Origin of the sequence: Enterovirga rhinocerotis (assembly GCF_004363955.1) — a bacterium.
Lineage (GTDB): Bacteria > Pseudomonadota > Alphaproteobacteria > Rhizobiales > Beijerinckiaceae > Enterovirga > Enterovirga rhinocerotis.
In genome coordinates, this window is record NZ_SNZR01000011.1 from 2,145,340 (window position 1) to 2,201,575 (window position 56,236).

General features: G+C 69.0%; 54 protein-coding genes and 2 pseudogenes (2 of these 56 running past the window's edge). 32 read left to right on the top strand and 24 right to left on the bottom strand.

The features are described 5' to 3' along the window. Positions 1–88, top strand: the 3' portion of a protein-coding gene (epmA, locus tag EV668_RS10845; protein ID WP_133769751.1) for an EF-P lysine aminoacylase EpmA. 950 nt of this gene lie to the left of the window's left edge; only the last 88 of its 1,038 coding nucleotides appear in the window; its start codon lies beyond the left edge, outside the window; the stop codon is at positions 86–88. 173 nt (positions 89–261) lie between these two features. Here the strand turns inward: epmA and thrS are convergent, their stop codons facing one another. The 6 genes from thrS to EV668_RS10875 form a co-directional block, all read right to left on the bottom strand. Continuing rightward, positions 262–2,220, bottom strand: coding sequence for a threonine--tRNA ligase (thrS, locus tag EV668_RS10850; protein ID WP_133769752.1), 1,959 nt, complete (start codon positions 2,218–2,220; stop codon positions 262–264). Positions 2,221–2,306: 86 nt separating this feature from the next. Then, positions 2,307–3,827: a Ppx/GppA phosphatase family protein gene (locus EV668_RS10855; protein WP_245512998.1), complete on the bottom strand. Its 1,521-nt coding sequence runs from the start codon at positions 3,825–3,827 to the stop codon at positions 2,307–2,309. Continuing rightward, complete coding sequence (locus EV668_RS10860) at positions 3,805–6,087, bottom strand: RNA degradosome polyphosphate kinase (protein WP_133769754.1); 2,283 nt, start codon at positions 6,085–6,087, stop codon at positions 3,805–3,807. The genes EV668_RS10855 and EV668_RS10860 overlap by 23 nt, the downstream gene beginning before the upstream one ends. 4 nt (positions 6,088–6,091) lie before the next feature. Beyond that, positions 6,092–6,808, bottom strand: coding sequence for an HdaA/DnaA family protein (locus EV668_RS10865; protein WP_245513000.1), 717 nt, complete (start codon positions 6,806–6,808; stop codon positions 6,092–6,094). A gap of 11 nt (positions 6,809–6,819) precedes the next feature. Then, positions 6,820–7,953: an AI-2E family transporter gene (locus EV668_RS10870; protein ID WP_133769756.1), complete on the bottom strand. Its 1,134-nt coding sequence runs from the start codon at positions 7,951–7,953 to the stop codon at positions 6,820–6,822. A gap of 80 nt (positions 7,954–8,033) precedes the next feature. After that, entirely contained in the window at positions 8,034–8,564 is a 531-nt protein-coding gene (locus EV668_RS10875; RefSeq protein ID WP_133770178.1) for a CDP-alcohol phosphatidyltransferase family protein, read from the bottom strand. A gap of 204 nt (positions 8,565–8,768) precedes the next feature. On the opposite strand from EV668_RS10875, the gene purM reads away from it, so the two are divergent. Both purM and purN read left to right on the top strand, forming a co-directional pair. Further along, positions 8,769–9,845: a phosphoribosylformylglycinamidine cyclo-ligase gene (gene purM, locus EV668_RS10880; RefSeq protein WP_133769757.1), complete on the top strand. Its 1,077-nt coding sequence runs from the start codon at positions 8,769–8,771 to the stop codon at positions 9,843–9,845. Then, complete coding sequence (gene purN, locus EV668_RS10885; protein ID WP_133769758.1) at positions 9,842–10,432, top strand: phosphoribosylglycinamide formyltransferase; 591 nt, start codon at positions 9,842–9,844, stop codon at positions 10,430–10,432. Before purM ends, purN begins: the two co-directional genes overlap by 4 nt. Before the next feature lie 105 nt (positions 10,433–10,537). On the opposite strand, the gene EV668_RS10890 is transcribed toward purN, so the two are convergent. The 7 genes from EV668_RS10890 to EV668_RS10920 all read right to left on the bottom strand — a co-directional run bounded on the left by EV668_RS10890 (position 10,538) and on the right by EV668_RS10920 (position 16,158). Next, entirely contained in the window at positions 10,538–10,897 is a 360-nt protein-coding gene (locus tag EV668_RS10890) for a hypothetical protein (protein ID WP_245513002.1), read from the bottom strand. An 80-nt stretch (positions 10,898–10,977) separates the two neighbouring features. Next, on the bottom strand, positions 10,978–11,544 hold the full coding sequence (locus tag EV668_RS10895) for a YbjN domain-containing protein (protein ID WP_166652405.1): 567 nt from the start codon (positions 11,542–11,544) through the stop codon (positions 10,978–10,980). A 40-nt stretch (positions 11,545–11,584) separates the two neighbouring features. Further along, positions 11,585–13,771 (bottom strand): molybdopterin-containing oxidoreductase family protein, encoded by a 2,187-nt coding sequence (locus tag EV668_RS10900; protein WP_133769760.1) that lies wholly within the window; start codon positions 13,769–13,771, stop codon positions 11,585–11,587. A 189-nt stretch (positions 13,772–13,960) separates the two neighbouring features. Next, on the bottom strand, positions 13,961–14,437 hold the full coding sequence (locus EV668_RS10905; RefSeq protein WP_133769761.1) for a VOC family protein: 477 nt from the start codon (positions 14,435–14,437) through the stop codon (positions 13,961–13,963). A 17-nt stretch (positions 14,438–14,454) separates the two neighbouring features. Further along, positions 14,455–14,808, bottom strand: coding sequence for a DUF1428 domain-containing protein (locus tag EV668_RS10910; protein ID WP_133769762.1), 354 nt, complete (start codon positions 14,806–14,808; stop codon positions 14,455–14,457). A 63-nt stretch (positions 14,809–14,871) separates the two neighbouring features. After that, positions 14,872–15,648 (bottom strand): VOC family protein, encoded by a 777-nt coding sequence (locus tag EV668_RS10915; protein WP_133769763.1) that lies wholly within the window; start codon positions 15,646–15,648, stop codon positions 14,872–14,874. Positions 15,649–15,696: 48 nt separating this feature from the next. Next, the gene (locus EV668_RS10920) at positions 15,697–16,158 is read right to left on the bottom strand and encodes a VOC family protein (protein WP_245513003.1); all 462 of its coding nucleotides are present in this window, start codon (positions 16,156–16,158) and stop codon (positions 15,697–15,699) included. Positions 16,159–16,215: 57 nt separating this feature from the next. Here EV668_RS10920 and EV668_RS10925 point away from each other — a divergent pair, with 57 nt between their 5' ends. Then, the gene (locus tag EV668_RS10925) at positions 16,216–16,977 is read left to right on the top strand and encodes a winged helix-turn-helix transcriptional regulator (RefSeq protein WP_133769764.1); all 762 of its coding nucleotides are present in this window, start codon (positions 16,216–16,218) and stop codon (positions 16,975–16,977) included. Here the strand turns inward: EV668_RS10925 and EV668_RS10930 are convergent. Together EV668_RS10930 and EV668_RS10935 are read right to left on the bottom strand one after the other, a co-directional pair. After that, the gene (locus EV668_RS10930) at positions 16,928–20,281 is read right to left on the bottom strand and encodes a PAS domain-containing protein (protein ID WP_133769765.1); all 3,354 of its coding nucleotides are present in this window, start codon (positions 20,279–20,281) and stop codon (positions 16,928–16,930) included. The genes EV668_RS10925 and EV668_RS10930 overlap by 50 nt on opposite strands. A 98-nt stretch (positions 20,282–20,379) precedes the next feature. Beyond that, positions 20,380–21,360 (bottom strand): Bug family tripartite tricarboxylate transporter substrate binding protein, encoded by a 981-nt coding sequence (locus tag EV668_RS10935; protein ID WP_133769766.1) that lies wholly within the window; start codon positions 21,358–21,360, stop codon positions 20,380–20,382. A 104-nt stretch (positions 21,361–21,464) separates the two neighbouring features. Between EV668_RS10935 and EV668_RS10940 the strand changes: the two genes are divergently transcribed. Continuing rightward, complete coding sequence (locus EV668_RS10940; RefSeq protein WP_133769767.1) at positions 21,465–21,743, top strand: hypothetical protein; 279 nt, start codon at positions 21,465–21,467, stop codon at positions 21,741–21,743. A 6-nt stretch (positions 21,744–21,749) separates the two neighbouring features. Here EV668_RS10940 and glpK read toward each other — a convergent pair whose 3' ends face one another. Continuing rightward, positions 21,750–23,246 (bottom strand): glycerol kinase GlpK, encoded by a 1,497-nt coding sequence (gene glpK, locus EV668_RS10945; RefSeq protein ID WP_133769768.1) that lies wholly within the window; start codon positions 23,244–23,246, stop codon positions 21,750–21,752. A 152-nt stretch (positions 23,247–23,398) separates the two neighbouring features. Here glpK and EV668_RS10950 point away from each other — a divergent pair, with 152 nt between their 5' ends. Further along, on the top strand, positions 23,399–24,235 hold the full coding sequence (locus EV668_RS10950; RefSeq protein WP_133769769.1) for a uroporphyrinogen-III synthase: 837 nt from the start codon (positions 23,399–23,401) through the stop codon (positions 24,233–24,235). A 30-nt stretch (positions 24,236–24,265) separates the two neighbouring features. Here EV668_RS10950 and EV668_RS10955 read toward each other — a convergent pair whose 3' ends face one another. After that, complete coding sequence (locus EV668_RS10955; protein WP_133769770.1) at positions 24,266–24,580, bottom strand: plasmid stabilization protein; 315 nt, start codon at positions 24,578–24,580, stop codon at positions 24,266–24,268. A gap of 120 nt (positions 24,581–24,700) precedes the next feature. On the opposite strand from EV668_RS10955, the gene EV668_RS10960 reads away from it, so the two are divergent. From EV668_RS10960 to EV668_RS11015, 13 genes and pseudogenes are all read left to right on the top strand, one after another. Then, positions 24,701–25,681: a bile acid:sodium symporter family protein gene (locus EV668_RS10960; protein ID WP_133769771.1), complete on the top strand. Its 981-nt coding sequence runs from the start codon at positions 24,701–24,703 to the stop codon at positions 25,679–25,681. 36 nt (positions 25,682–25,717) lie between these two features. Next, a pseudogene (gene ilvA, locus EV668_RS10965) lies at positions 25,718–27,295 on the top strand (threonine ammonia-lyase, biosynthetic); the annotation flags it as partial. A 323-nt stretch (positions 27,296–27,618) separates the two neighbouring features. Next, complete coding sequence (gene glmM / locus EV668_RS10970) at positions 27,619–28,959, top strand: phosphoglucosamine mutase (protein ID WP_133769773.1); 1,341 nt, start codon at positions 27,619–27,621, stop codon at positions 28,957–28,959. A gap of 154 nt (positions 28,960–29,113) precedes the next feature. After that, complete coding sequence (locus EV668_RS10975) at positions 29,114–29,944, top strand: outer membrane protein (protein WP_133769774.1); 831 nt, start codon at positions 29,114–29,116, stop codon at positions 29,942–29,944. A gap of 223 nt (positions 29,945–30,167) precedes the next feature. Continuing rightward, a complete protein-coding gene (locus tag EV668_RS10980) occupies positions 30,168–30,806 on the top strand; it encodes a 50S ribosomal protein L25/general stress protein Ctc (protein ID WP_133769775.1) in 639 nt (212 codons plus the stop codon). Positions 30,807–30,860: 54 nt separating this feature from the next. Next, positions 30,861–31,469 (top strand): aminoacyl-tRNA hydrolase, encoded by a 609-nt coding sequence (gene pth, locus EV668_RS10985; RefSeq protein ID WP_133769776.1) that lies wholly within the window; start codon positions 30,861–30,863, stop codon positions 31,467–31,469. A 52-nt stretch (positions 31,470–31,521) separates the two neighbouring features. Beyond that, positions 31,522–31,638 (top strand): annotated as a pseudogene (locus tag EV668_RS25320) (DUF6364 family protein); the annotation flags it as partial. Between the two features lie 103 nt (positions 31,639–31,741). After that, positions 31,742–32,191 (top strand): PIN domain-containing protein, encoded by a 450-nt coding sequence (locus EV668_RS10995; protein ID WP_133769777.1) that lies wholly within the window; start codon positions 31,742–31,744, stop codon positions 32,189–32,191. Between the two features lie 2 nt (positions 32,192–32,193). Next, complete coding sequence (gene ychF, locus EV668_RS11000; protein WP_133769778.1) at positions 32,194–33,291, top strand: redox-regulated ATPase YchF; 1,098 nt, start codon at positions 32,194–32,196, stop codon at positions 33,289–33,291. Positions 33,292–33,300: 9 nt separating this feature from the next. After that, on the top strand, positions 33,301–34,320 hold the full coding sequence (locus EV668_RS11005; RefSeq protein ID WP_133769779.1) for a MaoC/PaaZ C-terminal domain-containing protein: 1,020 nt from the start codon (positions 33,301–33,303) through the stop codon (positions 34,318–34,320). Between the two features lie 73 nt (positions 34,321–34,393). After that, on the top strand, positions 34,394–34,570 hold the full coding sequence (locus EV668_RS24765) for a hypothetical protein (protein WP_166652406.1): 177 nt from the start codon (positions 34,394–34,396) through the stop codon (positions 34,568–34,570). Between the two features lie 96 nt (positions 34,571–34,666). Continuing rightward, complete coding sequence (locus EV668_RS11010; protein WP_133769780.1) at positions 34,667–35,035, top strand: hypothetical protein; 369 nt, start codon at positions 34,667–34,669, stop codon at positions 35,033–35,035. A 14-nt stretch (positions 35,036–35,049) separates the two neighbouring features. Further along, positions 35,050–36,420 carry an MFS transporter gene (locus tag EV668_RS11015; RefSeq protein WP_133769781.1) on the top strand — a complete coding sequence of 457 codons (1,371 nt, stop codon included), beginning with the start codon at positions 35,050–35,052 and terminating at the stop codon, positions 36,418–36,420. On the opposite strand, the gene EV668_RS11020 is transcribed toward EV668_RS11015, so the two are convergent. The 5 genes from EV668_RS11020 to htpX form a co-directional block, all read right to left on the bottom strand. Continuing rightward, positions 36,407–36,727, bottom strand: a complete 321-nt coding sequence (locus tag EV668_RS11020; RefSeq protein WP_133769782.1) for a YbjQ family protein — start codon at positions 36,725–36,727, stop codon at positions 36,407–36,409. The two genes, EV668_RS11015 and EV668_RS11020, sit on opposite strands and share 14 nt — an antisense overlap. 122 nt (positions 36,728–36,849) lie before the next feature. Continuing rightward, the gene (gene purH / locus EV668_RS11025) at positions 36,850–38,442 is read right to left on the bottom strand and encodes a bifunctional phosphoribosylaminoimidazolecarboxamide formyltransferase/IMP cyclohydrolase (protein ID WP_133769783.1); all 1,593 of its coding nucleotides are present in this window, start codon (positions 38,440–38,442) and stop codon (positions 36,850–36,852) included. A gap of 70 nt (positions 38,443–38,512) precedes the next feature. Next, positions 38,513–40,243 carry a heparinase II/III family protein gene (locus EV668_RS11030; protein ID WP_133769784.1) on the bottom strand — a complete coding sequence of 577 codons (1,731 nt, stop codon included), beginning with the start codon at positions 40,241–40,243 and terminating at the stop codon, positions 38,513–38,515. Between the two features lie 163 nt (positions 40,244–40,406). Next, positions 40,407–41,771 carry an RsmB/NOP family class I SAM-dependent RNA methyltransferase gene (locus EV668_RS11035; protein WP_133769785.1) on the bottom strand — a complete coding sequence of 455 codons (1,365 nt, stop codon included), beginning with the start codon at positions 41,769–41,771 and terminating at the stop codon, positions 40,407–40,409. Further along, positions 41,768–42,664 (bottom strand): zinc metalloprotease HtpX, encoded by an 897-nt coding sequence (gene htpX, locus EV668_RS11040; protein ID WP_133769786.1) that lies wholly within the window; start codon positions 42,662–42,664, stop codon positions 41,768–41,770. The genes EV668_RS11035 and htpX overlap by 4 nt, the downstream gene beginning before the upstream one ends. Before the next feature lie 21 nt (positions 42,665–42,685). Between htpX and EV668_RS11045 the strand changes: the two genes are divergently transcribed. The 3 genes from EV668_RS11045 (at position 42,686) to EV668_RS11055 (ending at position 45,167) form a co-directional block, all read left to right on the top strand. Further along, a complete protein-coding gene (locus tag EV668_RS11045) occupies positions 42,686–42,922 on the top strand; it encodes a DUF1674 domain-containing protein (protein WP_133769787.1) in 237 nt (78 codons plus the stop codon). Between the two features lie 228 nt (positions 42,923–43,150). Beyond that, the gene (locus tag EV668_RS11050; protein WP_133769788.1) at positions 43,151–44,131 is read left to right on the top strand and encodes a Bug family tripartite tricarboxylate transporter substrate binding protein; all 981 of its coding nucleotides are present in this window, start codon (positions 43,151–43,153) and stop codon (positions 44,129–44,131) included. A gap of 295 nt (positions 44,132–44,426) precedes the next feature. Beyond that, complete coding sequence (locus EV668_RS11055) at positions 44,427–45,167, top strand: calcium-binding protein (RefSeq protein WP_133769789.1); 741 nt, start codon at positions 44,427–44,429, stop codon at positions 45,165–45,167. Between the two features lie 74 nt (positions 45,168–45,241). Here EV668_RS11055 and EV668_RS11060 read toward each other — a convergent pair whose 3' ends face one another. Continuing rightward, positions 45,242–46,456 (bottom strand): NADP-dependent isocitrate dehydrogenase, encoded by a 1,215-nt coding sequence (locus EV668_RS11060; RefSeq protein ID WP_133769790.1) that lies wholly within the window; start codon positions 46,454–46,456, stop codon positions 45,242–45,244. A 279-nt stretch (positions 46,457–46,735) separates the two neighbouring features. Here EV668_RS11060 and EV668_RS11065 point away from each other — a divergent pair, with 279 nt between their 5' ends. After that, on the top strand, positions 46,736–46,996 hold the full coding sequence (locus tag EV668_RS11065; RefSeq protein ID WP_133769791.1) for a hypothetical protein: 261 nt from the start codon (positions 46,736–46,738) through the stop codon (positions 46,994–46,996). A gap of 106 nt (positions 46,997–47,102) precedes the next feature. Here EV668_RS11065 and fabB read toward each other — a convergent pair whose 3' ends face one another. Beyond that, a complete protein-coding gene (fabB, locus tag EV668_RS11070; RefSeq protein WP_133769792.1) occupies positions 47,103–48,326 on the bottom strand; it encodes a beta-ketoacyl-ACP synthase I in 1,224 nt (407 codons plus the stop codon). Between the two features lie 152 nt (positions 48,327–48,478). Here fabB and EV668_RS11075 point away from each other — a divergent pair, with 152 nt between their 5' ends. The 9 genes from EV668_RS11075 to EV668_RS11115 all read left to right on the top strand — a co-directional run. Continuing rightward, positions 48,479–49,111: a GNAT family N-acetyltransferase gene (locus EV668_RS11075; protein WP_133769793.1), complete on the top strand. Its 633-nt coding sequence runs from the start codon at positions 48,479–48,481 to the stop codon at positions 49,109–49,111. 22 nt (positions 49,112–49,133) lie between these two features. Next, entirely contained in the window at positions 49,134–51,767 is a 2,634-nt protein-coding gene (locus EV668_RS11080) for an MMPL family transporter (protein ID WP_166652407.1), read from the top strand. A gap of 3 nt (positions 51,768–51,770) precedes the next feature. Next, positions 51,771–52,058, top strand: coding sequence for an addiction module antidote protein (locus EV668_RS11085; protein ID WP_133769795.1), 288 nt, complete (start codon positions 51,771–51,773; stop codon positions 52,056–52,058). Positions 52,059–52,160: 102 nt separating this feature from the next. Further along, positions 52,161–53,759 (top strand): B12-binding domain-containing radical SAM protein, encoded by a 1,599-nt coding sequence (locus EV668_RS11090; RefSeq protein WP_133769796.1) that lies wholly within the window; start codon positions 52,161–52,163, stop codon positions 53,757–53,759. A 53-nt stretch (positions 53,760–53,812) separates the two neighbouring features. Continuing rightward, a complete protein-coding gene (locus EV668_RS11095; protein WP_133769797.1) occupies positions 53,813–54,358 on the top strand; it encodes an adenine phosphoribosyltransferase in 546 nt (181 codons plus the stop codon). A gap of 56 nt (positions 54,359–54,414) precedes the next feature. Next, positions 54,415–54,699: a ribbon-helix-helix domain-containing protein gene (locus EV668_RS11100; RefSeq protein ID WP_133769798.1), complete on the top strand. Its 285-nt coding sequence runs from the start codon at positions 54,415–54,417 to the stop codon at positions 54,697–54,699. Next, positions 54,686–55,009, top strand: a complete 324-nt coding sequence (locus EV668_RS11105; protein WP_133769799.1) for a type II toxin-antitoxin system RelE/ParE family toxin — start codon at positions 54,686–54,688, stop codon at positions 55,007–55,009. The genes EV668_RS11100 and EV668_RS11105 overlap by 14 nt, the downstream gene beginning before the upstream one ends. After that, positions 55,006–56,118: an S-methyl-5-thioribose-1-phosphate isomerase gene (mtnA, locus tag EV668_RS11110; protein ID WP_133769800.1), complete on the top strand. Its 1,113-nt coding sequence runs from the start codon at positions 55,006–55,008 to the stop codon at positions 56,116–56,118. The genes EV668_RS11105 and mtnA overlap by 4 nt, the downstream gene beginning before the upstream one ends. Beyond that, positions 56,111–56,236, top strand: partial view of an adenylate/guanylate cyclase domain-containing protein gene (locus tag EV668_RS11115; protein ID WP_133769801.1) — the 5' portion only. It continues 1,074 nt past the right edge of the window; only the first 126 of its 1,200 coding nucleotides appear in the window; it begins with the start codon at positions 56,111–56,113; its stop codon lies off the right edge, out of view. The genes mtnA and EV668_RS11115 overlap by 8 nt, the downstream gene beginning before the upstream one ends.

Here is a 56,236-nt window from a genome sequence, read left to right on the forward strand (position 1 = left end):
GGGCGTGGCGCTCGGCCTCGACCGCCTCGTCATGCTGGCGGCCGGCGCTGAGCGGGTCACGGACGTGATCTGGACCCCCGTGGCGTAGGGCTCATCGGGCTCCGACGACACCGCGCCTGACCCCTCCCCTCCAGGGGAGGGCGAGTCGGCGCCAGCCGACCGGGGTGGGGTGACGCCGGGAGCTGGGTTGTCCCCACCCCGGTTCGACGCTTCGCGTCGACTCGGCCCTCCCCCGCGGGGAGGGATCGGGGCGCGCGACGCTCACCCCTCCCGCAGGTCGGGCGCGGTCGCCTCGGCCTTCAGCGCGGCGAGGGCCTCCTCGAGGCTCATCCCGGTCTGGTCCTTCGAGCCGAAGCGCCGGATCGAGACACGGCGTTCCTCCGCCTCGCGGCGGCCGAGGACGAGCAGCACGGGCACCTTCGCGAGGGAATGCTCGCGGACCTTGTAGTTGATCTTCTCGTTCCGCAGGTCCGCCTCGACCCGCAGCCCCGCCTTCCGCGCCGCCGCGACCACCTCGTAGGCATAGTCGTCGGCATCGGAGGTGATGGTCGCGACCACGATCTGCGTCGGCGCGAGCCAGAGCGGGAAATTCCCCGCAAAATGCTCGATCAGGATGCCGATGAAGCGCTCGATCGAACCGCAGATCGCCCGGTGCACCATGACGGGCGGCTTCTTCGCGCTGTCCGTGTCGACGAAGGTCGCCCCGAAGCGCTCCGGCAGGTTGAAGTCCACCTGCGTCGTGCCGCATTGCCAATCCCGGCCGATCGCGTCGCGCAGCACATATTCGAATTTCGGGCCGTAGAATGCGCCCTCCCCCGGATTGACCTCGGTCTTGACCCGGCCACCCGACGTCTCGCGGATCGTCTCGAGCACCTTGCCCATCACGGCTTCGGCATGGTCCCAGGAGGCGTCCGAGCCGACGCGCTTCTCCGGCCGCGTCGACAGCTTCACGACGATCTCCCCGAAGCCGAAATCGGCATAGGTCGAGAGGATCAGGTCGTTGATCTTGAGGCATTCCTCGGCGAGCTGGTCCTCGGTGCAGAAGATATGCGCGTCGTCCTGCGTGAAGCCGCGCACGCGCATCAGCCCGTGCAGCGCGCCCGAGGGCTCGTAGCGGTGCACCGCGCCGAATTCCGCGAGCCGCATCGGCAGGTCGCGATAGGAGCGCAGGGAGTGCTTGAAGATCTGCACATGGCCCGGACAGTTCATGGGCTTCAGCGCGAAGACCCGCTTGTCCTCCGCCTCCTCGCCCGCGGACTGCGCCCCGAACATGTTTTCCTTGTACCAGCCCCAATGGCCCGACGTCTCCCAGAGGGAGGTCGAGAGGAGCTGCGGGGCGTTGACCTCCTGGTAGCCGAGCTTGTCGAGGCGCCGGCGCATATAGGCGATCAACGTCTGGAACAGCGTCCAGCCCTTCGGGTGCCAGAAGATGACGCCCGGCCCCTCCTCCTGGGTGTGGAAGAGGTCCATCTCGCGCCCGAGGCGGCGGTGGTCGCGCCTCTCGGCCTCCTCCAGCCGGTGGAGATAGGCGGCGAGGTCGGCCTCGCTCGCCCAGGCGGTGCCGTAGATGCGCTGGAGCATCGGATTGTTGGAATCGCCGCGCCAATAGGCGCCGGCCAGCCGCACCAGCTTGAAGCCCTGGCCGATCTGCCCCGTCGAGGCGCCGTGCGGGCCCCGGCAGAGATCGAGCCACTCGCCCTGCTTGTAGATCTTGAGGTCCTGCCCCTCGGGGATCGCGTCGATCAATTCGAGCTTGTAGGTCTCGCCCTTGGCCGCGAAATAGGCCTTGGCCTCGTCCCGGCTCCAGATCTCGCAGGTGATGGGCGTGTTGCGCGCGATGATCTCGCGCATCCTCTTCTCGATCCGCTCGAGGTCCTCCGGGTGGAAGGGCTCGTCGCGCGCGAAATCGTAATAGAACCCGTTCTCGATGACGGGGCCGATCGTGACCTGCGTGCCGGGATAGAGGTCCTGCACCGCCTCCGCCATCACGTGGGCGGCATCGTGCCGGATCAGTTCGAGCGCCTCGGGCGCGTCGCGCGTGACGATCTCGATCCGCGCGCCGTCGGGCACGGGCGCCGACAGATCGGCGATGGTGCCGTTCACCTTGGCGGCCATCGCCTTCTTGAGCAGCGATTTCGAGATCGCGCCCGCGATGCCGGCGCCGGTCGTCCCGTCCGCGAATTCGCGGGCGGCGCCATCGGGGAAGGTCACGTGAATCATGGGAGCGATCGGATCATGCGCGGGAACCGCGCTGTGTCGCGCAATCTCCCGGCGAGGACAAGGTGCAGAGGCGCCGGCGTGGCGTCTCAGCCGATCTCGACGTGCGTCTCGCGGGCGAGGAGCTTGCCGAGCCCCTTGAACCTGTTCTCGAGCCGCTCATTCGCGAGAGGAGCGAGATCGGGCGGAAGGTGCAGGACCAGTCGGCCGTCGGGATCGGCGAGGAGCGGCGCACGCGGCAGGACGCCCGCCATCGCGATCGAGATCGGATAGGCGACCCGGAACATCGCGGCGACGAGACGGGCGAGGAACAGCAGGCGCTCGTCCGCGAGGGATCCGATGGCCGGAAGCGGCCGGTCGAGGGACAGGCCTTCGTGCCGGAAGTAGACCGCGAGCGCGAGATAGGCCCGGCCCGGATGGCCGAGGGCCTGAAACGAGGATTGCGCGATCAGCGCGATGCTCTGCTCGCCGCGATAATCCGGATGCGCGCGCCAGCCGATATCCGCGAGCAGGCAGGCGGCATGCCGAAGCCTGACCTCCTCCTCGCTCTCCTGCGCATCGAGGGAGCGCATGAAGGCATCGGTCCAGGCGATCATGTCGTGGCCGTGGGCCGGCGCGCGAGACCGCAGCTCGTTGAATTCGGTCGCAGCGGACAACAGGGCGTCGGCCGCGCGGACCTGCGGATCGAGTTCCTCGAAGAGCAGCCCCTCCCGCACGCCGAATGCCGACACGACGACCTCGCGCGGCTTGCCGAGGCGGACGATCTCGTCGAGCACCACCGCGCCGTAGATGAGCAGCGGAAGCCGGGCGCCGGAGATGTCGGCGTCCTCGCGATACAGCGTGGCCGCCCGCTCGACGAGCTTCTGGAACCCGCCTGTGAGATCGAAGACGTAGCCGTGCAGAACCCGCAGAGGATAGCCGGCCTCGGCCATCTGCAGCTTCGCGAGCGCGCGCCATGTTCCGCCGACGGCGTAGAAGGTCCGCCCTTCCATGGCCGCGACATGGGAGGCGGGAGCCAGCGCGTCCCGCGCGATCTTCAGCGCCTTCTTCGGCGAGGCGCCGGCGAGATCGGTCAGGACGAGCCCGCCGAGGGGCAGCGTCATGCCCGAGCCCGGCCGTCCCTTCTGCAGCTCGACGAGTTCGAGGCTGCCGCCGCCGAGATCGCCGACGATCCCGTCCGGCTGCTCGAAGCCGGAAATCACGCCCAGGGCCGACAGGGCCGCTTCGCGCTCGCCCGTCAGCAGCTCGACCGGATGGCCGCAGGCGCGCTCGGCCTCTTCGAGGAAGGCAGGCCCATTCTCCGCATCGCGGGCGGCGGCGGTCGCGAGGACGCGGACCCAGCCCACGCCCGCGAGGTCGCAGAGGGTCCGGAAGCGGGCGAGCGCGATCAGGGTGCGCCGGACCGCATCCTCCGGCAGGCGCTGCGTCGTCGCGACGCCTCGGCCGAGGCCGCACAACAACTTTTCGTTGTAGAGAGGGGTCGGCGTCCGCGAATGGCGATCGTAGATCACGAGCCGAACGGAGTTCGACCCGATATCGATGATCGCGACCGGACGGGCGGCTTCGACGCGTCCGATGGGACGCGGATCAGGCTTGAGATGTGATGTCACGCTTGGCAAGCGACCGAGGCTTCGATTTCGTCTGCGACTTGCCCCGCCCGGACAGGCTCGGGTTCGTCATGAAGTAGCGATGTGCGTTGAACGGCTCATCGCCGGTCATCCGACGCACCCGCTCGCTCGCTCCGGACGGTAATACCGTCCAGCTTTGCTCGTTGTCGAGCATGTTGGCCAGCATGATCTGGTCCAGCACCTGCTGATGCACGGTCGGGTTGAGCACCGGCAGCAAGGCTTCGACCCGGCGGTCGAGGTTGCGGGTCATCAGGTCCGCCGAGGAGATATACACGGTCGCCTCGGGATGCGGCAGCCCGTGACCATTGCCGAAACAGAAGATGCGGCTGTGCTCGAGGAAGCGGCCGACGATCGACTTGACGCGGATGTTTTCCGACAGGCCCGGAATGCCGGGCCGGAGGCAGCAGATGCCCCGCACCACGAGGTCGATCTGCACGCCGGCCTGGCTCGCCGTATAGAAGGCGTCGATCATCTCGGGATCGACCAGCGAATTGCACTTGCCCCAGATCATCGCCGGCCGGCCGGCCTTGGCGTGCTCGATCTCCTCGTCGATCCGACGCAGGAGGCGCTTGCGCAGGTTCACCGGCGAGATCGCCATCATTTCGAGCTCGGCGGGCTCGGCATAGCCGGTGATGAAGTTGAAGATCCGCGCGACGTCCCGGCCGATGGCGGGGTTGGCGGTGAAGAAGGACAGGTCCGTGTAGATGCGGGCCGTGATCGGGTGATAGTTCCCGGTCCCGATATGGCAGTAGGTGACGTGCTGCCCGCCCTCCCGCCGCACGACGAGCGACAGCTTCGAATGGGTCTTCAGCTCGACGAAGCCGTAGACGACCTGGACGCCGGCGCGTTCGAGGTCCCGCGCCCAGCGGATATTGGCCTCCTCATCGAACCGCGCCTTCAGCTCGACCAGAGCCGTCACGGACTTTCCGGCCTCGGCCGCCTCGGCGAGCGCCTTGACGATCGGTGAGTCGGACGAGGTCCGGTACAGCGTCTGCTTGATCGCGATGACGTTCGGATCGCGCGCCGCCTGTTGAAGGAACAGGACGACCGCGTCGAAGGATTCGTAGGGGTGGTGGACGATGATGTCCTTCGGACGGATCGCGGCGAAGCAGTCGCTGCCGTGCTCGCGGATGCGTTCGGGGAAGCGGGGATTATAGGGCTTGAACTTGAGATCGGGCCGGTTGAGGCCGACGAGCTGCGACAGTTCGTTGAGGGCGAGCATGCCCTCGACGTCGAAGATCTCTTCGGCGGTCGCGTCGAGTTCCTCGGCGACGAAATGGGCGAGATCGTCCGGCATCTTGGCCTCGACCTCGAGCCGGATCACGCTGCCCCGCCGACGCCGCTTCAGCGCCGTCTCGTAGAGCCGGACGAGATCCTCGGCCTCCTCCTCGATCTCGATGTCCGAGTCGCGGATGATCCGGAAACAGCCCTGCCCCTCGACCGTGTAGCCGGGGAACAGCATGCCGTGGAACAGAACCGCCGCCTGGTCGAGCGCGATGAAGCGCGCGCCGCCCGTCTCGGCGAGATCGGGCAGGCGGATGAAACGGTCGATCTTCGCCGGCAGACGGATGAGCGCGTTCATGGTCCGCCCATCCGTGTTCCGGACGAGCTTCAGCGCGATCGAGAAGCCGAGATTCGGAATGAACGGGAAGGGGTGGGCTGGATCGACGGCGAGCGGCGTCAGGACGGGAAAGACGTAGTTCAGGAAGTGGTCCTGCAACCAGTTCCGCTCGCCCTTCGTCAGCTCCTCGCCCGTCACGAGCACGATGCCGTTCTCGAGCAGGAGAGGCTGCAGCTCGGTCCAGCGACGCTGCTGATCGGTCGCCAGGCTCGAGGCCGCGGTCGCGATCTGCGCGAGCTGCTCGGCGGGCGACAGGCCGTCCTGAGACAGGACCGTGAGGCCGGACCGGACCTGGCCCCGCAAGCCCGCGACCCGGACCATGAAGAACTCGTCGAGATTCGAGGCCGAGATCGACAGGAAGCGCAGCTGTTCGAGAAGAGGATGGCTCGCATTGGAGGCCTCCTCCAGCACGCGCCGGTTGAAATGGAGCCAGGAAATCTCGCGATTGATGAAGCGTGCCGGCGAGGTCCTGAGGGCCTCGCCCTCGCGGGGATCGGCGTCGGCAGGCTTCCGGCGCGGAACCTCCTTCAGTTCGAGCGCCTTGATCTCCGCATCCGTCGACGTCTCGACCTCTTGATCCAACACACTCCGCCCCGCCAACTTCCGACGCGTCACGACCATCGCGCTAGGTCTCCCATGTGACAGGAGGATGAATGCCGTTATCCCCGACGGGGTTCGGCTCCCGCAAAGCCAGGATATTCGCCGCGATCGGGCGCGTCACCCTGCGCCCGCGGCTGAGCGCCTCCCGGTCGAGTTCGGCCACGATCTCGACCGCAGCCGCGAAGGACCGCTCGATGCGGCTCGCCACGAAGTCGATCACGGCCGCGTCGACCATGACCTGCCGGTCGTGGAACAGCTTCACCAGGACCGCGCGAAGCAAGGCCTCGTCCGGAGCCTCGAGCGCGACGGACGGGGCGAGGCGCAGCCGCGAGACGAGGTCCGGGACGAGGAGGCCGCAGGCATCGGGCGCCTTCGCGCCGGTCAGAAGGAGCGACGAGCCCCGCTCGCGCGCGAGGTTGATGAGGTGGAACAGGGCACGCTCGTCCCCGACGCCGCGGTCGATGTCTTCGATCGCGAGCGCGGCTTCGTCGGCGAGGGCCGGCACGGCATCCGCGACGACGGACGAGGCGCGGATGACGGGACCGCCGCTCTGTTCCGCCCAGATCGCGGCAAGGTGGCTCTTGCCGCTGCCGGCGGGGCCTTCGAGGCGCAGCAGCGCGTCCGGCCAGGCCGGCCAGGCCTCGATCAAGGCGAAGGCGCGTTCGTTGGCGGCACCGACCAGATAGTCGTCGGCCCCGAAGGCGGGCGTGAAAGGAAGCTCGAAGGCGAGCTGACGGGCCATCCGTTCTCTCGTCATGCCCCCTGCTGAGGGCGTTTCACGAGCGGGATCGCCGGCGGTGCCGCCGGCTTCGCAAATTCCTCCGTCTCCTCGGGTGGTCCGAGGAACATCGGGCTCTCCTGGTAGCGGCGGATCGCGAAGCGTCCGAGAACGCCGATCATGGCTGCCAGCGGCACGGCGACGAGAAGCCCGGTGAAGCCGAACAGCGAACCGAAGGCGAGAAGGGCGAACATCAGCCAGACCGGGTGCAGGCCGACGGACGCCCCAACGAGCTTCGGCGAGAGGATGTTCCCCTCGATGAACTGGCCGACCATGAAGACCGCGAGCGTCGCCAGGACCCAGGTCCAGTCCGGCAGGAACTGGACCAGAGCGACCCCCACCGACAGCAGCAATCCAACCAGCGAGCCGACATAGGGGATGAAGCTGATGAGCCCCGCCAGCATCCCGATCGTCGCGCCGAAATTGAGACCGATGAGCGACAGCCCGGTGGCGTAGAACACGCCGAGAAGGATGCAGACCGCCGTCTGCCCGCGCACGAAGCCGGCGACGGCGCGATCCATGTCGCGGCCGAGCCCGCGCACCGTCTCGCGGTGACGCGGGGGGACCCAGCGGTCGATGGTCGAGATCATCCGGTCCCAATCGACGAGCATGTAGAAGGCGACGACCGGCGTGACGACGAGGATCGAGACGACGTTCAGCAGCGCCTTGCCCCCCGTCCAGAGCGAGCGGGCGAAGCCGGCGACCCAGGCCGCCCCCTGCCCCACGAGGTTGCCGATCGATTGCTGCAGCTGAGCCATGGCGTCATGGCCGCCGAAGCGCTCGATCAGGGGCTGCCCCTGCTCGGCCACCAGCCGCTGGAGGCGCTCGACATAGGAGGGGAACTGCTCGGCGAAGGTCACGACCTGCCGCGCCGCGAGCGGAAGGAAGGCGCCGAGCGCGAGGACGACGACCACGACGAAGAGGATCAGGATGACGATCGTGGCGCCGAGCCTGCTCACCCCCAGGCGCTCGAGCCGGTCGGCCAGAGGATCGAGCAGATACGCGATCGCCATGCCGGCGACGAAAGGCAGGAGGATGTCGCCCAGGAGGTAGAGAACCAACCCCGTCGCGACGAGGAGCCCCAGCCAGAATGGAACCTGTCGCTGCATCGATCATCCGATCCGGATATGGCGGCGGCGACGACAGGCCGCCGGAACTGCCGGAAGCGAGAGCCGCTCGCCCCGCCCTATCACGTCGCCATGTGCCTCAGCCAGCCAGCCAGATAGGCAGCCGCCGAGAGCACGGTCAAGACCGCGACCGTGATCATCCCGAGGCTCAGCCACCAGCCCGGCGCCAATCCCGCCGCCATGCCCCCGAGCACGAGCGCCGCCAGCGCGATCTGGGCGGCCGTATTGGCCTTCGAGACGAGAAGCGGCTTGATCGCGACCGGCCTGTCCATCAGCCTCGAGACGAGGATCGCCGAGACGATCATCACATCGCGCGAGACGACGAGGATCGTCAGCCAGCTCGGCAGAATGCCGACCACCGACAGCGTCACGTAGATCGAGACGAGAAGGGCCTTGTCGGCGAGCGGATCGAGATAGGCGCCGAGTTCGCTGCGCAGATGGAAGCGCCGCGCGATGATGCCGTCGGCAGCGTCGGAGATCCCCGCCGCGACGAACAGCACGAAGGCGAGCGGCCACAGCCCCTGGACGATCATCACCACGACGACCGGCACGATCACGAGCCGCGCGATCGTGATCAGGTTCGGCAGCGTCATCGCCCCGGCTTCGGGCGGCCGCCCCTCAAGCGGCATGACGCGCCCGATCGTGTCGTCCGCGGCGGCAGCGCGCGTCGCGGGCATGTGGACGAAGCAACAGCCAACTCCCGGGTCGACACAAGCGAACTTGCGCGCCGCCCCACCGACCCTTACTCCGCGCTCGATGGTGAGAAAAGTGCCGGTGTCCGGCGAGCGGGGACAGTCGTGACGCAGACCAAAGCCGATGGGCTGACCTATGCGGCAGCCGGCGTCGACATCGATGCCGGCAACGCCATGGTGGACGCGATCAAGCCGCTGGTGCGCTCGACCCGCCGGCCGGGCGCCGATGCGGAGATCGGCGGCTTCGGCGGCCTGTTCGACCTCAAGGCCGCCGGGTTCAGCGATCCGATCCTGGTCGCCGCCAATGACGGCGTCGGCACCAAGGTGAAGATCGCGATCGAGACCGGGCGGCACGACACGATCGGCATCGACCTCGTCGCCATGTGCGTCAACGACATCATCGTGCAGGGCGCCGAGCCGCTGTTCTTCCTCGATTATTTCGCGACCGGCCGGCTGGAGCCGGGAACGGGAGCCCAGATCGTCAAGGGCATCGCCGAGGGTTGCCGGCAAGCCGGCTGCGCGCTGATCGGCGGCGAGACGGCGGAGATGCCCGGCCTCTATGGCGGCGCCGATTACGACCTCGCCGGCTTCGCCGTGGGCGCGGCCGAGCGCGGCACGCTGCTGCCGCTGCCCGGCATCGGGCCGGGCGACGTGATCCTCGGCCTCCCCTCCTCGGGCGTCCATTCCAACGGCTTCTCGCTGGTGCGCCGCGTGGTCGAGCGGTCCGGTCTCGGCTGGAGCGACGAGGCGCCCTTCGCGCCGGGGCGCACGCTCGGCGAGGCGCTGCTCGAGCCGACGCGCATCTATGTGAAGGCGCTTCTCGCCGCGATGAAGGCGGGCGCTCGGATCAAGGCCCTCGCCCACATCACCGGCGGCGGCTTTCCCGACAATATCCCGCGCGTCCTTCCGGATGGCACCGGCGCGCGGCTCGATCTCGGCGCGATCGCCGTCCCGCCGGTCTTCGGCTGGCTCGCCCGCACGGGGGACATCGCCGAGCGCGAGATGCTGCGCACCTTCAATTGCGGAATCGGCATGATCGCGGTCGTCGCCGCGGCCGAGGCCGAAGAGGCGCTCGGTCATCTGCGGGCGGCGGGCGAGGCGCCCGTGATGCTGGGCGCGATCGTTCCGGCCTCCTCAGAGGGCGAGCGCGTGAGCTATTCGAGCGCGCTGGCGCTGCCGTGACCGTCCGCGTCGCCGTCCTGATCTCGGGCCGCGGCTCGAACATGGCCTCGCTGGTCGAGGCCGCGCGCGAACCGGATTATCCGGCCCGGATCGCGCTCGTCCTGTCGAACAAGCCCGGGGCGGGCGGCCTCGAAACGGCCTCCGAGGCGGGGATCGCGACGGCGGTGGTCAGGCTTCGGGACTTTCCCGACCGCGCGGAATGCGACGCCGAGATCGACCGCTTCCTGAGGGAGCACCGGATCGACCTCGTCTGCCTCGCCGGCTTCATGCGCATCCTGACGCCGGGCTTCGTCCAGGCCTGGGAGGGGCGGATGCTCAACATCCACCCCTCGCTCCTGCCGAAGTACAAGGGGCTCGACACCCATGCCCGTGCCCTCGCCGCCGGCGATGCGGAGCATGGCTGCACCGTGCATTTCGTGGTGCCGGAGCTCGATTCGGGCCCGATCGTCGCGCAGAGCCGCGTGCCGATCCTGCCGGGCGACGATCCGGACAGCTTGGCCGCCCGCGTGCTCGCCGCCGAGCACGCTCTCTACCCCCAGGCCCTCGCGCAGGTGGCGCGGGGCGAGGTTCGGCTGACGGAGGCCTGAGACAGGCTGCGGACGAGGCGCAGCCGCCTCTCCGCGAACGGATTGCGATCACGATGGATCAGAGCGTGCCGTCGCTTCCGTGACCGACAGCACGCTCCGGCGCCGTCAGGACGGCCGCTTCAGCCCGCAGGAATCGAGCGCGGCGAAGGCCTTCACACGCGTCGTCTCGTCGAAGATGCCCGTCGAGCGGTAGGCCGCGAGTTCGGCCGGTGTCATCGCGCGGAGCACGCGGGTGGCGTAGCAGCCGCAGCCGCGGGACGCAGAGCCCTGCGAGCCGCCCTGGATGCCGGCCTGGGTCGAGACGCAGGCGCGCTGGATGCGCACACGAAGCTGAGCCGGCGTTTCACGCATCAGGGCGGGATCGGGCGTGTAGCCGAAGGGGGCGGAGGAGCCGGCCGCCATGGCCGAGCCGCAGAAGAGACCGATCGCGAGCGCGGCGACCGACCGGACGAGCATACGTGACATCGACTTTCCCGGATATGCCGGGCCGGATTCGTCCGGCCCGTCTGGACCTCAAGCGGCGGCGGTCTCCCGCGCAGCCGCGATCACTCCTGCCTGAACTTGTCGAACCTGGCGAGCATCGAGGTCCAGCGCTGGAAATTCCGGGTGAAGGCCGTCTTCGAGATTCCGCCCGTCAACTCGATGTTGAAGACGAGATTCAGGTCGCCTTCCTTGTCGTTATAGGCCTTCAGGAAGCGCCATTCGCGATTCCAGTCGTTGATCCGCTCGAGCGACATCGATTTGCCGCCCATCCGCCAGAACGTGAAGAAATCGATCGAGCAGCTCTTCGAGTCGGCCGAGCAGCTATAGGTCGTGATGGAGAAGTTGATGCCCTGGGCCGCGCTGGTGATTCGCGGCTGCCCGTTGCTGGACTGGCCGATCTTCGCCTGGAAGCCGAGTTCGCGCAGGACCGCCGCGAGTTGCTCGATGTCCCGCCCGTCGATGAGATCGCCCGCCGGTGCGTCGGCGGAGGCTGACGGCGCCGACGGCCGAGCGGGCGCGAGCGGCTCGCTGGTCGCGCTGCCCTTGTCGTTCAGCCTGATCTGCGCGGAGGCAGGAGCAGCGAAGCATCCGGCGGCCAGCAGGCCGATGGCGAGCCTGCGCCACGTCATCTGAAACATCATCGTCGATCTCTCTCCCGGAGATGGAGGCTCAGGCTGTTACGGCAGCCAGATGGGGTTTGCCTAGCGTCACTCCGTTTCCGGCCCATGTCGTCGAGGCTGTCTCCTGCCAGACGATCTCGTCCGGCGCGACGCGCTCCAGGGCGACGCGATTGTCGTGGAAGGCCGCGCCGCCGAAGGGTGCGATCTGGTCGGCCCCGGTCAGCGTGTTGATGCCGCGGCCGTCGGGGTAGAAGCGGTTCGGCCAGATCGATTCCGCGATCAGCACGCCCGGCTTCACGCCCTTGTAGTGCCGCGCCCGGATGAGGATCTCGCCGCGGTCGTTCCTGATGCGGACCCAGTCGCCGTTCTCGATGCCGAGCGTGGTCGCATCCTCGGGATGGATCATCAGTTCGGGCCGCTTCTCCTTGTCGACGGAACCGGGCGTCTCGGTGAAGCTCGAGTTCAGGAAGGAGCGCGCCGGGCTCGTGGCCAGCCGGAAGGGATGGCGAGGGGTCGCCTCCTCGATCGCGCGCCAATGGTCGGGGAGATCGGGCAGCTCGGCTGCGGGTCCGACGAGACCGATATTGGCGTTCGGGACCCGCGGCCAGTCGACCCGGAAATGGAACTTCCGGTCCGCGTGGCCGAACCCGTCGATGTAGTGCGAGCGCTCGAAGGATGGCTGCACGTCGAGCCAGTTCGCGGCTTCGAGTTCGGCGAGCGTGCCGCGCTTCGAGACCCGCAGCATGTCGTCGATCAATTCGCGCGGCGTCATCCGGAAGCCGCGATGCTCCGCGCCGAGGCGGCTCGCGAGAGCGCAGATCACGTCGTGGTTCGAGCGGCATTCACCCGGCGGGTCGATCGCCTTGAGGCCGAGGCCGAGATGCTGGTGCCCTCCCCCGGTATAGAAGTCGTCGTGTTCGAGGAACATCGTCGCCGGCAGCACGATGTCCGCCATCAGGGCGGTCTCGGTCATGAACTGCTCGTGGACGCAGGTGAACAGGTCCTCGCGGGCGAAGCCGCGCTTCACCAGCTCCTGCTCGGGCGCGATCGACATCGGATTGGTGTTCTGGATGAACAGGCCCGTCACGGGCGGTCCGTGGCGCAGGCTCTCCGCATCGCCCGTGAGGACGCGGCCGATCTCTGTCTGCTGGAGGACGCGGATCGAACGGTCGATCGCGTCCTGCCCCTCGATCGTGCCCTTGAGGAGGCCGAAGATGCCCGAATTCGAGTGGAAGGCGCCGCCGCCCTCGTGCTGCCAGGCGCCCGTGACGGCCGGGATGCAGAGGGCCGCATGCATGTTGACCGCGCCGTTCCGGCTGCGGGCGAAGCCGTAGCCGAGGCGGAAGTAACTGCGCTTGCGCGTGCCGACGAGCCTGGCGAAGGCCTCGATCTCCTCGACGGAGAGCCCGGTGATGGCGGCGGCCCATTCGGGCGTCCGCGCCTCGAGGTGCCGCTCGAGATCGTCCGGGCAATCGGTGTAGCGGGCGAGATAGTCCCGGTCGGCGAAGCCCTCCCGGAACAGGACATGCATCACCGCGCAGGCGAGCGCCCCGTCCGTGCCCGGCCGCAGGACGAGGCCGAGATCGGCCTGTTTCACGCTCGGGTTCTCGTAGACGTCGATGACGACGATCTTGGCGCCGCGCTCCTTCCGCGCCTTGAGCGCATGGGTCATCACGTTGACCTGGGTGTGGACGGGATTCGTCCCCCAGATCACGATGCAGTCGGCCGACCGGCTCATCTCGCGCGGGTCCGCGCCTCCGAGCCGCCCCGTCCCGGCGATGAAGCCCGTCCAGGCCGAGGTCGTGCAGATCGTCGAGTACTGGCCGGAATAGCGCTTGACGTTGCGCAGGCGGTTGATGCCGTCGCGCATGACGTAGCCCATCGTGCCGGCGTAGTAATACGGCCAGACGGTCTCGGACCCATGCGTCCGCTCCGCCGCGAGGAAGGCCTCGGCCACGCGGTCCAAGGCCTCCTCGAACCCGATCGGCCGGAACTGGCCCGAGCCCTTCGGCCCGGTGCGCAGCAGGGGATGGGTCAGTCGCTCGGGATGATGGATCCGCTCGGCATAGCGGGCGACCTTCGCGCAGATGACGCCTGTCGTGTAGCTGTGGCCTTCCGCGCCGCGGACCCTGCCGATCGTGCGACCGTCGAGAACCTCGACCTCGAGGCCGCAGGTCGAGGGGCAATCGTGAGGGCAGGTCGAGCGATGCTTACGGGTGACGGGCAGAACGTTCATGCGCGGCATCCAAAGGACTAAACCGCCCTTATGCCCCGAGATGCCCCAGCCGTGAAGGCTGGAACCGTTCCGGATCGGGGGGCTCTCCCGCCCTTGCGAGCGCAGCGACGCAACCCGGACCATCCGGCCCAGGCGCTGAGTTGCGTCGTCGGCTGTCCCTCCTCGCCATGACGGAGGACGCGACAATCCTCAGCCAGCGTCATAAGCCCGGCGCAGCGGCTCGATCTCGAGCTTGACCATGGACACCATCACCTCCGTGACGCGCCGGGCCTTCTCGGCATCCGGATCCTGGATCATCTCCATCAGAACCCGCGGCACGATCTGCCAGGCGAGACCGTAGCGGTCGGTGAGCCAGCCGCACTGGATCTCCCGGCCGCCCTCGCGCAAGGCCGCCCAGAGCCGGTCGACCTCCGCCTGGTCCTCGCAGGAGACTGCGATCGAGACGGCAGGATTGGGCTTCTCGCCCGGGCCGGCATTCAGCGCCATGTAGGGCTGCCCGGCGAGGGTGAACAACACGAAGAGCGTGTCGCCGGCCTTGCCCGCGGGCCAGTCTATGACCGCCTTCGAAACCCTGTCGATCCGCGAACCCGGCAGCAGGGAGACGTAGAACCGGGCCGCCTCCTCCGCCGTGCCGTCATGCCAGAGGCAGGTTGTGAGCTTGCTCATGACCGCCCCCTCCCCGCTCACGCCTCGACGATCGGCGCGAAGCCGCCGAAGATCATGCGCTTTCCGTCGAACGGCATCGCCTGGAAATTCGCCTTCAGGCGCTCGTCTTCCATGAACGTCTTCATGCCGGCGTCACGGACCTCCTTCGAGGGCCAGAGGACCCACGAGAACACCACCGCCTCACCCGCCTCGATCTTCACCGCGCGGCGGAAATCGGTGGTCTGCCCGTCCGGCACCTCGTCCTCCCAGGCCTCCATGACGGAGATCGCGCCGTTCTCCTTGAAGACCTTCGCCGCAAGCGCGGCCATCTCGCGATAGGCGTCCTTGCTCGTCGTCGGGACGGGGACGACGAAGCCATCGACATAGGACATTTTTCTCTCCCTGCTTTTTGACTCGGAGGGTGGCGGGGCCGCCGGCAAGCGGCCGCCGCCCGTTCAGCGCTTCGGAGCGACGAGGGCGAAATGCGCACCCTGCGGATCGAGCGCGTTGACGATCCAGGAGCCGCCGGGAACCTCCATCGGGGGCATCAGGACCCGGCCACCGCCCGAAGTGATCCGCTCGACGGCCGCATCGATCGCCTCGACGGCGAAGTAGAAGCCCCAGACGGGGACAGGCACGCCTTCGGGCAGCCTCATCATCCCGCCGACGGCGCCGCAATCCTTGTCCCGGCTGTCGGCGAAGAGCTGGTAGGTGCCCATCGGCCCCATATCCAGCGCATCGGCCTTCGCCCAGCCGAACAGCGTCTCGTAGAAGGCGAATCCCTTCTGGGGATCGCTCGAATAGAGTTCGTGCCAGCCGACATGGCCCGGGGTCATGAGGGGAACGCCGGGCTGGTCGGGCTCGGTCGGCGCGAGCATCATGAACACCGCGCCTTGCGGATCGCAGACGACCGCGAAGCGGCCGACATGGGGGATGTCCTCGGGCTCTCGCTGGATGCTGCCGCCCGCCGCCGTCACGGCCGCCGCCGCCCTGTCGGCATCGTCGACCTTCACATAGCCGAGCCAGCCCGGCCTCGCTCCGACGGCTTTCGCCTCGTCGGGGATCGCCATGATGCCGCCGACGCCGGTCCCGGCCGCCTTCACCATCGTGTACGGCATGTCGCCGGGCCAATCCTCCAGCGTCCAGCCGACGACGTTCGCGTAGAAGGCCCCGGCGGCCTGCGGGTCCGAGGTCATCAGATCGTACCAGAAGAACGTGTTCGTCCTCGCCATCTGCGTCTCCTTCCTTCTCCTCGTGCGCGGATCGACGCCGCGACGCCCTCAGGACGGCCCCATCGCGGCCCCGGCCGCTTCCATATCCATGAACACGATCTCCCAGACATGACCGTCCGGATCCTCGACGCTGCGGAGATACATGAAGCCGTGATCCTGGCTCGGAACGTGGTCGGCCTTGCCACCCGCCGCCGCCGCCCTTGCGGCGAGATCGTCGACCGCCGCCCGGCTCGGCACCGAGACGCAGTTCAAGACCTCGGCCGTCCGGTGCGCATCGGCAATGGTGCGGGAGGTAAACTGCCGGAACTTGGCGTGCGTCACCAGCATCACGTGGATGACGTCGGACAGAACCATGCAGGCCGCCGTCTCGTCGGAGAATTGCGGGTTCTTCGTCGCGCCGATGGCTTCATAGAATGCGATCGCCCGGGACAGATCCGATACCGGCAGGTTCACGAAGATCATCATGGGCGTCGAGCGGTCGGGCCGCGGAGGGCTGGCGTTTTCGGGCATGGGTGTCCTCGCCGTATCGTTGACCGTCCGTAGCCGATCGAGTTACTAAAAACAACCATGAAGTCAGAAAAAATAACCACGCATCGGGTCCCGCCTCCCGTGAAAAGCTATGACGACGCGTGCGGCACGGCCCATGCGCTGGAGCTCGTGGGCGAGCGGTGGGCGCTGCTTGTCATGCGAGAACTCATGCTCGGCCCGAAACGTTTCAGCGATCTTCGGGCCGACCTTCCCGCGATCAGCGCGAACGTGCTCACGCAGCGTCTCGAGGCGCTCGAGGCGCGCGGGATCCTCCGGCGCCGGCGATTGGCGTCACCCGGCGCCGCGCAGGTCTACGAACTGACGGAATGGGGCTACGAGGCCGAGCCGATCGTGCAGACGATGGGGCGTTGGGCGGCGCGCTCGCCCGGTCACGACCCCGCGGCACCGATCAGCGCGACCTCCATCCTCCTGTCGTTCCGGACGATGCTCGACCGCGAGGCCGCACGAGACATGGAGGCCCGGATCGGATTCGATTTCGGCACCGACCGCTTCCTCGGCCGCCTGTCAGCGGGCGACCTGACCTACGAGCGCGGCACGGTGGAGCACGCGGAGGCGACCTTCTCGGGCAAGCCCGCAGGCATCGCCGCCTTCGTCTATGGCGGCGCTCCACCCGACGCCCTCGCGCAATCCGGCCTTCTCACGATCGCCGGGGACCTTTCCCTGGCGGAGCGCTTCGCCGGGCTGTTCCGCCTGCCGCCGAAAGCCGAGCTCCCCGCGCCCGGCGCGACGATCATCCCTCCAGCATGCCGCGCACCCGCGTCGCCAGACCGTCCGCGGTGAACGGCTTCGTCATCATCTCCATGCCCGGCCGGAGGAAGCCGGCCAGGGCGGCGTTCTGCGCATAGCCCGTGATGAAGAGGACCGGCAGGTCGGGCCGTGTCGTGCGCGCCTCGTCGACCATCTGCCGCCCGTTCATGCCCGGCAGCCCGATATCGGAGACCAGCAGGTCGATGCGCTGGCCGGAGGAGAGCACCTTGAGGCCGGACGCCCCGTCCACGGCCTGGATCACCCTCAGCCCCATCTCGCCGAGGATCTCGACGACGAGGTCGCGCACCATCGTCTCGTCCTCGACGACGAGGACGGTCTCCTCCCGGTTCCGCGCCGACACCGCCGGGTGGGAGGCGGGCGCTTCGGATACCGCCGCCTCGCTGTCGTGCCGGGGCAGGTAAAGCGTGATCGTCGTGCCCCGTCCGGGCTCCGACGCGATGCGGGCGAGACCGTCCGACTGGCGCGCGAACCCATAGACCATCGACAGGCCGAGGCCGGTTCCCTGTCCCTGGGGCTTGGTGGTGAAGAACGGATCGAAGGCCCGCTTGATCACGTCCGGGGCCATGCCGAGCCCGGTATCGATCACGCTGATGCTGACATACGGGCCGGGGCGGACCTCCGGATGGAGGGTCGCCGCGTGGCTGTCGAGGAAGGTGTTGTCGGTGACGATCCGCAACTGCCCGCCCTCCGGCATCGCGTCGCGCGCATTGATGGCGAGGTTGAGGATCGCGCTTTCCAGTTGATTGGCGTCGCAATGCGTCGGCCAGAGATTCGGCTCCGTCTCGATCGACAGCCCGATCGCCTCGCCGATCGAGCGCCGAAGGAGATCCTCGAGCGACGTCACCAGCGCATTCACGTCGACCGGCCGCGCATCGAGGGGCTGGCGGCGGGCGAAGGCGAGCAGCCTGTGCGTGAGGGCCGCGGCCCGGTTGGCCGAGTTGGTCGCAACCTTCAGATACCGGTCGAGATTCTCGGTCCGCCCCTGGCGCAGGCGCGTCTGGAGGAGGTCCAGCGAGCCGATGATCCCGGTGAGGAGATTGTTGAAGTCGTGGGCGATGCCGCCGGTGAGCTGGCCGACCGCCTCCATCTTCTGAGCCTGCCGGAGCTGGTCCTCGACCTCGCGCTGGTCGGTGATGTCGCGGCCGACGAAATAGACCGCGCCCCGGTCCGGCACGGCGTTCCACATGATCGTCCGGGTTCCGCCGTCGCGGGTGCGGAGGCGGTTCGCGTAGCTCTCGATCGCCTCGCCCGCGACGAGGCGCGCGGCGATGGCTTCGACCTCCTCCCGGTCCTCGGGCACGACGAATTCCATCGGCGGCAACGCCAGCAACTCGCTCTCGCTCCAGCCCAGCATGCGCGTCCAGGCCGGGTTGACCGAGGTGAAGAGACCGTTCGGCCCGGCCGTGCCCATGAGGTCGCTGGTCGTCGACCAGAGCCTGTCGCGTTCGCGCGTCCTCTCCTCGACCCGGGATGCCAGCAGCGCATTCACCTGGGCGAGTTCGGCCGCGATCTCCTTCTGCTCGTCGACATCCGTGTTGGTGCCGATCCAGCGTCGGATGGCGCCCTGCTCGTCGGGGATCGCGAGCGCCCGCGCCAGGAACCAGCGGTAGGCGCCGTCGTGGCGCCGGAGACGGAGTTCGGTCTCGAAGATCTCGCCCGTCGCGACGGAATGGTGCCACCGCTCGGCGGCATCAGACCGATCCTCGAGATGAAGCAGGGCCGCCCAGTTCTCGCTGCTCTGCTGGACCGACGAGCCGAAATACTCCTCCGCCTGCCTGTTCAGCCAGTCGATCCGGCCCGACGCATCCGCCGCCCAGACCTGGTTCGGCATGGCCTGGGCGAAGACGCGGAACAGCTCCTCGCTCGCCCGCAGCGCCGCCATCGAGCGCGCCCGTTCGGTGGCGGCCCGGGTCGAATCGGCGACGTTCCGGACGAAGGCGAGGTCGCCTTCCGTCCAGGATCGCGCCTGCGATTGGTTGAGATAGAAGATCGCGACCAGCCGGCCCTGCTCGATCACCGGCAGGTTGACCAGCGCGCCGATATCCTTCGCCTCCATCGCTTCGGCGCAGTCGCTCGTGCGGGCGTCCGTCCGGACATCGGCGATGACGACCGTCTCGCCGCGCTTCAGGTCGTCGATGAAGGTGCCGAAATCGCGGAAATGCAATCGGCCGGGATGGCTCGTCCCCCCCTCCGAGACCCAGTCGCGCTCGACGAGGATCGTTTCGCTGTCCTCCTCGACGCTGGCATAGCCGGCGCGTTCGACCCGCAGCACCCGGCCCATCGTCTCGGCCGCGGCGAAGGCGATGGCTGCCGGGTCGTCCAATTCCCGCAGCCGCTCTCCGAGTTCGGCCAGTGCCCCCCTTCGGGCGGCGGAACGGTTGCGTTCCGTCAGGTCCAGCATGGCGCCGACCATCCGGCGGGCGCGCCCGTCCTCGTCGCGGATCAGCGAGCCACGGTCGAAGATGTCGGCATAGGCACCGTCCGCCTGCCGGAAGCGATACTCGGAGGCCCAGCGCAGATCGCGTCCATCGATCGCCGCCTGGATGGAGGTGACGATGCGCTCGCGATCATCGGGATGGATGCGCTCCATCCACCACTCGCCGGTCGGGGCGACGTCGTCGAGGCTGTAGCCATGGGCGTCGTGCAGCGCCTCGTTCCAGACCACGCTGTCGCGATCGAGATCCCAGTCCCAGATCGCGTCGCGCGTGGCATTGGCGAGAAGGGTGTAGCGCTGCGCGCCCGCTCTCTCCGCCACCAGCGCGCGGTCCCGCGCCGAGATCGCGCGACGCAGCTCGAGATGGGACATGACCTGGCGTGCAAGCGCCTCCAGGGACGCCGTCTCCGCCTCGCTGATTCCCTGCGGCCGGGGCCTGCGGTCGAGGATGGCGACCGCACCGAGCGGCCGGCCCTCCGGCGTCTCGAGCTTGGCGCTGGCGTAGAAGCGGAACCCGCTCTCGCTCGCGACGAGCGGATTGGAGGCGTAGCACGGATCGCCAGCGAGATCGCAGACCACGAACACGCCGGGATGCCGGATCGCATCCTTGCAGATGGACACGTCGAGGGAGGTCTCGCGAAGGCCGAGGCCGACCTCCGCCTTGAACCACTGGCGATCGTCCGCGACGAGGCTCACCAGCGCGACCGGCACGTCGAACAGCCGTGTCGCGAGCCGGGCGATATCGTCGAACTGGATTTCGGGTGCCGTATCGAGGATGCCGTATTCGGCCAGCGCGGCGAGGCGCTCGGGCTCGGTCCATCCGATCGGCGGCGTCCCGTCCAAGACCTCACTGACCTCCTCGGGCGGGAATTGCACGACCACGAACGTCCCTCATCTCCGCGCCCAGCGCGTGAGCGAGACCTCACAAACTCGTCGATGCGGTCATAGCAGCGTCGCGAAGCCGGCGCGAGGTCTTGCGTCTACTGCCCCATCCGGATGCCGTTGCGCCGGATCACGGGCTCCCAGCGCGCCCTCTCATCCGCCAGGAGAGCCCGGAACTCCGCCGGCGTCGAGCCGCGCGGCGCGATGTACTGGGCACGCAGCTTCGCTGCCATGTCGGGATCGGCGACGGCCGCCTTCACGGCCTCGACCAGCCGAGCGACGATGGGCTCGGGCAGCCCCGCCGGGCCGATCAGTCCGACCCAGGCATCGGCCTCGACGCCCTCGATGCCCGATTCCTTGAGCGTCGGCAGCGACGGGATCAGCGGCGAGCGCTCGGCGAGGCTGACCGCGAGCGCCCTGATCCGGCCGTCCTCGACATGGGGCATGACGTTGCCCGCCGCGAGAACGGCCATCTGCACGTCGCCGCGGATGAGGGAGGTCAGCGCCGCGGGCGAGCCGGGAAACGGGACATGCGTCACCTTCGCGCCGGCCTTGATGAGGATCGCCTCCATGGCGAGATGCGACAGGGAGCCGTTGCCGATCGAGGCGAAGTTGTAGCGCTCCGGGTCGCGTCGCAGCAGCGCGAGGAGATCCTCGACCGACTTCGCCGGAACGTCGTTGTTCACGACGAGGACGTTGGGCTGGCCGCCGAGCACCGAGATCGGCGTCAGATCGCGCGCCGGATCGTAGGGCATCGTCGGGAACAGGAGCGGGTTGATAGCCAGCGGGCCGACGATCGAGAGCCCGAGCGTGTAGCCGTCCGGCTCGGCCTTCGCGACGGCATCCGTGCCGAGATTGCCGCTCGCGCCCGCCTTGTTCTCGACGATCACCCGCTGACCGAGCTTCGGCTCGAGCTTGTCGGCGAGAAGACGCGCGGCGCTGTCCGGTGTCGATCCTGCCCCGAAAGGCACGATGATGCGAATGATCCGGGAGGGCCATTCGGCCTTCTCCAGCGCGCCGGCGGCCAGCGGCGAGACTGCGAGACCGGCGGCGAGCAGCATCGCGGCAAAACGGATCATGGCGGGCTTCCGGATTGGTTCAGGCCGGCCGGGGCAGGCTTGCACGTCTTACGGCCCTCGCAATCCCGCGGACAGGCCCCAAATGGACGGAGCTGGATCAGGAAATGCCCATGTTACGCCTCGCACCTCGCTCCGTCGCCTTCGCGCTCTCCGCCGCGATCCTCGTCGCAGGAAGCGGCGCGGCCGTCGCGGCGAGCGAGCAGGAGATGGCGGAGTACCGGCGCGACTGCACGATGGATTACACGCGGCTCTGCTCGGCCTACGATCCCGGCTCGCCGCAGGTCCGGCAATGCTTCGCGGCCCGCCGCGCCGAGCTCTCGCCCCGTTGCGCCGCGACCATCGCCAAATACGAGACGCCGGAGAAGCCGCAGCGGCGGCGCTGAGCCCTCTCAGCCCGGCGGCCCGAGCAGGCTTCCGACCGCCGCCCGCCAGCTTCCGAGCCGCGCTGCGCGCGATTCGGCGCTCATGGCGGGCGTGAAGCGGCGCTCGAGGCGCCAGCGGTCGGCGAACCTCGCGGGATCGGGATAGAGGCCCGCCGCAAGGCCCGCGAGATAGGCGGCACCGAGCGCCGTCGTCTCGGCGATCTCCGGCCGGTCGACCGGCGCGCCGAGGACGTCCGCGAGGCGCTGCATCGTCCAGTCGGACGCGATCATCCCGCCATCGACCCGCAGCACCGGCCGATGCGCCTCCGCCTCCGGCCAGTCGGTGTGCATGGCCTCGAGCAGATCGGCGGTCTGGAAGCAGACGCTTTCGAGCGCCGCCCGCGCCAGTTCCCGCGGGCCCGTCGAACGGGTCAGCCCGAACAAGGCGCCGCGCACCTCGGGCCGCCAATAGGGCGCGCCGAGCCCGACGAAGGCGGGGACCAGCACGACGTCCTGGGCCGGATCGGCCGCCTCGGCGAGCGGGCCGCTCTCGCCCGCCTCGCCGATCAGACCGAGCCCGTCGCGCAGCCATTGCACCGCCGCGCCGGCGACGAAGATCGAGCCCTCCAGCGCGTAGGTCCGCCGGCCGCCGAGCTGGTAGGCGATCGTGGTGAGCAGGCGCGAGCGCGACGGCACCGCCGTCTCGCCGGTATTGACCAGCGCGAAACAGCCGGTGCCGTAGGTCGACTTGACCATGCCGGGCGCGAAACAGGCCTGTCCGACCATCGCCGCCTGCTGATCGCCCGCGACGCCGCGGACCGCGATCGCGCCGCCGAACAGCCCCGCCTCGCAGGTCCCGAACTCGCCCGAGGAATCGACGACCTCCGGCAGGATCGCGGCCGGAACGCGGAAGAGGCGCAGCAGATCCTCGTCCCAGGCGCCGCGATGGACGTCGTAGAGGAGGGTCCGGCTGGCATTGGTGGCATCGGTCCGGTGGACGCGCCCGCCCGTGAGCCGCCAGAGGAGCCAGGTGTCGACGGTGCCGAAGGCGAGGCGCCCCGCCTCGGCCCGGGCGCGCGCGCCGGGCACGTTGTCGAGTATCCAGGCGATCTTGGTGGCGGAGAAATAGGGGTCGACGATGAGCCCGGTGCGCTCGGTGACGAGCGCCTCCGCCCCATCCGCCTTGAGCCGCGCGCAGAGATCGGCCGTGCGCCGGTCCTGCCAGACGATGGCGCGGTGGACGGCGCGCCCGCTCTCCCGGTCCCAGACGACCACCGTCTCGCGCTGGTTGGTGATGCCGATCCCGGCGATGTCCGAAGCCGCGATTCCCGCTTTCTCCATCGCGGCCCGGCAGGTCGAGAGCGTCGTCGCGAGAAGGTCCTCGGCCTCGTGCTCGACCCAGCCGGAGGCCGGGAAATGCTGGGCGAACTCCTCCTGCGCCACGGCCGCGATGGTCGTATCGGCGCGGAACAGGATGGCCCGGGTCGAGGTCGTGCCCTGGTCGATGGCGAGGATGAAGGACACGGCGCGCTCCCTTTCGCGACTTTTCACTCCTCATAGCCTGCCTGCCGGCCGCCGTCTTCCGGACGGGCACGGGCCTTGCGGGGCTTTGGTCCGGCGGCGTCTCCACGAATGCGGCCGACACGTTTATACGTGCGTGGAACGGAGGACCCAGCATGGCCGGAGGCCTCGAAGGACGTCGGATCGTCGTGCCCGAAAGCCGGGAACTCGATCTCTTCGCCGGCATGCTCGAACGGCAGGGCGCGACCACCATCCGCTGCCCGCTCGTGACGATCCTCGATCTCGACGATCCCGCCCCGGCGGAGGCCTGGCTGAGGCGGCTCGCCGACGGCGCCTTCGACGACGTGATCCTGTTCACGGGCGAAGGCCTGCGGCGCCTGATGGACATCGCGGACAAGGCCGGGTTCGCGGAGGCGGCGACGGCCGCCCTCGCCCGCACCCGCAAGATCGTGCGCGGGCCGAAGCCCGTGAAGGCTCTCCGCGCGATCGGGCTCGGCCCGGACGTCACGGCCGCGGAGCCGACCAGCGCGGGCCTGATCGAGACCCTGTCCGGGCTGGATCTGCGCGGCCGGCGCGTCGGGATGCAGGCCTATCCGGGCCAGAGCCCGGACCTCGACGAGTTCCTCGGCTCGGCCGGCGCGAGCGTCGACCGTGTCCTGCCCTATCGCTACGCCTCCCACGAGGAGGACCGGAGGGTCGCGGCGGTGATCGACGAGATGGCGTCCGGCACCGTCGATCTCATAGCGTTCACGGCCCGCCCGCAGATCAAGCGGCTGCGCGAGGTCGCCGAGCGTCACGGCCGCGAGGAGGCTCTGGCCGAGGCGATGCGCCGGACGCGGATCGCGGCCGTCGGGCCGATCGTCGGCCGGACGATCGAGGAAGCGGGCTGGCGGGTCGCCGTGGCGCCGGAGGAGAGCTTTCACCTCAAGCCGATGATCGCGACGATGCGCGCTCTGTTCGAAGACGCTGGGTCGCCCGCCGGCGCGCGATAGCGGTCGAGGAGGCGACGGCGGTCTCGCCTCTCAGCGAGCCTGCGCCGCATTGCGCTTGCGGGTGGCGGCGGCCTTCCTGGCGGAGGCGGAACGATCGGCCGCCGAGCGCGAGGCGGAGGCGGCGCCGCCCTTCTCGCCGCCCTCATGTGCCGCCGGGTGGCCCGTCTCCTTGCCGCGCCCGGACCCGCCCGGCTTCTTGCCGCCGCCATCGTCCTTGTTGACGGTCGCCCAGGCGCGCCGCTCGGCCTCGTCCTCCGGGACACCCTTCTTCTCGTAGCCCTCGGCGATGTGATCGGCCTTGCGGGCCTGCTTGTCGGTGTATTTCGACTTGTCGCCGCGGGGCATGGCAGAACCCTCCGTGCCTCTGCCAAACCGGGGAGGCTGGGCAGGGTTCCGTCGCCACGCAGTGGTGCTGCCGGCCGTCCTGTCCTACAGCGCCTTCGCCGTCACCGGATCGCCCAGCCCATGCGCCTCTCCAGCATCGAAGCCGCCCTGCGCCGGTTCGGAATCGACCGCTACCTGATCTGCCTGTTCCTGACGCTCGTCGTGGCGACCCTCCTGCCCGTCCGCGGCGAGGCGGCATCGATGCTGTCGCAGGTCACGTTCTGGGCCGTCGCGGTCCTGTTCTTCCTGTATGGCGCCAAGCTGTCGACGGAATCGATCTGGCAGGGCCTCCGGAACCCGCGCCTCCAGATCGGCACCCTGCTGACCACCTTCGTGCTGTTCCCGATCCTCGCCCTCGGCTTCTCGATCCCGGCCAAGGAGCTGGCGGCGCCCCTCGCCATCGGCATCCTCTATATCGGCAGCCTGCCCTCGACGGTGCAGAGTTCGATCGCCTTCACCTCGATCTCGGGGGGCAACGTCGCCGGAGCCATCTGCGCGGCCTCGATCTCGAACCTCGCCGGCGTCGTGCTGTCGCCGCTCCTGATCTCGCTCTTGCTGACGACCTCGGGAGAGACCCCGCCCGGGCTCGAGGCCGTGTGGAAGATCTGCCAGCAGATCCTCCTGCCGTTCATCGCCGGGCAGCTCTGCCGACGCTGGCTGCTGCCCACGCTGAACGCCCAGAAATGGATCGTGAACATCTTCGACCGGGGCACGATCCTGCTGATCGTCTATTCCGCCTTCAGCGCCGGCGTGGTCGCAGGAATCTGGCAGACCCTGGGCGTCGATGTCCTGGTGCTCCTCTTCGCGCTCGTCGCCGCCTTCCTCGCCCTCGTCATGGGGATCATGGTCGCCGCCGCCCGGCTCAGCCGGATGCCGTGGGAGGACGCCCTCGCGCTGTTCTATTGCGGCTCGACGAAGTCGCTGGCGACGGGGCTGCCGATGGCGGGCATCCTGTTCCATCAGGACCTCGCCCTCATCGTCCTGCCGCTGATGCTCTTTCACCTGATGCAGCTCGTGGTCTGCGCCGTGATCTCGGCCCGCATCGCCGGCCGCGTGCCGTAGAGATCTCGAAGGCTCCGGCTTGCACGGGATCGCGCTGCGGCGCACAACGCCGCCATGGACCAGCTCATCCACAAAATCGTCACCGCGCATGTCCGCGGCGTCGGCATCGAAACCTCCCTCGACCCCATGCCCCGCCTCTCGGGGCGGATCGGCGACCGGCAGGTCCTGCTGAAGCGCGAGGACCTGCAGCCGGTCTTCTCCTTCAAGATCCGAGGCGCGCTGAACAAGATCGCGAGCCTTCCGGACGAGGCGCTCGCACGCGGCGTGATCTGCGCCAGCGCCGGCAACCATGCGCAGGGGGTCGCCCTCGCCGCCGCCCAGCGCGGCGTGCCGGCGACGATCGTGATGCCGACGACGACGCCCGGCATCAAGGTGGAGGCCGTCAAGGCGCGGGGCGGCAACGTCGTCCTGCACGGCGACGGCTTCGACGATGCCTATGCCGAGGCGCGCCGGATCGAGCAGGAGACCGGCGCGACCTTCATCCATCCCTTCGACGATCCGGAGGTGATCGCCGGCCAGGGCACGATCGGGCTCGAGATCCTGCGCCAGCATCCGGGTCCGATCGAGGCCGTCTTCGTCGCGATCGGCGGCGGCGGTCTCGCGGCCGGCGTCGCCTCCGTCATCCGCTACCTGCGTCCCGAGATCCGGATCATCGGCGTCGAGCCGGTCGAGGCCGCCTCGATGAAGGCCTCGATCGAGGCCGGCGAGCGCGTGATCCTGAACGAGGTCGGCCTCTTCGCCGACGGCGTCGCAGTGCGGCAGGTCGGCGAGGAGACCTTCCGCCTCTGCCGCGAGCTGCTGGACGAGGTGATCACCGTCGACACGGACGCGATCTGCGCCGCCATCAAGGACATCTTCGACGATTGCCGCGCGGTCGCCGAGCCTGCGGGGGCCGTCGCCCTCGCCGGGCTCAAGGCCTATGCCGCACGCGACGGCGGCGAAGGCGGCGCGCTGATCGCCGTCAATTCCGGCGCCAACCTCAATTTCGACCGCCTGCGCCACGTCGCCGAGCGGGCCGAGATCGGAGAGGGCCGGGAGGCCCTTCTCGCGGTGACGATCCCGGAGCGGCCGGGCTCCTACCGGCGCTTCATCAGCATCCTCGGCCGCCGCGCCGTGACCGAGTTCAACTACCGCTACGCGGACGACCGGCGCGCCCACATCTTCGTCGGCGTCGAGACGAAGCGGGCCGGGGAGAAGGCCGAGATCATCGCCGCGATCGAGGCCGAGGGTTTTCCCGTCGTCGACATGAGCGACAACGAGATGGCCAAGCTCCACGCGCGCTACATGGTCGGCGGCCGGGTGGCGGGGGGCATACCGGACGAGGTCCTGCTCCGCTTCCAGTTCCCGGAACGGCCGGGAGCGCTGCTGCGCTTCCTCGAAAGCCTGCGGCCGCAATGGAACATCACCCTGTTCCATTACCGCAACCACGGCGCCGATCACGGCCGCGTGCTCGCCGGCATCCAGGTTCCAGCGGATGAACGGGAGGCCTTCGACCAGGCCCTGGCCGCGCTCGGCTACCCCTATCAGGACGAGACGGCCAATCCGGCCTACCGGCTGTTTCTCGATGGCGGCCCGGAGACGGCCGAGCGTGCGCCGCGCGCCGAGGCGTCGTGACGCAGTTTCGTGGAACGCATGGCAACCATGCGCGCCGACACTTAAAAAGCACCCGATCCGGGCTTGCATGGTCAATAGTGCTGACCTATCTTGTGCATCGCAGCAACGGCGCTGAGCGCTGGTGCTGCTGCCCTCCTTGGGCGTTTCCTCCCTAGACTTGGGCCGCCCCACCGGGCGGCCTTTTTTCTGCGCGCTTCACGGGCCGACCAGGGCCGGGGATCGTGAAACCTTGCGTGAACGCCTCGTCATTAAGTTCGCGCTATGGCCTGCCCGATTGTCGCCATGCTGTGCGGCGAGGAGCGTCCGGAAAGCAGGGATCGCCTATGCGCAAGTATTTCGGCACCGACGGGGTGCGTGGCCGCGCGAATGGGGTGATCACCCCCGAGCTCGCCCTCCGCATCGGTCAGGCTGCGGGCCTCGCCTTCCAGCGGGGCGATTATCGGCACCGCGTCGTCATCGGCAAGGACACCCGCCTCTCGGGCTACATGATCGAGACGGCGCTGATCGCGGGGTTCACCTCCGTCGGGATGGACGTCCTCCAGCTCGGCCCGATGCCGACCCCCGCCGTCGCCATGCTCACCCGCTCGATGCGCTGCGATCTCGGCGTGATGATCTCCGCCTCGCACAACCCCTACGAGGATAACGGCATCAAGCTGTTCGGCCCGGACGGCTTCAAGCTCTCCGACGACACCGAGCGCGAGATCGAGCGGCTGATCGATTCGGACCTGGCCACGCGCCTGGCCGCCTCGGATCGGCTGGGGCGCGCCAAGCGCATCGAGTCGGTCCATGCCCGCTACATCGAGTTCGCCAAGCGCACCCTCCCCCGCCAGGCCGATCTCGAGGGAATGCGGGTCGTGGTCGATTGCGCCAATGGCGCGGCCTACAAGGTCGCCCCCGAGACGCTCTGGGAACTCGGTGCGGAAGTCATCGCGATCGGCGTCGATCCGGACGGCTTCAACATCAATCACAAGGTCGGATCGACCGCGCCCGAGGCGCTGACCCAGAAGGTTCGCGAATTGCGCGCCGATATCGGCATCGCCCTCGACGGCGACGCGGATCGAGTCCTGATCGTGGACGAGAAGGGCCGCGCCGTCGACGGCGACCAGCTCATGGCGGTGGTCGCCCGCTCCTGGGCGGAGGACGGGCGGCTCGCCCAGCCCGGCGTCGTCGCGACGGTGATGTCGAATCTCGGCTTCGAGCGCTTCCTCGGGGGCCTCGGCCTCGACCTCGTCCGCACGGCCGTCGGCGACCGCTACGTGCTCGAACACATGCGCCAGCACGGCTTCAATCTCGGCGGAGAGCAATCCGGCCACATCATCATGTCGGACTACACGACGACAGGCGACGGGCTGATCGCCGCGCTCCAGGTCCTGTCGGTCGTCAAGCAGCTCGACAAACCGGTGTCGGAGGTCTGCCATTGCTTCGATCCGCTGCCGCAGATCCTGAAGAACGTGCGCTACCGCAGCGGCCAGCCGCTCCAGGCCGATTCCGTCGTCACGGCGATCGAGTCGGCCCGCACCCGCCTCGGCGCCACGGGCCGGCTCGTGATCCGCCCGTCCGGAACCGAACCCGTCATTCGCGTGATGGCCGAGGGCGACGACCGCGACCTCGTCAACCGGATCGTCGACGACGTGGTCGAGGCGGTCAGCAAGGCGGCCGCCTGAGACGACGCGGGGGTGATACCCCGCGGTCTGACGGCGCCTTGCAGCATCGTTAAGGTTAACGGGTAAGGTTAAGAGCTATTTAACCCATTGCGGCGAAAGTCCTCGCGTCAATCGGTGTCGCCGCTCGCTGGCGACGCAAGAACGAGGACCCCTCATGGGCAGCTTGAAACTCTACGCTACTGTGGCGGGATGTCTCGCGGCTGCGTCGACCTTCGGGGCGGCGCAGGCGGCTGATCTCCTGTCTCCCCCGCCTCCTCCCCCGCTGGCCGAGCCCATCGCCGATGTCGGCGGCGGCTGGTACCTGCGCGGCGATGTCGGCGTCAGCCATTACGAGGGCGGCAAGTTCTCGAACCCGGCCATCCCGAACGCCAGCTTCTACGGCGAGGACATGGGGTCCGGAGCCTTCGCCGGCGTCGGCATCGGCTATCAGTTCAACAGCTGGTTCCGCATGGACGCGACCGGCGAGTATCGCTTCTCCACCGGCGTCAAGGCCGTGGACCGCGATGCGGTCGGCAACTTCCTCGGATACGAGAAGTACAGCGGCAACTACTCGGCGGGCCTGTTCCTCGTGAACGCCTATTTCGACCTCGGCACCTGGTACGGGTTCACGCCGTTCGTCGGCGCCGGCATCGGCTACGCGCACAACAACCTGCGCAGCTTCGAGACCAGCACCATCATCGTCTCGCCGTTCGGCGGCGCCAGCGGCGGCACCATCCGGAACAAGAGCCACGGCGACCTCGCCTGGGCCCTGCATGCCGGCATCGGCTACGACGTGACCCCGAACGTGAAGCTCGAGCTCGGCTACCGCTACGTGAACATGGGCAAGGCCCGCACCGGCCTCGTCGATTGCTTCTGCGGCACCGTGAAGCCCGGCTTCCACGTGAAGGACATCGAGTCCCACGACATCAAGCTCGGCATGCGCTGGGCCCTCGGCGGCCCGGCAGCCCCGGCCTACGAGCCCGCTCCGCTCATGCGCAAGTACTGATGCGCAAGTACTGAGAAGCACCCTTCTCGATTCGACAGGCGGCGCGGGGCAACCCGCGCCGTTTTCGTTTGCCGCCCGAGGCCTTCCCGGCTATAGGGCGCGTTCGCATCTTCCGGGCACCCTTGGAGGCCGATAGATGCTGGGCACGAGCCGTCCGGCTCGCAGGCCCGTTTGGACGAAAGGCCGCCGGTCTTCGGGCGGCTTTCTTTTTTGGAGATGAGCCATGACCGCTGCAAAACAGCTCAAGGCCGTCGCGCGCGACCGGGTCGGCAAGGGGGCCGCCCGGGCGCTTCGCAGGAACGGTCAGCTTCCCGCGGTGATCTACGGTGACGGCAAGGCCGCCGCCCCGATCGCCCTCGACGCCAACATGATGAACCGCCTGATCTATGCCGGCGGCTTCATGACCACGATCTTCGAGGTCGAGGTGGACGGCAAGACGCACCGCGTGATCCCGCGCGACTTCGCGCTCGATCCCGTCAAGGATTTCCCGCTCCATATCGACTTCCTGCGCGTCGCCGCCGGCCAGACCCTCACGGTCGACGTGCCCGTGCACTTCATCAACGGCGAGACCTCGCCCGGCATCAAGAACGGCGGCGTCCTGAACGTCGTCCGCCACACGGTCGAACTCGAGGTTCCGGCCGACCGGATCCCCGAATCGATCCAGGTCGACCTCGCCGGCACGCAGATGGGCGATTCGATCCACATCTCGTCCGTGACGCTGCCCCAGGGCACGAAGCCCACCATCGACCGCGACTTCACCGTCGCCACGATCGCCACCCCTGCGGGGCTCGGCGCGGCCGTGGAGGCCGAGGAGGCTGCCGTGGCCGAGGCCCAGAAGGCCGAGGCCGAGAAGTCGGAGTAAGAAGGGACCGCGGCGGGCTCGTCCCGCCGCGACCTTTCGAAGACGAAGCCTGCCATGCGCCTGTTCGTGGGTCTCGGAAATCCCGGCGCCCGCTATGCGGGCAACCGGCACAATATCGGCTTCATGGCCGTGGACGAGATCGCGCGCGCCCACGGCGCCGCCCCCTGGCGGCGACGCTTCCAGGGCCAGGCGAGCGAGGCCGTGCTCGGCGGCGAGAAGGTCGTCCTGCTCAAGCCCGAGACGTTCATGAACGATTCGGGCCGGTCCGTCGCGGAGGCCCTGCGCTTCTTCAAGCTCTCCCTCACCGATCTCGTCGTCTTCCACGACGAACTCGATCTCGCGCCCGCCAAGCTCCGCGTGAAGACCGGCGGCGGCAATGCCGGACATAACGGCCTGCGCTCCATCACCGCCCATTGCGGCAACGATTACCGCCGCGTGCGGATGGGCATCGGCCATCCCGGGCTCAAGGAGCTCGTCCACGGCTACGTCCTGCGGGACTTCGCCAAGGCCGAGGAACCGTGGGTCGAGGACCTCAACCGCGCCATCGCGGACGCAGCGCCGCTGCTGGCCAAGGGCGAGGATCCGAGCTTCCAGAACAAGGTCCATCTCGCCATGGAGGGCCGCGGCTGGAACGAGGTAAAGCGGCCGGGCGAGCGAGATTGACACTGGCCTTCCGCCGGCCACATACACGAATACACAGTTTTCGTGTGATCCTATGAAGAACGTCACGCTAACTCTGGACGAGTCCGTCATCGAGCGGGCACGCGTGGAGGCGGCCAAACAGGGCATGAGCCTGTCACGCTTCGTCGCCGACATCGTCGAGCGCCGAGTCGGACGTCAGAAGACGCAGTTGGAGGCGGTGGAATCGTGGCTCGCCGGTCCCGCCCTGTTCGAGCACGGCGAGGAGGGCAGGCTTCCTAGCCGCGCAGAGCTCTATGACGACGCTGTTCTTTCTCGACGCCAACATTCTGATCTACACGCGGGATTACCGCGATCCGCAGAAGCAGAAGATCGCGGCCCGGTGGCTGAGGAGACTGGCCGCGAGCGAGCAGGCGGTCGTCAACCTCCAGGCAATCAACGAGGTCCGGCACGTCGCACTGCATAAGCTCACCCGTCTCGGTGCGGATGCCATTCGCGACTGGACCGACGACCTGAAGGCCTTGGGCGACACGACCGTGGACGAGGACACGGCCGCGGGCGCCTGGGCCATCCATCTGAAGTATCGGCTGAGCTGGTTCGACTGCATGGTCCTCAGCGCGGCGGAGCGCCTCGGCTGCTCCCATGTCGTGACGGAGGACATGGGAGCGGATCGCCAGATCGGCCCCCTGAACCTCATCAATCCCTTTTTGCACGACGTCGACGACGTCCTGACCGAGACGAACTGACCATGGGTTTCAAATGCGGCATCGTGGGTCTGCCGAATGTCGGCAAGTCCACGCTCTTCAACGCGCTGACGCAGACGGCGGCGGCGCAGGCGGCGAACTATCCGTTCTGCACGATCGAGCCGAATGTCGGCGAGGTCGGCGTGCCCGACGAGCGGCTGGAGCAGCTCTGCGCCATCGCGGGCTCGAAGGAGACCATCCCGACGCGGCTGACCTTCGTCGACATCGCCGGCCTCGTGAAGGGCGCCTCGAAGGGCGAGGGCCTCGGCAACCAGTTCCTCGCCAATATCCGCGAATGCGACGCCATCGCCCATGTCGTGCGCTGCTTCGAGGACGGTGACATCACCCACGTTTCGGGCTCGATCGATCCGCTGGCGGATATCGAGGTGATCGAGACCGAGCTGATGCTGGCCGATCTCGACAGCCTCGAGCGCCGCGTCACCGCGCTCGAGAAGAAGGCCAAGGGTGCCGACAAGGAGGCCAAGGAGACGCTCGACCTCGTCAAGCGCTGCCTGCCGCTCCTTCAGGAGGGCAAGCCCGCACGCCTCGTCGAGCGCAAGCCCGAGGAGGAGAAGCTGTTCGCGACGCTCGGCCTCCTGTCCTCGAAGCCGATCCTCTACGTCTGCAACGTCGAGGAGGCCGCCGCCGACGAGGGCAACGCCTTCTCCGCCAAGGTCGCGGAGTTCGCGGCGCGCGAGGGCAACCGCGCCGTCGTCGTCTCGGCCAAGATCGAGAGCGAGATCGCCCTCCTGCCGGCCGAGGAGCAGCGCGAGTTCCTCGATGCGGTCGGCCTCGCCGAGCCCGGCCTCAACCGCGTGATCCGGGCCGGCTACGGCCTCCTCGGCCTCATCACCTATTTCACCGTGGGGCCGAAGGAGGCCCGCGCCTGGACGATCGAGAAGGGAACGCGCGCGCCGCAGGCGGCGGGCGTGATCCATACCGATTTCGAGAAGGGCTTCATCCGGGCCGAGACCATCGCCTATCCGGATTATGTGGCGCTGAAGGGCGAGGCGGGCGCTCGCGACGCCGGCAAGCTGCGGCTCGAAGGGAAGGATTACGTCGTCGCCGACGGCGACGTGCTGCACTTCCGGTTCAACACCTGAGGGACGGCCGTGCCGGAAATCACGTTCGAGGATATCGAACCCGGCACGACGGAGACCTTCGGCCCGGTCCTTGCCGATCGCGAGGAGATGATCGCCTTCGCCCGGGCGTTCGACGACCAGCCTTTCCACCTCACCGAGACGGCGGCGCGCACGACCGGCGTCGGGCGGCTGATCGCGTCGGGCTGGTACAATAGCGGCCTCCAGATGCGCCTCCTGGCGAGACACTGGTTCGGCCGCTCGTCCTGTCTCGCGGGGCTCGGCATCGAGCGGCAGAGCTGGCTGAAGCCGGTCGCGCCCGGCGACCGGCTCACGGTGCGCCGGACCATCGTCGACACGCGCCTCTCGGCGGGCCGTCCCGATGCCGGGATCGTCCGCTTCGACTGCGACCTCGGCAACCAGGACGGCCAGGTCGTCATGCAGACCCGCCAGGCCGTCCTGTTCGGCCGGCGCGGCGCGCCGATGGTGCCGCTCTCCCCTCCACCGCCCTGCCCGGACACCCCGCCCTCGCGCGGCGGCGGCGTCGAGGACCCCGAAGCCGCTCCCCGCTGCTTCGAGGAGATCGAGATCGGCCGCGCCGTCGATCTCGGCACCTACGACTTCACCGAGGCGCGGATCGTCGATTTCGCGCGGCTCTACGATCCGCAATCCTTCCACCTGAGCCGCGAGGGCGGAGCGGCCGGCCCGTTCGGCGCGCTCGCCGCATCCGGCTGGCACACGGCGGCGGGCTGGATGCATCTCTATTCGGCGCGTCTCCGCAGGATCGCCGAAGCGGGGCGCGCGCCCCGCGCCAGCGTCTCGCCGGGATACGGCGATCTGCGCTGGCGCCGTCCGGTCTATGTCGGCGACGTCATCCGCTTCGCGAGCGAGCCCGTCGCCAAGCGTCCCCTCGCCTCCCGGCCCGGCTGGGGCCTCGTCACGAGCCGGAACACGGGCTGGAACGCGCGCGGCGAGACGGTGATCGAATTCACCGGAAGCGCGTTCTGGACCATGGGCTGGAACGAAGGTGCCGTGCTGACAGCGAAAACCTGATCCGCCAACCATTGGTTTAGTAAAACCTTTACCATAACCGCGCTGAATCCCTGCCGTCGGAGCACACCACGGCATGAGCGAATCACCTCGTCAGGACCACGACATGCGCGACCTCATCGAGCGCGTCCTGCTCGAATACGAGACCGTCATCGCCGAGATCATCAACCGCCCCGTGCCCCAGCGCGAGCGCGCCGGAGCAGGAATCGGCGTTCTCGCCATCGACGGCGCCCTCCCCTCCGAGCGTCCCTGAAGCACGTCCTGGAACGCGGCGAGGGGCATCGCCGTTGAGGCGCGGATGGTCGCCCTTGTCTCGCGCAGGCGCGAACCCATCTTGGTGCCAGGTCCGATGCCGACGATCCGCAATCCTCTCCTCATCCCGCCCCTGGCCCTCGCCCTGGCGGCGGTCGCTGCGGTGGCCGGCTGCTCGACCGCGACCCCCGTGCTGCTGCAGGGAACGTCGCTCCCCACCCTCCAGGGCCGGGCGAACACCACGGCCGGCTATACGGGCGAACTCACGACCGATAACGGCGCCTGCCGCGGCTCGTTCACGGGCTTTCCGGGCCATCCCGTCGTGACGCTCGAGGTCTCCTGCAACGACGGACGGAGCGGCATCGGCACGGCGACGCTCGCCTCGGGGGCCTTCGTGTCCGGCGAGGTGCGGCTGAACGACGGCTCGCTCCTCACCATCCGCCAGCGTTCGCCGGCCGTCCCCTGAGCGGGACGGCGACAATGCACGAGGCGCGCTCGGCCGTCCGGCCCGTGGCCGTCGGCCGCGCCGGCATCTGGAGCTGGCTGCTGTTCGATTGGGCCTGCCAGCCTTTCTTCACCCTCGTCACCACCTTCGTCTTCGCGCCCTATTTCGTCTCGGCTCTGGCCGCGAACCCCGTCCAGGGCCAGGCGCTCTGGGGCTACGCGACCGCGGCAGCGGGGCTCGTGCTCGCGGCGCTGTCGCCGATCCTCGGCAGCGCCGCCGATGCGAGCGGGGCGCGCAAGCCCTGGATCGCCGCGTCCTGCCTCATCCTCGCCGTGTCCTCGGCCGCGCTCTGGTACGCGGCCCCGTCCTCCGCCATGGCCGTGCCCATCGCGCTGATCGCCTTCGCGGTCGCGACCATCGCCGCCGAGGTCGCCGCCGTCTTCAACAACGCGATGATGGCCCGGCTCGCCGGGCCGCAGGCGATGGGCCGGCTCTCCGGCACGGGCTGGGCGATGGGCTATGCCGGGGGCCTCGTCTCGCTCGCGCTGATCCTGACGCTGATCGTCGCCAATCCCGAGACGGGGCGGACGCTCCTCGGCACCCAGCCGCTCTTCGGCCTCGATCCGGCGGCACGCGAGGGAGACCGCGCGGTCGGGCCGTTCTCGGCCCTCTGGCTCCTGCTCTTCGTCTGGCCGCTCTTCGTCTTCACGCCCGACGCGCCCCCGAGCGGACTGCCCTTCCGGCAGGCGATGCGCGACGGCCTGGTCCGCCTGCGCGAGACGATCGCGGACGCTCGCCGCCAACCCTGGCTCGTGCGCTTCCTCGTCGCGAACCTCCTCTACCAGGACGCGCTGGTCGCGCTGTTCGCCTTCGGCGGCATCTACGGCGCGGGCGTCTTCGGCTGGCGCGAGACGGAGCTCGGCCTCTTCGGCATCCTGCTGACGGTCACGGGTACTGCCGGAGCCGTGATCGGCGGCCGCCTCGACGACCGCTACGGCGCCCGTCCCGTGATCCTGGGATCCCTGGCCGTCCTCGCCTTCGTCTGCCTGTCGGTCGCGACGCTCGGCGAAGGCAGGGCCTTCTTCGTCGATACCGGCCCCGGCGGGCCGGGCCTCTTCGGCAGCGTCCCGGAGAAGGTCTTCGTCGGGCTCGGCCTTCTCATCGGGGCCGTCGCCGGGCCGCTTCAGGCCTCCTCGCGCTCCCTCCTCGCGCGCGGCGTGCCCGAGGCCGAGGCGGGGCGCTATTTCGGCCTTCTCGCCATGTCGGGGAAGGCGACGTCCTTCCTCGCCCCCCTCCTCGTCGCCACCGCGACGCAGATCAGCGGGACGCTCGCGGCGGGACCTCTCATTCTCGTCGGCTTCTTCGGCCTCGCCGGCGCGATGATGCTGGGGGTCAGGAGATCGTGACGGCCGTTCCCGTCGCCGTGACCATCATCATGCTCTCCTTGGCACCGACAGCACCGTAATCGATGTCGACGCCGACGATCGCGTTGGCGCCCAGGCGCAGAGCCTCCTCCTGCATGTCTCGCAGGGCCTCGTCGCGCGCGCCGCGCAGCACCTTCTCGTAGGAGCCCGAGCGCCCGCCGACGATGTCGCGGATGGAGGCGAACCAGTCGCGGACGAAATTCGCGCCGAGCACCGCCTCTCCCGAAACGATGCCGTGATAGGCGGTGATGCGGCGCCCCTCGACGCTCGGCGTGGTGGTGACAAGCATGGTGCTTCTCCGAACGTCCGAGGGTCCATTGACCGCGTCTCGAAGCACGCACGACCGTCATGCGTCCTTCGAGGCCTCGCTTCGCGAGGCACCTCAGGATGAGTAAGGAAGGAGATCCCCCCTCAGTGCCGGAAGTGCCGGTGTCCCGTGAAGACCATGGCGAGGCCGGCCTCGTCGGCCGCCTTGATGACCTCGTCGTCGCGCATCGAGCCGCCCGGCTGGATGACCGCCGTCGCGCCCGCCTCGGCGGCGGCGAGGAGGCCGTCGGCGAAGGGGAAGAAGGCGTCGGAGGCGACGACGGCGCCCTTGGCGAGGGTTTCGGGAAGGCCTGCCGTCTTCGCGGCCTCCGCCGCCTTCCAGGCGGCGATGCGCGAGGAATCGACCCGACTCATCTGGCCCGCCCCGATCCCGACCGTCGCGCCGTCCTTCGCGTAGACGATGGCGTTCGACTTCACGTGCTTGGCGACGCGGAACGCGAAGCGCATGTCGGACAGTTCGCGCTCGGACGGCGCACGCTTCGTGACCACCTTCAGGTCCATCGCGTCGACAACGGCGTTGTCCCGCCCCTGGGTCAGGAAGCCCCCGGCGACGGTGCGGAATGTCAGGCCCGGCGCCTTCGGATCGGGCAGCGAGCCGGCGAGAAGGAGGCGCAGGTTCTTCTTCGCGGCGACGATGGCGATCGCCTCCTCGTCCGCCTCGGGGGCGATGATCACCTCGGTGAAGATCTCGACGATCTTCCGCGCCGCCGCGGCGTCGAGCCGGCGGTTCAGCGCGACGATGCCGCCGAAGGCCGAGACCGGATCGCAGACGAGCGCGCGCTCGTAGGCCTCGAGGAGGCTCGAACCCTCGGCGACGCCGCAGGGATTGGCGTGCTTGATGATCGCGACCGCCGCCGTGCGGGACGGGTCGAACTCGGCGACGCATTCATAGGCGGCGTCGGTGTCGTTGACGTTGTTGTAGGAGAGCTGCTTGCCTTGGAGCTGGCGCGCGGTCGCGACGCCCGGGCGGCTCTCCGCCGTCCGGTAGAAGGCACCGGCCTGATGGGGGTTCTCGCCGTAGCGCATGGCCTCGGCGAGCGTGCCGCCGAGGGCGCGCACGGGCGGGGCGACCTCACCGATCGCGTCCGCGAACCAGGAGGAGATCGCCGCGTCATAGGCCGCCGTGCGGGCATAGGCCTTCTGCGCCAGCGCCTTGCGCAGGGAGAGCGAGGTCGCGCCGTCGTTCGCTGCGAGTTCGCCGAGGATGCGCTCGTAATCGGCGACATCGACCACCACCGCGACGTCGCCGTGGTTCTTGGCCGCCGCGCGGATCATGGCCGGGCCGCCGATATCGATGTTCTCGATGCAGTCGTCATAGGGCTTGCCGGCCGCGACCGTCGCCTCGAACGGGTAGAGGTTCACGACAAGGAGATCGATCGGCGCGATGCCGTGGGCTTCCATCGCGCCGACATGCTCGGCATTGCCGCGGATGGCGAGAAGGCCGCCATGGACGCCCGGATGGAGCGTCTTCACGCGCCCATCCATCATCTCCGGGAAACCGGTGAGGTCGGCGACGTCGCGCACCGGCAGCCCGGCATCGGCGAGGGCCTTCTTCGTCCCGCCCGTCGAGACGAGATCGATGCCGCGCTCGTGCAGCGCCTTGGCGAAGGGCACGAGCCCGGCCTTGTCGGAAACGGAAAGGAGCGCGCGGCTGACGCGCCGAAGATCGTCGGGCATGTCGGGATTCCGGAGAGGGATGCCAGCCGCTTAGCATGCGACGCGGCCGAGCGGAACGCGAGCGCTCGAATCAGCTGCGGATGAAGATCCACCTCAGCGAGGAACCCGCGTCGCCCTCGGCCGGCGGCAAGGGCACGACGATCTGCTGCGTGGCGCGTCGCCCTTCCGTCACCGCGAGGAAGAGGCTCGGCTCGAGAAGCGGCTCGGCATCGACCGCGCCGAAGCGCCAGCGCTCGCCGCCGGGCAGATCCAGCAGGACGCCCGCGCCGCCCTCCTCCATCCGCGCCTCGACGGCCGGATGGAGATGGAAGCGGAGCAGCGCCCGCGCCGCCGGATAGGCCGAGGTCCCGGCGAAGGAGACCGCGTCCTCGCCCTCGAGTTCGCGTCCATCCCGCGACAGGCGGAGGATGCGCCGGTGCGTGGCCCCGAACGAGGCCCGGTAGCCGTCGTGGCGCGCATCGAGCACCGCGACGCCGTCCTCGTCGCGGATCGTCGCCACGACCTCGCGCGCGCCGCCCACCACCACCGGGCCGAGACGGCCGACGAGATAGGCGGCGGCGCGGCCTTCCTGCTCCGCCGTCTCGCGGCTGAGAACGGCTCCCGCCGACTCGCCGTCCAGAACGAGCGTGGAATGCGCGCTCGTCCGGCGTCCCGCCTCGCGGCCCGGCCCCGGATAGGGCGGCGCGCCGGCATTGACGACGATGCGGTTCGGCCCGCTCGACAATTCGAAGGCGAGCGGCGCGGCATGAAGCCCGGCCGAATCCGCGAGAGCGGGCATCGGCCCGATATCGGCCAGAACGAGCGTCTCCCCGCCCTCGAGCCGCGCGAAACCGGGTGCCGCGACCTCGTCGGCCGCTCGCGCCGGGCGGCTGTCCTGCGCCGAGAGCGTCGCGAGGTCGCCGGCCGGGCTCGGTCCCATGCCGTGGAAGAGGGCGAGTTCACCGTCTCCGTGACGCAGGCTGCGCAGCATGGGCAGCAGCCGCTCGATCGCCCGGTCGAGCGAGACCGGCAGATCCATGCCGCGGCTCGCATAGAGAAGCTTCAGCGGCAAGAGATCGAGCAGCAGATCCGCGACCCGGCCGGGATTCCGGCACAGGGCGGGAGCGGCGCCGAGCACCTGGCGGTCGAGTTCGGCGGACAGGCCGCGCGTGCCCCGCCGGGCATGACCCTCGAGGCCGGAGGAGGACAATCCCGCGAAGCAGAGCCCCATCGCCGCGGCGAGGCGCTCGGCGGGCTGAGGCGAATCGCGCATGGCGCCATCCAGCACGGCGGCGTCGCGCCCGATCCGACGCAGATAGCGGTCGTAGAAGGCGTGATCGGCGCCCGCCAGCACCAGCGGCGAATGGGCGAGCATCGAGACGACGCGCCGCGCGACGACCGTCGGGCGCCGGGCGATGCCGCGGTCGAGCACGCGCCGGCGGGAGCGGAGCGCGGCCTCGGTCAGGGCGCGCGCGATGTCCCGTGCATCCTGCGTGTCGGCCTCGCGAAGGTCCCGCAGCCAGCCGAAGCCGTAGAGGTCCTCGGCCCAGGCCCAGCTCGGCGCCTCGATCTCGAAGGGGGACAGGCCGGGCATCGGGGGCGGATGGCGATCGGCGAAGACGTAGAGCCCCGTCGCCATCTCGCCCGCCACCGCGCCGTCCGCGACGCGCAGATCCTGCGGCGCGAAGAGGAGCTGCTTCGGGAAGCGCACGCGGCCCGGCCAGCGGGCGAGCACCCGCGCCCGGGTGAGCGTCGCCCGCCCGGCCTCGATCAGCGCCGCCCGCAACACGGGCCAGCGATCGGGCGGCTTCCCCACCGGCACGCTACTCCTTCACCTGGGCCTGGATTGGAACGTCACGATTGCCCCGCGGCGCGGCCCGTGCGGACCGCGGCGCTACCGGTCAGCATTGCTACAGTGGGCTTAACCCATTCTTTAGCCTGGGGACGAGGGGCGGGGCGCCCTCTCGCAAACCATCCCCAGCGTGTCAGCCCGAGACCGGGCTCCCGGCTCTCGCGAGGCAGGCGGCGTAGAATCCGTCGAGGCCCGGCCTCCAGCCCTCGGCCGGCGCGCCGGGCGCGTCGGGCCAATGATCGGGCACGGTGCGCAGATCGCCCTCCCCCGTCAGAAGCTCGGCGGCGATGCCGTGCTCGCCGGGCGCGAGGGGGATGCGCGTGAAATCGGCATGGCGCGCGAGGAAGGCACGGACCTGCTGCTCGCCCTCCTCCGGCTCCAGCGAACAGACGCAATAGACGAGGCGCCCGCCGGGGCGGACGAGGCGCGCGGCACGGTCCAGCATCCGCACCTGCACGGCGGCGAGGGTGCGGATATCCGCCTCCGACTTCGTCCAGGGCAGGTCGGGATGGCGGCGGATCGTGCCCGTCGCCGAGCAGGGCGCGTCGAGCAGCACCGCGTCGAAGGGCTCCTCCTGATAGGCGAGCGCATCGGCGCAGACGATCTCCGCCTCGAGCCCGAGACGGCCGAGGTTGTCGTGAAGGCGCTCGAGCCGTGCCTCCGACCGATCGAGGGCGGTGACGCGCGCCCCGGCCGCCGCGAGCTGTGCGGTCTTGCCGCCCGGCGCCGCGCAGAGATCGAGGATGCGCTCGCCCTCCTGCGGCCGCAGGAGGCGCGCGGGCAAGGCCGCGGCGGCATCCTGGACCCAGAACGTGCCGTCCCGATAGCCCGGCAGCTCCGAGACCGGGCGCCGATCGAGGACGCGCACGCTGCCCGTCGGCAGAAGGACACCGCCGACGCTCTCCGCGAGAGCCGTCGCGTCGCCCTTCGCCGTCAGGTCGAGCGCAGCGCCTCCGGCATGGGCGGCGGCGATGGCCGCGACACGTTCCTGACCGTAGGCTTCGCGCCAGCGGACGGCGAGCCATTCCGGCAGTTCGGCCGTCGCCGAGAGCGGCGGCAGGATCTCCTCGCGCTCCCGCGCGATCCGCCGCAGCACGGCATTGACCATGCCGGCGAGATGCTGCGTGCGGCGATCCTCGCGGGCGAGCCGGACCGAGAGATCCACCGCCGCGTGGTCGGCGACGTCGAGGAACAGGACCTGGGCGGCGCCCGTCGCGAGGATGGCGACGGTGCCGGGCTCCTTCGGCACGCCCCTCTCCATGCGCTCGGCGAGGACGTCGAGGATGGTGCCGAGATGCCGGAAGGTCGTGACGGCGATGGCGCGCACGAGCGGCTGGTCGCCGTGCCCCGCCAGCGCCTCGTCGAGCGTCGCCTCGCGCGCGAGCGTCGCCGCGACGGCCTTGGCGGCGGCGCGGCGCTCGGCGAGGCCCGGCGCCTCGGCCGGAGAAGAAGGACGCCGCTTCTGGTCAGGCCTGCCGGGCCGTGCGCCGGCCCTCATCGGGACCAGGGCCCGGAGCCGGGCCGGGGAGCGGCAAAGCCGCCGCCGGCGCGGCCCATCTCGGCCGCGAGCTGCTGCAAGGCCGCGACGCGGTTCTGCGTCGAGGGATGGGTCGAGAACATATTGTCGATTCCCCCGCCCGCGAGCGGATTGACGATGAAGAGGGGCGCCGTCGCCGGGTGCTGCTCGGCGGAGACGTTGAGCGTGCCGCGCGCGGCGGCTTCGAGCTTCAGCAGCGCCGAGGCGAGCGCATCCGGCCGGCCGGAGATCAGCCCGCCGTCACGGTCGGCCACGTATTCCCGGCTCCGGCTGATGGCGAACTGGATGATCGCCGCCGCGATCGGCGCGAGCAGCATGGTGAGCAGCCCCATGATCGGATGCGAGCGCCCGTCGCTGCGGCCGCCGAACATGAAGCCGAACTGCGCGACGGTCGAGATCGCGCCGGCCAGCGTCGCCGTCACCGTCATCAGGAGCGTGTCGCGATTCTTGATGTGGGCGAGTTCGTGCGCCATCACCCCGGCGATCTCGTCGCGGTTGAGGATGCGCAGCAGCCCGTTCGAGATGGCGACGGCGGAATTCTCGGGGTTGCGGCCCGTGGCGAAGGCGTTGGGCTGTGCCTCCGGCAGGATGTAGACGCGCGGCATCGGCAGGTTCGCGCGCTGCGCGAGTTCGGCCACCATCTGGACGAGCTCGGGCGCGGTCTGCGCATCGACCTCCTGGGCCCCGTGCGCCGAGAGCGCCATCCGGTCCGAGTTCCACCAGGCGAACAGGTTCGTGACCGCCGCCATGCCCAGCGCGATGACCATTCCGGTCTGTCCGCCCATGCTGAAGCCGACCACGCCGAACAGGGCGGTCATGGCCGCGAGCAACATTCCCGTCTTGACGACGTTCATCGATCCCTCCACCTCCGTCTCATGCAGCAAGACGACGACAGCCACAATGTAGGTAGTCCCGCCCCTTCCGAAGAGGGGGGAGCGCGAAAGCTGACGCCGGCCGCCGAGCGCGCCCTCGCGGAAGCCGCGGCCCGGCGCGCGGCCATCGACGCCCATGCGCGCGAGATCGCCGGAACGCCCGAGCATCAGGGGCGCGGCGGGCTCGAGCCCGTGCGCTACGACGACTGGGAGATCAAGGGCCGGGCCATCGATTTCTGAGGGCGGCAGCCCCGTCGCTCGGATTCACCCTCGCCTGGAGGGGGAGGGTCGACGGCGAAGCAGGCGCGGTGGGGTGAACCCCGCCTTCCTCGTCTTCGCCCTCCTCGAAGCTTGGACCGCGATCCTCGATCGGCCGGAGGCGGCCCCTCCGAAGGTCGGAGAATAGCTTCGGCAGGCGCTATGTCATGATCCGGCCCGCAAGAACCAAAGAGTTCGCGGGAGGACAACGTGGATCTGATCGGACGACGGACCTTCACGGCGGGAGCGGCCGCTGCGCTCCTTGGCGCACCGGCCATCGGCACGGCCTCGGCGCAGGCCAAATGGCCGGCCCGGCCGGTCCACTTCATCGTACCGCTGGCGCCCGGCGGCGCCATCGATTTCGTGGCCCGACAGTGCGGCGAGGTCATGTCGCGGCAGATCGGCCAGCAGGTGATCGTCGAGAACCGCACCGGCGCGGGCGGTACCATCGGCATGGATTCGGTGATGCGCGGCGAGCCGGACGGCTACGCCATCCTGATCGCCAACGACAACGCGGCGAGCGCGCCGCACGTCCTCAAGATGGCCTACGACTACACGAAGGTGCTAACGCCGGTGATCGATATCGGCCACCAGCCGCTCGTGCTCGGCGTCCATCCCTCCCTCGGCGTCAACACCGTTCAGGAATACATCGCCAAGGCCAAGGCGACGGGCGGGATCGGCTTCGCGTCCTCCGGCGTCGGCTCGAACCAGCACGTGCTCGGCGCGTGGTTCGCGAAGGAGGCCGGCATCAAGCTCGAACACATCCCCTATCGCGGCGCCGGTCAGGCCATCAACGACCTCATCGCCGGCCATGTGAAATCGGCGCTCCTCGGACCGACCGCCCTCATCCCCCATCACCTTGCCGGGTCGATCAAGATCATCGGCCAATCCACGGCCAAGCGCTCGACGGTCCTCCCGAACATCCCGACCTTCGACGAAAGCGGCCTGAAGGGCCTCAGCCTGGACGTCTGGTACGCGGCCTTCGCCCCGCCGAAGATGCCGGCCGAGTTGGTCAAGCAGGTCAACGCCGCCTTCGCCAAGGCGCTCGAGGACCCGAAGCTGCGCGACGCCTTCGCCAAGGGCATCATGGAGCCGACCGGCGGCACGCCCGAGCAACTCGGCGAGATGGCCCGCGCGGATTCTGCGAAATACGAGCGGCTGGTCCGGGAACTCGCCATCACCGGGAGCTGAAGGCTCCGCGGGTCGCGTGCTCGGGCGCGCGATCCTCTGGTGCGTGCTTCGCGACGGCGCTGCGCGCCCCCTCGGCATGACGCCGTGAGAGGAATCCACTGGCAGCGTCATGCTGAGGAGCCGGTCGCGTCGCGAGCGGCGTCTCGAAGCACGCACGAGAGGTACGCGCAAAAGCCTCCGGCATGCCGGGGAGCGAGCCCTCAAAAAATTACGGATGCCGATGTCCGGATGTCGCCGTCGATCCCGTCTCCCCTTGTAACCGGCCCCTCGGCCGGTGCCAGAAGGAGATGAGACGATGGCGAAGATCCCGACCTCCGCGAAGGCCGCCAAGACGATGTCCTCGACGCTGTTCCAGAACGAGGACCTGAAGACGGTCGATCTCGGCACCATCGGCTTCAAGCCGAAGCCGATCAACGACGTCCAGTACGACTACCATTACGGCACCGCCGGCAACGACCATATCGACGCCGGCGCCGGGCCCGACTACGTCACCGCGGGCGCCGGCAACGACTACATCCTCGCCGGCAACAACAACAGCGACTGGTTCGGCTCGGGCAACGAGTTCACGGCCGGCGCGACGGTGCTCGACGGCGGCGCCGGGAACGACACGATCCAGGTCTGGGCCGATCGCGGTGCCTTCAGCATCATCACCGGCGACGGCGACGACCACGTCCTGATCTCGGACGACGCCGATTACGTCCGCATCGACAATTACGGCGATACCGGCAATCTCGGGAAGGGCGACGTCTTCGAGTTCGGCATGGCCTTCTCCGGCAAGGCCGTGATCTGGAGCTTCGACCAGAACGACCGCGTCCACCTCAACGGCATCCACACGGACGAGTCGAAGTACAGCGACTGGGTCGAGACCACGAGCGGCGGCACGACCTGGTTCAGCAACAATGTCACGGGCGGGGTGATCGAGGTCCAGCACACACCCGGCGTCGACGTGACCAAGACCGGCGTCGACAATTTCGGTCCGACCGCGCAATTCCCGTATGGCGGCTGGCTGTACTTCGTGGATTGGCACATCGCCTGAGGCCGCTCCGTCGGCCGAAACGAAAAAGGCCGGAGCTTTCGCCCCGGCCTTCGCCGTCGTCGGATGGATGCGCCTTACGCGGCCATCGCCTTCTTCAGGTTCTCGTCGATCTTGTCGAGGAAGCCCGTCGTCGAGAGCCACTTCTGGTCGGCGCCAACGAGGAGGGCGAGGTCCTTCGTCATGTGGCCCGACTCGACCGTGTCGATGCAGACCTTCTCGAGCGTGGTCGAGAAGTTGGCGAGCGCCTCGTTGCCGTCGAGCTTGGCGCGGTGCGCCAGACCGCGGGTCCAGGCGAAGACCGAGGCCATCGAGTTCGTCGAGGTCTCCTTGCCCTTCTGGTGCTCGCGGTAGTGCCGCGTGACGGTGCCGTGCGCGGCCTCGGCCTCGACCGTCTGGCCGTCCGGGGTCAGCAGCACGGAGGTCATGAGGCCGAGCGAGCCGAAGCCCTGCGCGGCCGTGTCGGACTGCACGTCGCCGTCATAGTTCTTGCAGGCCCAGACATAGCCGCCCGACCACTTGAGGCACGAGGCGACCATGTCGTCGATCAGCCGGTGCTCGTAATGGAGGCCCAGCGTCTTGAACTTCGCCGCGAACTCGGCGTCGTAGACCTCCTGGAACAGATCCTTGAAGCGGCCGTCATAGACCTTGAGGATGGTGTTCTTGGTCGAGAGGTAGACGGGGTACTTGCGCGAGAGGCCGTAATTGAACGAGGCGCGGGCGAAGTCGCGGATCGAGTCGTCGAGGTTGTACATCGACATGGCGACGCCGGCGCCGGGGAACTTGAAGACCTCCTTCTCGATGACCGTGCCGTCCTCGCCCTCGAACTTGATGGTGAGGCGGCCCTTGCCGGGCACCTTGAAATCCGTCGCGCGGTACTGGTCGCCATAGGCGTGGCGGCCGATCACGAAGGGCTGCGTCCAGCCGGGAACGAGACGGGGCACGTTCTTGCAGATGATCGGCTCGCGGAAGATCGTGCCGCCCAGGATGTTGCGGATCGTGCCGTTCGGCGACTTCCACATGTCCTTGAGCTTGAACTCCTCGACGCGGGCCTCGTCGGGGGTGATGGTCGCGCACTTGACGCCGACGCCGTACTTCTTGATCGCCTCGGCGGCGTCGATCGTGACCTGGTCGTTCGTCTGGTCCCGGAACTCGACGCCGAGATCGTAGTACTTCAGGTCGATGTCGAGATAGGGGTGGATCAGCTTGTCCTTGATGAGCTGCCAGATGATCCGGGTCATCTCGTCGCCGTCGAGTTCGACGACGGGGTTCGTCACCTTGATCTTCGCCATTGTCTCACCTGCAAGGGGCCGGCCCGGAACCGGGCCCGACATGAATGAATGACCGCCGAGGTTCGGCGCGCGGGCGGTTCATAGCGCGGGGCTTGCGCAGGGGGAAGGCGGACGGGTGCCTAAAGGCTCACCGCACGTGGATGGCGGCGGGATGCAGGAGTGAAGGGCGGGAGCGATGAAAAGACACATGCGGTGGCATGCGAGCTCGCCGATGCGCTGGGCAGCGACCGGCATCCTTCTGGCGGTCATCGCATTGCTGGCGTTGACCGGCCTCGCCCCATGAGCGGCTCGGTCCCGCTGGCCTACCAGGCCGCCCAGATCGTCACGGTGGTTGCAGGGGTGTCGGGGGCGGCCGTGACCGGATGGGCGATGGCCCGGACGCTGCGCGACGGGGTCGCCGAGACCCGGTTCGGCCGCGTCCCGCGAGACAGATATCCCCGATCGTATCGCGCCTTGGTGGCAGTCTACGGGATCGGGGTCGTCGTTCTGCTGTCCGCGGCCGCGGCAGGCGGCGCGCTGCTTCTCACGGGCGGTTCCTGATCCGCGAGGCCGGGGCGGCACAGACCGGCCGCACGGCAGCATCGGCACGCGCCACCGTCACGGCCGCGGAATGCGAGGCTTCGGGACGGCGGGGCGTGCCCACCCCTCACGCATCCACGTGCTTCATCACGATCGTCGCGTTCGTGCCGCCGAAGCCGAAGGAATTCGACATCACGCAGCCGAGCTCGGCCCCGTCGACGCGCTTGCGGACGATCGGCATGTCGGCGAAGAGCGGGTCGATCTCCTCGATATTGGCGCTCTCGCAGATGAAGCCGTTCTGCATCATGAGCAGGGAGTAGATCGCCTCCTGCACGCCCGTCGCCCCGAGCGAATGGCCCGTGAGAGACTTCGTCGCCGAGATCGGCGGGCAGGCATCGCCCGCGCCGAAGACGGCGCGGATCGCCTCGATCTCCTTCTCGTCGCCGACGGGCGTCGAGGTGGCGTGGGGGTTGATGTAGGCGACCTTCGGGCCGACGCCCTGCAAGGCCATGCGCATGCAGCGCTCGGCGCCCTCGCCCGAAGGCGCCACCATGTCGTAGCCGTCCGAAGTCGCGCCGTAGCCGGCGATCTCGCCGTAGATGCGCGCGCCGCGCGCCTTGGCGTGTTCGAGTTCCTCGAGGACGAGCACGCCCGCCCCGCCCGCGATGACGAAGCCGTCGCGGTTCGCGTCGTAGGCGCGCGAGGCGCGGCCGGGCGTGTCGTTATATTTCGACGACATCGCACCCATCGCGTCGAACAGGACCGAGAGCGTCCAGTCGAGATCCTCGCAGCCGCCGGCGAAGACCACGTCCTGCTTGCCGTACTGGATCATCTCGTAGGCGTTGCCGATGCAATGATTCGACGTCGCGCAGGCCGACGAGATGGAATAGTTCACGCCCTTGATTTTGAACCAGGTGGCGAGGGTCGCGGAGGCGGTCGAGGACATGGCCTTCGGCACCGCGAAGGGCCCGACGCGCTTCGGCCCCTTCGTCTCCGTGATATGGGCCGAATCGACGATCACGCGGGTCGAGGGTCCCCCCGAACCCATGATGATCCCGGTCCGCTCGTTGGAGACCTCGGACGGCTCGAGCCCCGAATCCTGGATCGCCTGGTCCATGGCGATGTGGTTCCAGGCCGTGCCGCCGCCGTGGAAGCGCATGGCGCGGCGGTCGACGATATCCTCGGCCTTGATGTCCGGGGCCCCGTGCACCTGGCAGCGGAAGCCCAGCCGCGCATAGTCCTCCGCCCGGCTGATCCCGGGTTTGGCCTCACGGAGCGAGGCCAGGACCTCCTGCGTGTTGTTCCCGATGGACGACACGATGCCCATCCCGGTTACGACAACCCGCCTCATCGAGAACTCCTTCGCCCTTCCGGGCCCGCGCCCCACGTAATGGTCCCCGAGCCGTTTCTCAACGTCCGACCCGCGCCCGCGTCCCTGCATCCACCGACGGCCGATGGCCAAGCGGGCGGCGGCAGCATAAATCGTCTTCGCGCGATCTGCGAATGACGAGAGAACCCTTGCTCGCCCGCCAGCCACGCCGGCCCCCGGTCCCCCGAGACGGAATCGTCGATCTGCCCCGCGGCAAGATCGCCGCGATCGCCACCTATCTCGAACTTCACGCCCCGCCTCCCGCCGCGACCTCCAGGGCGCCTCTGCCCGGGCGCCTGGAGCGGCTGCGGGACGACGTGCCGCGCTATCGCGCCCTCTATTCCCGCATCGGCGCACCCTGGCTGTGGTTCACGCGCGCCGTCCTCACCGACGCCGCCCTGCTGGCGCAGATCAGGCATCCGGATGTCGAAGCCTTCGTCTATGTCGAGGACGGGGTCGACACGGCGCTGATCGAGATCGACATGCGCCGGGCCGGCGAAGGCGAGCTCGTCTTCTTCGGGCTCGTCCCCGAGGCCTGCGGCAGGGGCCTCGGCAGGGCGCTGCTGGCCGAGGCCGTGGCCCGCGCCTTCGCGCGCCCGATCAAACGTCTGTGGCTCCATACCTGCACGCTCGACCACCCGGCCGCGATGCCGCTCTATCTCCGCGCCGGCTTCCTGCCCTATCGGCGCGCGATCGAGATCGCCGACGATCCGCGCCTCGGCGGGTACCTGCCGCACGAGGCGGCTCCGAACTTCCCGATCCTCTGACCGCACCTCCAGGACCATTCTCTTGCAGCGATCCTCCGAGACCGACGGCCATCCGACGCCCTCGCCGACGACGCCCTCGCCGACGAGCCGCCTCGGCGGCGCCCTGGTCGGAGCCTCGATCCGCCACCCCTGGTTCGTGATCGTCCTGTCGCTCCTGCTGACGCTCGGCGGCGTCTACGTGGCGGCGACGCGCTTCGCCATCACCACGGAGACGAACCAGCTCATCGAGACCCACGACGCGTGGACACGCGACAAGATCACGTTCGAGGACGGCTTCCCCCAGCTCTCGAAACTGATCGTCGCGGTGGTTGACGGCGAGACGCCCGAGCTCGCCGATCGCGGGGCGGCAAAGCTGCTCGAAGCGCTGCGAGGAGCGCGCAACCCGGCCATCCTCTCCGCATGGCGTCCGGACGGCGGCCCCTTCTTCGACCGGAACGGGCTCCTTCTCCTCCCGCTCGACGAGGTCCGGGCGACAACCCAGGGCCTCGTCCAGCAGCAGGAACTGCTGCTCTCCCTCGCCGGCGATCCGACGCTCCGCGGCCTGCTGCGGCTGATCCAGCTCGGCGCCCAGCAGGGCGCGCTGGCCGATAACGCAGCCCTGCTCGACCAGGTCACCGCCACCGTGGACCGCGTCCTGGGCGGTCAGAAGGCCTGGCTCTCCTGGCAGGGTCTGATGTCGGGCAAGGCACCCGAAACGCGAGAGCTGCGGCGCTTCGTCCTCATCGACCCCGCCCTCGATTTCGACGCCCTCGAGCCGGCCGCTGTGGCGATCGGCGAGATCCGCGCCCAGATCGCCCGGAACGAGCTGACCCTCGAGAACGGCATCCGGGTCCGCCTGACCGGCTCCGCGCCGCTCGCGGACGAGGAATTCGCCACCGTCCGCGACGGCGCCCCGCTCCATCTCGGGCTGTCGGCGGTCGCGATCGCGGTCCTCCTCTTCTTCGCCCTGAAATCCGGCCGCGTGATCGCGGCCGTGCTGCTGACGACCTTCGCCGGGCTCGTCATGACGATCGCGCTCGGCCTCCTGATGGTCGGGCGCTTCAACGTGATCTCGGTCTCGGTCGCTGCCCTGTTCCTCGGGCTCGGGGTCGATTTCGGCATCCAGGTCGCGGTCCGCTACCGCGACGAGCGCCACAAGTTCGACGACGTGAGGGAGGCCCTCAGGCGATCCGGTCGCGGCATCGGCTGGTCCCTGATGCTGGCTGCCATGTCGCTGCTGGCGGGCTTCTTCTCGTTCCTGCCGACCTCCTTCAAGGGCGTCTCGGAACTCGGCCTCATCACCGGCGTCGGCATGATCGTCGCCTTCCTGTCGAGCCTGACGCTCCTGCCCGCGCTGATCGCGGTGATGAAGCCGCCGGGCGAGCCGGACACGGTCGAGAGCCCTCGCCTCGCCGCCATCGATCATTGGATCCTGCGCAACCGCAAGCTCGTCATCGGCGCCTCGGTCCTGCTCGTCGCGGCGGGCCTCCCCTTTCTGCTCAAGATCGAGTTCGACGCGAACCCGATGCATCTGCGCAGCGAGAAGACCGAGGGCGTCGCGACCTTCCTCGACCTCACGCGCACGCCGGGCCAGACGCCGAACACCATCGCCGTCGTGGCCGCCGACCTCGCCGCCGTGGGCCCGCTCTCCGACCGGCTCTCCGCCCTGCCGGAAGTCGCGCAGGTGATCTCGATCCAGACCTTCCTGCCGGCGGATCAGGACGAGAAGCTCGCCCTGATCCGGAAGGCGGCCGAGGAACTCGTCGCCCTGACCGATCCGCCGCCGGCCGTCGCCGCGCCGAGCGACGAGGAGATCGTGACCGCGCTCCGCCGCACCGCCACCGCCCTCGAGGCCAAGGCGAAGCCGGGCGATCCGCAGGCCCGCCTCGCCGCCGCCTTCACCCGCCTCGCCGATGCAACGCCGGCGACGCGGCAGGCCGCGGCCGTCGCCCTGGTCGGCGACCTCCCGGCCCTGTTCGAGCGGCTGAGGCTGATGCTCGCGCCCGAGCGGATCACCGTCGACACCCTGCCGGAGGACATCCGGCGCGACTGGCTCTCCGACAAGGGCGCCGCGCGGATCGACGTCACGCCGAAGGGCGACGCCAACGACAACGCGGTGCTGGAACGCTTCAGCGACGCGGTGCGCGCGGTCGCGCCGAATGCCTCCGGCCCGCCGATCGAGGTGGTCGAGGCCGGGCGCGTCATCGGCCAGTCCTTCGTGATCGCGGGCTCGCTCGCCCTCGCGGCGATCTTCGTGATCCTGACGATCGCCCTCAGGAACCCGTTCGACGTCGCGCTGACGCTCGGCCCGCTCGTGATCGCGACGCTGCTGACGCTGGAGACGGCCTATCTCATCGGCATGCCGCTCAACCTCGCCAACATCATCGCCTTGCCGCTGATGCTGGCGGTCGGCGTCAATTTCCACATCTACTACATGATCGCCTGGCGGGACGGCATGACCGACATGCTGGCCTCGAGCCTGACGCGGGCGATCTTCTTCTCCTCGCTCGTGACGGGAATCGCCTTCGGCAGCCTCTGGCTCTCGAAGCACCCCGGCACCGCGAGCATGGGCAAGCTGCTGACGATCTCTCTCGTCTACACGCTGCTGGCGGCCTTCATCGCGGTGCCGGCCTTCCTCGGGCCGCCGCGACAGCATCGGAACAAGACATCGGAGTGAGCCGTGCCCCTCAAGACGACCCCCTTCGAGCCTGAGATGTATTTCACCGATCCCGCGGACCAGCTGGATCTGCTGCGCGACGCCTTCGCCACAGGCGATGCGGGCACCATCGCCGACGCCCTCGGCATCGTCGCGCGCGTCAATGGCGTCGCCAGCACGGCCGAGGCCGCCAGCGTCTCGCGCATGGTCCTCGACAAGGGACTGACCAAGGGCGGCGATCCGAAACTCTCGACGCTCCTCGGCGTTCTGAAGGCTGCCGGATTCGAATTGACGGTGGCGCCGCTCCGCTGAGGCGCAGCTCCGCGAGGTCCACCGGGTCGCATTGACGGCGGACGCCCGCCGCGCTCTCCTGGGCGGGGCGAAACGGGCCGATCATCGGCCCCGGAGATCGCTTTGCGCTGCCCGATTGCCGTCGCCAACAGCCGACGCATCCTCTGCGTCTTTCCCGCCTATACGCCGTCCTTCGGCACCTTCGCCCATGCCTATCCCCTGATGGGGGGCGTCAAGGCCTTCATGCCGCCGCAGGGCCTTCTCCTCATCGCGGCCTACATGCCGGAGAGCTGGCCCGTCAGGTTCGTGGACGAGAACATCGCGCAGGCGACGGACGCCGATTTCGCCTGGGCGGATGCCGTTTTCGTCAGCGGGATGCATATCCAGGCCGGCCAGATCAACGACATCCGCGAGCGCGCGCAGGCGGCCGGCAAGGTCGCGGTGCTCGGCGGCCCCTCGGCCTCCGGCGCGCCGGACTGGTACGGCGCATTCGACTACCTGCATCTCGGCGAGATGGGGGATGCGACGGACGCGTTGATCCGGCGCCTCGACGCCAGCGTCGCCCGACCCGGCGAACAGGTGCGCTTCGAGACGGCCGAACGCCTGCCGCTGCCCGATTTCCCGCGGCCCGCCTATGACCAGATCCCGCTCGGCCGCTACCTCATCGGCAGCCTCCAATTCTCCTCCGGCTGCCCCTATCGCTGCGAATTCTGCGACATCCCCGCCCTCTACGGTCGCCAGCCGCGCCTGAAGACGCCGGAACAGATCTGCGCGGAACTCGATGCCCTGATCGCGCGGCCGAACTATCCGGCCGTCGTCTATTTCGTGGACGACAACTTCATCGCCAACCGGAAAGCCACGCGCGAGATGCTGCCCCATCTCGTCGCGTGGCAGAAACGGAACGGCTACCCGCTCCAATTCGCCTGCGAGGCGACGCTGAACCTGTCCCAGCAGCCCGAGATCATGGAGTTGATGCGGCAGGCGAATTTCATGACCGTCTTCGTCGGCATCGAGACCCCGGATACGGAGGCTCTGCGCAGCATCGACAAGGGCCACAACGCGAAGCTGCCGATCCTCGACTCGATCGAGACCCTGAACGGCTACGGGCTCGAAGTGACGTCGGGGATCATCCTCGGGCTCGATTCGGACAAGCCGGGCAGCGATGCACGCCTCCGCGACTTCGTCGACGCCTCGGGCGTGCCCGTCCTGACGATCAATCTCCTGCAGGCCCTGCCCAAGACGCCGCTCTGGGACAGGCTGGAGAAGGCCGGTCGGATCGACGAGGACCCGGCGCGCGAATCGAACGTGCGCTTTCTGATGCCGTACGAGGAGGTGCTCGCGGCGTGGCGACGCTGCATCGCGCATGCCTACGAGCCACAGCGCCTGTTCGACCGCTTCCTGCATCAGGTCGAGCACACCTACGGCAACCGCATCAAGACACCCGCCCGGAGCCGCCTGACCTGGGCCAATATCCGCCGAGGCCTGATCCTCGGCGGCAACATCGCGGTGCGGGTCGGGATCTTCAGCGAGTATCGCGGCATCTTCTGGCGCGCCGCGTACAAGGCGCTGAAGAAGGGTCAGGTCGAGGCGATCTTCAACATGGGCTTCGTGTCGCACCACATGATCCGGTTCACGGCCGAGGCGCTGGAAGGGAAGCAGAACGCCTCCTTCTATTCGGCCCGGCCGGCGGGCGACGATCCACGGCTCGACCGGGCGGCCTGACCGCGCCCGAACCGTCTTGACGGGCGCCCGGCTTCTCTGCCCTGTCTCCCGTCATGACAAAGCCGAACGCCCGCGTCCTCAAGGACGTCATCCGGACCATCCCGGACTATCCGAAGCCCGGCATCATGTTCCGGGACATCACGACGCTGCTCGGCGATGCCTGGGCCTTCCGGCGCGCTGTCGACGAACTCGTCCAGCCCTATGCCGGAGCCAAGGTGGACAAGGTCGCGGGGATCGAGGCGCGCGGCTTCATCCTCGGCGGCGCGGTGGCGCATCAATTGTCCGCCGGCTTCGTGCCGATCCGCAAGAAGGGCAAGCTGCCGCACGAGACGGTGCGGGTCTCCTACCTCCTCGAATACGGCGAGGACGAGATGGAGATGCATGCCGACGCCCTCGTCAAGGGCGAGCGCGTCATCCTCGTCGACGACCTCATCGCGACGGGCGGCACCGCCCTCGGCGCGGTCGAACTCCTGCGCCGCCTCGGCGCCGAGGTCGTCGCGGCCTGTTTCGTCATCGACCTCCCCGATCTCGGCGGCGCCGAGAAGCTGCGTGCGGCCGGGGTGGACGTCCGCACGCTCCTCGCCTTCGAGGGGCATTGAACGTGACCCGCGGCCGGAGATCGGCTACGATTTAAGGCGAGCGAGGAGCCTGCGCCGTGGCCGTCAAGACGATCGCCGTTTCCATTCCGGAGGAATTCGGAGCGGACATCGACTGCGCTGTGGCAGCGGGAGAATATGGCTCCCGCGAGGAGGTGGTTGCGGACGCCTTGCGCGTGTGGACACGACGGCAAGAGGCACGAGCCGAAGAACTGCGCTCGCTCAAAGCCGGCATCAACGCGGCTTTGGACGACCCCCGCCCTACGTTGTCGCTCGACGAGGTGAAGGCTCACCTTCAGGCCGTGATCGCCAAATCCAGAGCGAGGCGGGATGCGGCCGCGTGAGGTCAGGTTCAGCCAGAATGCCCTGAACGACCTCGCCGACATCCTCGCTTACATTTCGCTCGAAGCGTCACCTGCGATCGCCGAGCGCTATATCGGCCGCCTCGTCGCAGCGTGCGAGCGAGTTGGACTATCCGGCGAGGCCGGCCGCCCGCGGGACGATCTGCGGCACGGCCTCAGGACATGGCCTGTCGAGAGACGCGCCGTGATCACCTACACGATCGAGGACGACGAGATCATCATCGCGAGAATCTTTCGTCGCGGACGCTCGATCGAGTCCTACTATCAGTCGGAAGAGCCGCTCCTGCCATGAACATCGACGGCTGCCCGACCCGCACCATCCGGCTCGCGGCCGACGGGGAAACCGTCGAGGTCATCGACCAGACGCGGCTTCCGCACGAGGTCGTGGTCCGGCCGCTCGCCTCGCTCGCCGATGCGGCCGAGGCGATCCGGACCATGGTCGTGCGCGGCGCGCCGCTGATCGGCGTGACGGCCGCCTACGGGCTCGCGCTCGCCATGCGCGAGGACGCCTCCGAGGCCGGCCTCGCGCATGCGGTCGAGACGCTCGCCGCCACCCGACCGACGGCCGTCAACCTGCGCTGGGCACTGGACCGGATGGCCGCGGCGCTCGGCCGCCCCGAGGTGAACGACCGCACCGCCGAAGCGTATCGGCTCGCCGCCGCCATGGCCGACGAGGATGTCGAGACCTGCCGTGCCATCGGGGTTCACGGCGCGGCGCTCCTGCGCGAGGCGCATGCGCGGACCGGCCGGGAGGTCAACGTCCTCACCCATTGCAACGCCGGCTGGCTCGCGACGGTCGATTGGGGCACCGCCCTCGCGCCGATCTATGTCGCCCATGACGAGGGCATCCCGCTCCATGTCTGGGTCGACGAGACCCGGCCGCGGAACCAGGGCGCGGCGCTGACGGCCTTCGAACTGCGCCAGCACAGCATCCGGCACACGATCGTCGCCGACAATGCCGGCGGCCACCTGATGCAGCACGGCCGCGTCGATCTCTGTATCGTGGGCTCGGATCGGACGACCGCGACGGGCGACGTCGCGAACAAGATCGGGACCTACCTCAAGGCCCTCGCGGCGAAGGACAACGGCGTGCCCTTCTATGCCGCCCTGCCCTCGTCGACCATCGACTGGACGCTCGCCGACGGCGTCGCCGAGATCCCGATCGAGGAACGTCCGGCGCGCGAGGTCACGCATATGACGGGGCGCGCGGAGACGGGCGGGATCGTCACCGTCGAGATCGCCTCGCCCGGCAGCCCCGCCGCCAACCCCGCCTTCGACGTCACCCCGGCGCGGCTCGTGACGGGGATCATCACCGAGCGGGGCATCGCATCCGCGAGCACGGCGGGCCTCGCCGCACTCTTTCCGCGCGAGGCTGGTCGGGTTAAGGCCCGACATGGGTGAAAGACCGATCATCGACATCCGCCCAACCCAGGACTGGGCCGTCGAATACGGCCTCGAAGGCGACGACGTCGCCACCCTGTTGACCGGGGTGTCCGAACGGCTGGCAGCCGCCGGCCTC

Bases quoted from the DNA above. Each gene is read 5' to 3' on its own strand.
- thrS (WP_133769752.1), bottom strand. From the start codon at position 2,220: ATGATTCACGTGACCTTCCCCGATGGCGCCGCCCGCGAATTCGCGGAC.
- EV668_RS10860 (WP_133769754.1), bottom strand. From the start codon at position 6,087: ATGGTCGTGACGCGTCGGAAGTTGGCGGGGCGGAGTGTGTTGGATCAA.
- EV668_RS10865 (WP_245513000.1), bottom strand. From the start codon at position 6,808: ATGGCCCGTCAGCTCGCCTTCGAGCTTCCTTTCACGCCCGCCTTCGGG.
- EV668_RS10870 (WP_133769756.1), bottom strand. From the start codon at position 7,953: ATGCAGCGACAGGTTCCATTCTGGCTGGGGCTCCTCGTCGCGACGGGG.
- EV668_RS10875 (WP_133770178.1), bottom strand. From the start codon at position 8,564: ATGACGCTGCCGAACCTGATCACGATCGCGCGGCTCGTGATCGTGCCG.
- EV668_RS10890 (WP_245513002.1), bottom strand. From the start codon at position 10,897: ATGTCACGTATGCTCGTCCGGTCGGTCGCCGCGCTCGCGATCGGTCTC.
- EV668_RS10895 (WP_166652405.1), bottom strand. From the start codon at position 11,544: ATGACGTGGCGCAGGCTCGCCATCGGCCTGCTGGCCGCCGGATGCTTC.
- EV668_RS10900 (WP_133769760.1), bottom strand. From the start codon at position 13,771: ATGAACGTTCTGCCCGTCACCCGTAAGCATCGCTCGACCTGCCCTCAC.
- EV668_RS10905 (WP_133769761.1), bottom strand. From the start codon at position 14,437: ATGAGCAAGCTCACAACCTGCCTCTGGCATGACGGCACGGCGGAGGAG.
- EV668_RS10910 (WP_133769762.1), bottom strand. From the start codon at position 14,808: ATGTCCTATGTCGATGGCTTCGTCGTCCCCGTCCCGACGACGAGCAAG.
- EV668_RS10915 (WP_133769763.1), bottom strand. From the start codon at position 15,648: ATGGCGAGGACGAACACGTTCTTCTGGTACGATCTGATGACCTCGGAC.
- EV668_RS10920 (WP_245513003.1), bottom strand. From the start codon at position 16,158: ATGCCCGAAAACGCCAGCCCTCCGCGGCCCGACCGCTCGACGCCCATG.
- EV668_RS10925 (WP_133769764.1), top strand. From the start codon at position 16,216: ATGAAGTCAGAAAAAATAACCACGCATCGGGTCCCGCCTCCCGTGAAA.
- EV668_RS10935 (WP_133769766.1), bottom strand. From the start codon at position 21,360: ATGATCCGTTTTGCCGCGATGCTGCTCGCCGCCGGTCTCGCAGTCTCG.
- EV668_RS10940 (WP_133769767.1), top strand. From the start codon at position 21,465: ATGCCCATGTTACGCCTCGCACCTCGCTCCGTCGCCTTCGCGCTCTCC.
- EV668_RS10950 (WP_133769769.1), top strand. From the start codon at position 23,399: ATGGCCGGAGGCCTCGAAGGACGTCGGATCGTCGTGCCCGAAAGCCGG.
- EV668_RS10955 (WP_133769770.1), bottom strand. From the start codon at position 24,580: ATGCCCCGCGGCGACAAGTCGAAATACACCGACAAGCAGGCCCGCAAG.
- EV668_RS10960 (WP_133769771.1), top strand. From the start codon at position 24,701: ATGCGCCTCTCCAGCATCGAAGCCGCCCTGCGCCGGTTCGGAATCGAC.
- glmM (WP_133769773.1), top strand. From the start codon at position 27,619: ATGCGCAAGTATTTCGGCACCGACGGGGTGCGTGGCCGCGCGAATGGG.
- EV668_RS10975 (WP_133769774.1), top strand. From the start codon at position 29,114: ATGGGCAGCTTGAAACTCTACGCTACTGTGGCGGGATGTCTCGCGGCT.
- EV668_RS10980 (WP_133769775.1), top strand. From the start codon at position 30,168: ATGACCGCTGCAAAACAGCTCAAGGCCGTCGCGCGCGACCGGGTCGGC.
- pth (WP_133769776.1), top strand. From the start codon at position 30,861: ATGCGCCTGTTCGTGGGTCTCGGAAATCCCGGCGCCCGCTATGCGGGC.
- EV668_RS10995 (WP_133769777.1), top strand. From the start codon at position 31,742: ATGACGACGCTGTTCTTTCTCGACGCCAACATTCTGATCTACACGCGG.
- ychF (WP_133769778.1), top strand. From the start codon at position 32,194: ATGGGTTTCAAATGCGGCATCGTGGGTCTGCCGAATGTCGGCAAGTCC.
- EV668_RS24765 (WP_166652406.1), top strand. From the start codon at position 34,394: ATGAGCGAATCACCTCGTCAGGACCACGACATGCGCGACCTCATCGAG.
- EV668_RS11010 (WP_133769780.1), top strand. From the start codon at position 34,667: ATGCCGACGATCCGCAATCCTCTCCTCATCCCGCCCCTGGCCCTCGCC.
- EV668_RS11015 (WP_133769781.1), top strand. From the start codon at position 35,050: ATGCACGAGGCGCGCTCGGCCGTCCGGCCCGTGGCCGTCGGCCGCGCC.
- EV668_RS11020 (WP_133769782.1), bottom strand. From the start codon at position 36,727: ATGCTTGTCACCACCACGCCGAGCGTCGAGGGGCGCCGCATCACCGCC.
- purH (WP_133769783.1), bottom strand. From the start codon at position 38,442: ATGCCCGACGATCTTCGGCGCGTCAGCCGCGCGCTCCTTTCCGTTTCC.
- EV668_RS11035 (WP_133769785.1), bottom strand. From the start codon at position 41,771: ATGAGGGCCGGCGCACGGCCCGGCAGGCCTGACCAGAAGCGGCGTCCT.
- htpX (WP_133769786.1), bottom strand. From the start codon at position 42,664: ATGAACGTCGTCAAGACGGGAATGTTGCTCGCGGCCATGACCGCCCTG.
- EV668_RS11045 (WP_133769787.1), top strand. From the start codon at position 42,686: ATGCAGCAAGACGACGACAGCCACAATGTAGGTAGTCCCGCCCCTTCC.
- EV668_RS11055 (WP_133769789.1), top strand. From the start codon at position 44,427: ATGGCGAAGATCCCGACCTCCGCGAAGGCCGCCAAGACGATGTCCTCG.
- EV668_RS11060 (WP_133769790.1), bottom strand. From the start codon at position 46,456: ATGGCGAAGATCAAGGTGACGAACCCCGTCGTCGAACTCGACGGCGAC.
- EV668_RS11065 (WP_133769791.1), top strand. From the start codon at position 46,736: ATGAGCGGCTCGGTCCCGCTGGCCTACCAGGCCGCCCAGATCGTCACG.
- fabB (WP_133769792.1), bottom strand. From the start codon at position 48,326: ATGAGGCGGGTTGTCGTAACCGGGATGGGCATCGTGTCGTCCATCGGG.
- EV668_RS11075 (WP_133769793.1), top strand. From the start codon at position 48,479: ATGACGAGAGAACCCTTGCTCGCCCGCCAGCCACGCCGGCCCCCGGTC.
- EV668_RS11095 (WP_133769797.1), top strand. From the start codon at position 53,813: ATGACAAAGCCGAACGCCCGCGTCCTCAAGGACGTCATCCGGACCATC.
- EV668_RS11105 (WP_133769799.1), top strand. From the start codon at position 54,686: ATGCGGCCGCGTGAGGTCAGGTTCAGCCAGAATGCCCTGAACGACCTC.
- mtnA (WP_133769800.1), top strand. From the start codon at position 55,006: ATGAACATCGACGGCTGCCCGACCCGCACCATCCGGCTCGCGGCCGAC.